Genomic DNA, 55,073 nt, shown 5'->3' on the forward strand with positions numbered 1-55,073 from the left:
GAATTGCTGACCCAGCTGTTCCTGCTCTGCCATTCCCCCGAAGAAAAGCCGGCGCTGCTCAAGCCGCGTCACTGAGCGATGGACGAGGCCACCCCCAGACCCCGCCAGCGCAAGGGCTGGGTCCGCTACCTGCTGCTGGGCCTCGGCTGGCTCAGCGTGGCCCTGGGCATCATCGGCGCCTTTCTGCCCTTGCTGCCCACCACGCCCTTCCTGCTCCTGGCCGCGGCCTGCTTCATGCGCAGTTCGGAGCGCTTCTATCTGTGGCTGATCAACCACAAATGGCTGGGGCCCTGGGTCAAGCCCTATCTGGAAGGCGAAGGCATCCCGCTCAAGGGCAAGGTCTACGCCATCGTCGCCATGTGGATCAGCGTGGGCTTTTCCTGCTGGCTGGTGCCCTACGTCTGGGCACGGGTAGCGGCCTTCACCAGCTGCGCGGCGGTGACGGTCTACCTGCTGCGGCAGAAGACCCGGCGCTAGCCGCGCGACCGGCATGAAAAAAGGGCGATCAGTGATGATCGCCCTTTTTTCATGGGAAACGCAGCGGCGCTCAGGCGGCTCTGGCCATGGGGGTCGGCGGTGCCTGATCGGGGACGGTGGGCTCGCCCGGCTCGCTGGGCTGGATGGGCGCCGGATCGGGCTGATCGGGTTCACCGCCAGCACGGGGCATGGCAAGGCTGGCGAATTCGTCGTGCTGGCGGATCGGGAAGCGGGACATGGGGTGACTCCTCTGCTGACTCTCTCTAGGTAGAGTGGTCCGGCACCCGGGTAATTCCCTCAGTCGCGCGGCTCTGCGCCGCCATGATTGCGTGCAAAGGTTTCCGGCCCCATGGCGGCGATCTGGCCGTCGATCAGCGCCTCGAAGGGTGCCAGCAAGGCATCGAAGCGGCGCGGCGCCTCCAGCGCATTCAACGCCGCGACCACGGCCTCCACCGTCGACAGCGCATCCGGCGCCGGGGCCTTGCGCACCCGATAGCGCGAGGGTGCGCCAGGCGGCAGGGTAAGCCTGGGCAGGGCCGCCAGCAGCGGATTGGCGTGCAGCAGCAAGCGCGCCTTGCGCCAGGTGCCGTCGGGAATCACCAGCAGCCGTGGCGCTTTGGTCACGGCAGCAGGCGGCAACAGATCGACCGTGACCGCCTCGGGTCCGGGAAACAGCAGCCAGGCGTCATGGTCAGCGAGCCAGAGCGGCAGGTCGGGAAAGGACTCGCCAATCTCCAGCTGCGCATTGTCGAGCCCCAGGGCGGCCAGGCGCGCCGTGTTGAGCGGATGGCGCCGCTCGCTGGGATGCTGCAGCAGCAGCACCCGAGTGCGACTGGCCAGGGCAGGAATCAGCGCGCACAGGCAGAGCGACAGGGGACGCTGGCAGCGGGCGCAGGCGGGACGGGACATCAGGGCTTCCGGAGCGAATCGGGGCGGCGATCATACCGGATCGCCGCCGCCCTGCTCCGCCCTAGCGATTGAAGCGCGCGGTGAGATCGTGCAGGTAGTCGGCCATGCCTTCCAGTTCGCGACTCAGTTCCGAGCCACGACGGGCCTGGGCCGAGCTGTGGTCGGAGAGATCGGCGATGCGGCTGATCTGGCGGTTGATGTCCTCGGACACGTGACTCTGCTCTTCCACCGCGGTGGCCATCTGCTGGCTCATGGCGGTGATGAGGCTGACCGAGGCACTGATGCCTTCCAGGGATTCGCGTACCGCTGCCGAGTGACGTTCGCTCTGGCGCGAGGTCTCTTCGCCACGACTGGCGGTGGCCACGGCGCGGTCGGCATTGGCCTGCAGATTGGCGATGATCTGGTGGATCTGTTCGGTGGATTCGCGGGTGCGCGAGGCCAGCGAGCGGACCTCGTCGGCCACCACGGCGAAACCACGGCCAGCCTCGCCGGCGCGGGCGGCCTCGATGGCGGCGTTGAGCGCCAGCAGGTTGGTCTGTTCGGCGATGGCGGTGATGACGTCGGCAACGCTGCCGATGCTCTGGGTCGAGTTCGCCAGCTCGCCAACGGCCTGACCGATGTCGCTGACCGCCGCGCCGAGTTCGCGCATGGACGTCAGGCTCTCTTCGGCCTTGTCCCGCCCGGAATGCACCAGGCTCTCGGCATTGGCGGCGGCCTGGGCGGTCTCCTGGACGTTCTGCGAGACCTCGTGGATGGTGGAAGTCATCTGGGTGATGGCAGCGGCGGACTGGTCGGTCTCATGGCGCTGCTGATCCAGCAATTCGGCCTCGGACTGGGCCAGTTGGGAGGATTCGCGGGCCTTCAGGCGCACGCTGTCGCCGACATCGGCCAGGCGGGTCAGGGCCGTCTGCAGTCGCGCGGCTTCGCTGTGCAGCGCCAGGTCCAGGCGGGCCGGGGCGCCGCACTGGTCGCTGTAGGTCGGGGCGACCACGGCACTGGAAAACATCTTTGGATGATCGGCGAGGATGCGCTCGATGCTGGCGCGTTGGCGATACAGCTGATGGCCACTGATACCCAGCAGCGCCGCGACGATGAGGACCGCCTGAGACGTGTCATCAAGCAGGAAGTGGCCGCCGAGGATGACGCCAGTGGCTGCCACCGTCGACCAGCAGGCGGCGATGGCGCTGCCCAGGCGGCGAGTCATGGGCACGGGGGCCTTGCCGGCATTGATGCGGGCATAGAGTTCGCCGGCGCGACGGACTTCGCTGGCGCTGGGCAGCGAACGCACGGATTCGTAACCGATCACCCGGCCCTGCTCGAGGATCGGGGTGACATAGGCGCTCACCCAGTAGAAATCACCGTTCTTGCAGCGATTCTTGACGATGCCCATCCACGGCTTGCCCTCCTTGAGGGTCGCCCACATGTGGCCGAACACCGGCGGCGGCATGTCGGGATGACGCACCAGATTGTGCGGACTGCCGATCAGCTCCTCCCGGGTATAGCCACTGATGGCGATGAAGGCCTCGTTGCAGTAGGTGATGTTCCCCTGCAGGTCAGTGGTGGAGATGAGTCGTTCCTCTTCCTTGAAGGTACGGCCTTGCTGGGTGACCGGCAAATTCGTGCGCATGCGGGTGCCTTATCTAGCGGGTTATCTACTCCGTGCGACATCAACCAGTTCAATGGTGGCCAACTGCCGTCACAGGCGCCGACGGTAACCATTTGGTTATCGTCATACTAGCTATCGGCATGTTGCATCTGGGCTTTAAGGATGCGCTGAAAACTCTGGATAAGCGGCTCCTTTCCGCGCCCTCGACGGCTGATGAGGGAGAACGGCGCCTGATAGCCGAAGGTGGCCGGTTGCAGGGCCTTGAGCCGTCCCTGGTCGACCCAGGCGTGGACATAGTGCTCCGGGAGATAGCCGATATAGGCACCCGAGAGAATGAGGATCAACTGCGCTTCCATGCTTTCCACGGTGGCGGCGCTTTCCTTGAAGCCATGGCGAGCCAACTCCGCCTGACTCCAATAGCCGCGTCGCACCATCCGCTGGCGGGTGATCATCTCGGCCGGGATGCGCCGCTCCTGGAACAGTGGATGCCGATCGCTGCAATACAGCCAGTGCTGCTCGCGATACAGCGGCTGGTAGACCACCCCGTTCATACGGGCGGAAAAGGCGCCCACGGCGAGATCCAGCCGTCCTTCCAGGACGCCGAGCTGCAATTCATAGGGGCTGGTCACGGCCAGGTGCAGATGCACGCCGGGATAGTCATGGGTATAGCGGCCGATCGCCTGAGCCAGCGGCAATGCCGGTTCGCTGGACAGCGAATCCAGCACGCCGAGGTTGAGGGTGCCGCTCAGTTCGCCCCTGAGGGTGGTGGCATAGCGTTCGAAGCCCTCGATCTCGCCCAGGATGCGCAAGGTTTCCTGATGGAAGAGTTCACCCTTGCTGGTCAGGGCGAAACCGCCCCGGCCGCGATGACAGAGGGTGACGCCGAGCTGACCCTCCAGCTGGCTCATGTAGGTGCTGATGGCCGAGGTGGACAGGTTCAATTCCTGCTGCGCCGCGGCGAATCCCTGGTGGCGAACCACGCAGGCGAATAGCTTGAGCAGGCGGATGTCGTGGAGGGCATTGGCCATGGCGGACTCCGGTGGACGCAGCCCGGCAGTCTAGCCATTAGTTCAGAAATCTCTGAAGTGATTTTTTGTCCGGGCCGATTCTTCAGCCGCCATCGGCTTTGCACAATCGGGACATCACTACGACGAGGATGACCCGTGGAAAAGATCCTGCACCAGCCGCTGGGCGGCAACGAGATGCCCCGTTTCGGCGGCATCGCCAGCATGCTGCGACTGCCCCACCTTGCCTCCCCTCAAGGCCTCGATGCCGCCTTCATCGGCATCCCGCTGGACATCGGCACCTCGCTGCGCTCCGGCACCCGCTTCGGTCCGCGCCAGCTGCGCAGCGAATCGGTGATGATCCGGCCCTACAACATGGCCACCGGCGCGGCGCCCTTCGATTCCCTGAGTGTCGCCGACCTGGGCGATGTGGCCATCAATACCTTCAATCTGCTCGATACGGTGCGCCTGATCGAGGCGCATTACGACCGGGTGCTGGAGCACGATGTCATCCCCCTCACCCTGGGCGGCGATCACACCCTGACCCTGCCGATCCTGCGCGCCATGAAGAAGAAGTACGGCAAGATCGGTCTGGTGCACGTGGATGCCCACGCCGACGTCAACGAGCACATGTTCGGCGAGAAGATCGCCCATGGCACCACCTTCCGCCGCGCGGTGGAGGAAGGCCTGCTCGACTGCGACCGGGTCGTGCAGATCGGCCTGCGCGCCCAGGGCTACGCCGCCGACGATTTCGACTGGTGCCGCGAGCAGGGCTTTCGGGTGGTGCAGGCCGAGGAATGCTGGCACAGATCGCTGACGCCGCTGATGGCCGAGGTGCGCGAGCGAGTCGGGGGCGGACCGGTGTATCTGTCCTATGACATCGACAGCATCGACCCGGCCTGGGCGCCAGGGACCGGCACGCCGGAGATCGGCGGCCTGACCACCATCCAGGCGCTGGAGATCATCCGCGGCTGCCGTGGCCTCGAGCTGGTGGGCTGCGACCTGGTCGAGGTCTCGCCGCCCTATGACACCACCGGCAATACCGCGCTGCTCGGCGCCAACCTGCTCTACGAGATGCTCTGCGTGCTGCCGGGGGTGGCCTACCGCTGACGCTCCAAGGTGCGGCGACCCGCCATGACGGTCGCCCACCCGCTGTCTTTTCGCTGCCGAACACCGGCGGACCGCCTGGTCCGCCGACAACAAGAACGCGGGTCCGGCCTGCGTATAACCGTGTCGAGGCGTCATCCATGGACCATCATGACGGCATCACCCGTATCGAAACCTTTGGCGTCGAGCAGATTCCCGACCACGAACGCCATGCCACCCCCTTCGACCTGTTCCGCCTGATCTTTGGCGGGGCCAACACCTTCGCCACCGCCGTGCTCGGCAGCTTTCCGATCCTGTTCGGCCTGTCCTTCCAGGCCGGGGTGCTGGCCATTGCGAGCGGGGTCCTGTGTGGCGCCCTGATCCTGGCGCCCATGGGGCTGTTCGGCGCGCTCAACGGCACCAACAACGCCGTCTCCTCCGGTGCCCATTTCGGCGTCCACGGCCGTATCGTCGGCTCCTTTCTCTCGCTGCTGACCGCCATCGCCTTCTTTTCGCTGTCGGTCTGGAGTTCCGGCGATGCCCTGGTGGGCGGTGCCCAGCGCCTGGTCGGACTGCCGGAGAACGCGCTCAGCCTGGGGCTGGCCTACGGGCTGTTCGCCGTGCTGGTGCTGACGGTGTGCCTCTATGGCTTTCGCTTCATGCTGTGGGTCAACAAGATCGCCGTGGTCAGTGCCAGCCTGCTGTTCCTGCTCGGCATCCCGGCCTTCGCCGGCAGCTTCGACGCCGGTTACGCCGGCACCCTGCAAGCCGGTCAGCCGGGCTTCTGGGCAGCCTTCATCGGCGCGGCCCTGGTGGCCATGAGCAATCCGGTGTCCTTTGGCGCCTTTCTCGGCGACTGGTCGCGCTACATTCCGCGGCAGACGCCCCGCCTGCGCATCCTGCTGGCGGTGATCGCGGCCCAGGCCGCCACCCTGCTCCCCTTCCTGTTCGGCCTGGCCACCGCCTCGCTGGTGGCGACCAGGGCGCCCGACTACATCGCGCAAAACAACTATGTGGGCGGCCTGCTGGCCATCGCGCCCACCTGGTACTTCCTGCCGGTGTGCCTGCTGGCGATCATCGGTGGCCTGTCCACCGGCACCACCGCGCTCTATGGCACCGGCCTGGATCTCTCCAGCGTGCTACCCCGGCTGCTGACCCGGGTACGGGCGACCCTGCTGATCGGGCTGGCGGCCATCGCCTTCATCTTCATCGGGCGCTTCAGCTTCAACCTGGTGCAGAGCGTCTCCACCTTTGCCGTGCTGATCGTGACCTGCACCAGCCCCTGGATGGTGATCATGATCCTCGGACTGGTGGTCCGCCGCGGCTTCTATTGCCCGGACGATCTGCAGGTGTTCACCCGCGGCGAGCAGGGTGGCCGCTACTGGTTCCACCATGGCTGGAACTGGCGCGGCATGGGCGCCTGGATTCCCAGCGCCCTGCTCGGCCTCGCCTTCGTCAATCTGCCCGGTCAGTTCGTCGGGCCCCTGGGTGAACTGGCGGGCGGCATCGACCTGAGCCTGCCGCTGGCCCTGGGCAGCGCCGCCCTGCTCTATCTGCTGCTGCTCCTGCTGTTCCCGGAACCGGCGGCCGTCTATGGCCCGACCGGCCCGCGACGCTCCAGACGCAGTCGTGCCCGCACCGCGCTCCCGGGCATCCGCGCCGCCTGATACCTGAACCCTGTCACGGGGTCGGTGCGCCCGGCCCTGTCTAGTCCTGCAAGAGATTCCGTCATGCTCCTGGATATTTCCGTCGTTCTGGCCTACGCCCTGGCCATGCTCCTGCTCGGCTGGTACGGCATGCGCCGCGCCCGCAATCAGGAAGAATTCCTCGTCGCCGGTCGCAACCTCGGCCCGGCCTGCTACCTGGGCACCATGGCCGCCACGGTGCTGGGTGGCGCCGCCACCGTGGGCACGGTGCGCCTGGGCTACGTCCACGGGCTGTCCGGCTTCTGGCTGTGCGCCATGCTGGGTAGTGGCATCCTGGTGCTCAATCTGTTTCTCGCCAAACCCCTGCTGAAGTTGCGCATCTACACCGTGACCCAGGTGCTGGAACGGCGCTATACGCCCCTGGCCCGGCAGGCCAGCGCCGCCATCATGTTCGTCTATGCGCTGATGCTGAGCGTGGTCTCGGTGCTGGCCATGGGCACGGTGATCCAGGTGCTGTTCGAGCTGCCCTTCTGGAGCGCCATCCTGCTCGGTGGCAGCGTGGTGGTGATCTATTCCAGCATCGGCGGCATGTGGTCCTTGACGCTGACCGACATCGTCCAGTTCGTCATCAAGACCGCGGGCCTGATGTTCGTGCTGCTGCCGATCTGCCTGACCCGGGTCGGTGGCTGGGATGCCCTGGTGGCCAAGCTGCCGGCCAGCGCCTTCGCCCTGACCACCCTCGGCTACGACACCATCTTCACCTACTTCCTGATCTACTTCTTCGGCATCCTCATCGGCCAGGACATCTGGCAGCGGGTCTTCACCGCGCGCAGCGAAGGCGTGGCGCGCGTGGCGGGCAGCCTGGCCGGCGTCTATTGCGTGATCTACGGCCTGGTGGGCGCGCTGATCGGCATGTGCGCCCGGGTGCTGCTGCCGGATCTCGCCGACGCCAACAACGCCTTCGCCGCCATCGTCCGCAGCGCCCTGCCGGACGGCATCCGCGGCCTGGTGATCGCCGCTGCCCTGGCCGCCATGATGTCCACCGCCAGTGCCGGTCTGCTGGCCGCGTCCACCACCCTGACCGAAGACCTGCTGCCGCGACTGCGCGGCGGCCGGGCCTCGACCCTGGGCATGGCCCGGTTGTTCACCCTGCTCACCGGACTCGCCGTGCTCGCCATCGCGCTGCTGGTCAATGACGTCATCGGCGCCCTGACCCTGGCGTACAACCTGCTGGTAGGTGGCATCCTGGTGCCGCTGCTGGGGGCCATCCTCTGGCCGCGCGCCACCACGGCGGGTGCCCTGGCCAGCATGCTGCTGGGTTCCGGCGCGGCCATCGTCTTCATGCTCAAGGACGGCCTGGAGGCCAATACGCCGATCTATTTCAGCCTCGGCCTGAGCCTGGTCAGCTTCGTGGTGGTGAGTCTGCTCACGGCGCGCTCCCAGGTGGCGGCGCGGGCCGCCTAGCTGACCGAACTGCGCGTCCGCTGCACCGCCTGAACCTCGCTCAGGATCAGGCCGCTGGCCGGGCGCATCGGCATCCGGGCCAGGTCGATGCGCAGGTCCTGGGTCGGTACCTGGTAGGTCATGTCCTGCAGCAGCAGGCGCAGGGCGGAGGTCATGAGTTCCAGGGCGATGCCCTCACCCGGACAGCGGTGCTGGTGGGCCACCTCACCGCCGCCCTGGGGTACGAAGGCGGCCTCCGGAGGCTGTTCTGCGAGAAAACGCGTGGGATCGAACACCTCGGGACGTGACCAGCTGCGCGGATCGCGGTTGGTGCCATAGAGATCGAGCAAGACCCGCGTGCCGCGGGGAAAGGCGACGCCGTGCCACTCGAAGCTCTCCCGTACCCGCGCTACGGTGAAGGGAAAGAAGGCGTAGAAGCGTCGTACCTCCTGGGCAAAGGGTACCCGGGCGGCGGGATCGGCCCGCAGCCGTTCGCGCCAGGCCGGCTGCTTGTACAGCGCCAGGGCGGCGAAGGTGGAAAAGCGTGCCACGGCCACCGTCGGCCGCAAGACATTGAGCAGTTCCACCGCGGCCACCTGCGGCGACAACGGCTGGCCATCCGCTTCCCGGTGCTGAGCGATCAGCGCCAGGGCGCTGCCGGCAGGCGCCGGCCGCTGGCGGGCCTGCTCGACCTGGCGACCGAGCCAGAGCTCCAGCCGCTGTCGAGCGCGACGGGCGCCCAGGTTGCCCAGACCCACGCGGCCACCGCCCTCGATCAGGGCGACCAACTCGGCACAGCGCTGCCCTTCCTCCTCCCTGTCCAGAGCGACACCCGCCCAGTCGCAGACCGCGCGGGTATAGAGGCGATGCAATTCGTCCAGCAGGACGATCTCGCCGCGGCTCTGCCAGCTGGCCAGTCTGGCGTGCCACTCCTGTTCCGCCCGGGTCACCAAGACTTCCACCCGCGTCGATCGGGTGATGTCGACGAAGAGTGCCTTGCGCTGGCGATGGGCCGCTCCGTCCAGGCCCTGGACGCCGCCTTCGCCGAAGAGCGTCTTGCGCAGCTGACGAGGCGCAGCATCCACCCGGCTGAAGCGCTCTTCGCGATAGAACAGTTCGACCGCCGCCGGGCCGCGCAGGCAGAGGGTGGGCTGCAGCAGCAGGCGCGTGGCGAAGACATCGCTTTCCAGACGTTCACAGCGATTGCTGATGAAGGCATAGCCCTCGCGTAGCAGTGCCAGGCTCGAATCGAAGGCCGGGAGCTTGGGCAGGATGGACATCGGAGAGGCTCCAGGGTAGCGGAAAGACCTGCTCGTGGGACCGCCGGCAAGCGGCGCCGGTGCCGCCGTTGCGCTTGCGGTTTTTGCCAGCGAAGCCGCGCCGACACGGGATCGCTGCGCTGGAACGGCAGCGCTCGAATGCCGGTCCATGCTGCTGGGATCGCCGTCGCGATGCTCCGCTTTCCGCACAAGGCGCTCGTGTTTGAACACCACCCGCTGCTCTCGTCTGCAACTCGCCCTGCTGCTGATGCTGGCGCTACTGACCCTGACGCTCGGCTGGGCACCCAGCGACCGTCTCACCTGGATGATCGAGCAGCTGCTGGTGATCGCTACGCTGGCGGGCGTCGCCCTCGTGCAGCGGCGCTTCCAGCTGTCGGCCAGCGCCAGTCTGCAACTCTGCGGCTTTCTGGTGCTGCACCAGATTGGCGCTCATTACACCTATTCCCAGGTGCCCTACGAGGAGGCCTGGCAGGCGCTGACCGGCTTTCGCCTGGACGAGGCGCTGGGCCTGCAGCGCAATCACTACGACCGGCTGGTGCATTTCGCTTACGGCCTGCTGCTGGCGCGCCCCGTTCGCGAGGTGGTCCAGGGCCTGAGCGGCCTGCGTGGCTGGCGGAGCGCCTATGTGGCCCTGGAATTCGTGCTGGCCTCCTCGGCCGGCTACGAACTGATGGAGTGGCTGGGCGCCGACCTGCTCGCGGAAGACGCCGGGGAGGCCTTCGTCGGCGCCCAGGGCGATCCCTGGGATGCGCAAAAGGACATGGCCCTGGCCTTTCTCGGCGCCCTGCTCTCCCTGGGTTGCCGCCATGGCTGGCCCGGACGCCGCAGGACTAGTCAGGGCCCTGGCTCGGCCTAGCGGGCCATTACGGGTTCCAGCGCCTCCAGCCAGCAGACCACCGCGACGGCGCCGCCATCGGGAATGCCGCGGGCGCGCTCGCCCAGGTAGCTGGCACGGCCCTGGGCCGGCAGCATCTCGGCGGTGGCCTCGGCGCCCTCACGGGCAGCGGCGAGGGCAGCGGCAAAGGCCTGCGTCGGGCTGGCGCCCGCCTGGGCGCCGGCCAGCAGGGCATCCGCGGCCGGGCGCAAGGCATCGAGCATGGTGCGCTGGCCCGGCTGGGCGCCACCCAGTTCGGCCAGGGCCTGGACGCCCCCGTCGAACGCCTCGGCCCACTGCGCAAGGGTCGGACGCTCCACCCCATCCAGCACCTGGGCGGCGCGAACCAGGGCGCAGGCATAGAAGGGGCCGGAGCTGCCGCCAATGGCCCGGCGCAGCGCCTGACCGGTGGCGGCCAGGGCGCTGGCCGGGGTATACCAGGCACTGGCCGGCAAGGCGCGCATGGCTTCGGCGCCCCGGGCCAGGCTGGTGCCCAGGTCGCCATCGCCGGCGCGACTGTCCAGATCGGTGAGGCGGGCTTCGTGGGCCAGCAGGCTGGCGATGACGGCATCTGCCGCCGCCTGCAGCCGCGCGGCCAGGGGACCGGGGGTGCGAGGGATCGTTTCGGCTGCCGCCGCCGGTGCGGGCAACAGCGTGGGCGCCGCCGGGACCCGGCCGTCACCCGGCCAGGCTCGCGCCTGGGTCGGCGCATCGAGCAGCGCCAGGCACGCCTCATCCACTGGCAGCAGCGACAGCGAACAGCCGGGCATGTCCAGGGCGCTGAGGAAGGTGCCGGTCCAGGCGCGTTCCACTACCAGGCCCCGCTCGCGCAACTGGCCCAGTGCGGCCCGCGCCACCAGGGCGAGTTCCAGCGGCGGCGTCGCGCCCAGGCCATTGACCAGCAGCGCCAGGCGCGTGCCCTTTGGATAGCCGCCGTCTTCGACGAGGGTATCCAGCAGCCGCGCCACGGTGGCGTCGGCGCCCAGCCGGGGGCCGCGCTCGACGCCCTGCTCGCCATGGATGCCGAGGCCCCATTCCACCTCGTCGTCCGCCAGCTGGAAACCCGGATGCCCCACCGCCGGCACCGTACAGGCGCCCAGGGCCACGCCCATGCTGCGCAATTCGGCGCTCGCGGCGCGGGCCAGGGCAGCCACCTCGGCCAGGGGACGTCCGGCGGCGGCCGCCGCGCCCGCCAGCTTGTGGATCAGCACGGTGCCCGCGATGCCCCGGCGCCTTTCCGGCGCCACCGTGTGGCGCAGGGCCGCGTCGTCCGCCACCAATACCGTCTCGACCGGAATGCCTTCACTGCGCGCCAGTTCGGCGGCCAGGCCGAAGTTGAGACGGTCGCCGGTGTAGTTCTTGACCACCAGCAGGGCGCCGGCAGGACCGGCCGCGGCCCGGATCGCGGCCAGCACGGCATCCACGCTCGGTGAGGTGAAGACGTCTCCCGCCACCGCCGCGGTCAGCATGCCCTCGCCGACATAGCCGGCATGGGCCGGTTCGTGGCCGCTGCCGCCGCCGGAAATCACCGCCACCGGGCGCCCGCCCGCTGCGGCCAGGGGCTGGCGCAGGATGACCTGTTCCTCGGCCAGCAGGGCCAGGCCGGGATCCAGGCTGACGAGACCTTCGAGCAGTTCGCGAACCACCGTGGTGGGGCTATTGATCAGCTTCTTCATCGGGGACTCCTGAGGGCGAGAGGTCGCCGCAGTATGGCACGGGGTCCCGCGCCTGCCTGGCAGCGACCTGAACGGCCGACTGACAGGCGCGCAACGGCCTTCCGCCGGACCGGGACGGCAGGCTATCGTTGACCCGGGAAGCTTTTCACGACCGGGATGTCTCACGCTGTTAGCCAGCCGCGCTCCTGCGCGCTCCCCGTCGAGGTCCGTCATGCCGATCAAGATCGTTCCACGCTCTGCCTGTCGTGGGTCGGAGATCACCCCCGAAGCCGTCTACCTGTCCCGGCGCCAGCTGCTCGGTGCCAGCGGCGCCCTGCTCGCCGGCGCCGCCCTGCCCGGCTGGGCGCTGGCCGCCGCCTCCAGCTACGGCGACGTCGAAGCCGCCAAGGGTCCGGACTGGTTCGAGCGCAAGCTGCCGGATACCCGCTGGCAGGCGGCCACGGTCAAGGGCGAGGACATCACCCCCTTCAAGGACGCCACCCACTACAACAACTTCTATGAATTCGGCCCGGACAAGAGCGACCCCGCGGCTCATGCCGCGCAGTTGCCGACCCAGCCCTGGAGCGTGGTGGTCGATGGCGAGGTGGGCAAGCCCGGCACCTACGGCCTGGAAGACCTCTTCGCCCCGGATACCCTGGAGGAGCGCATCTACCGCATGAGGTGCGTCGAGGCCTGGTCCATGGTCATCCCCTGGCTGGGCTTTCCGCTGGCCAGCCTGCTCAAGCGCGTCGAGCCCACCGGCAAGGCGCGCTACGTGAGGTTCGAGACGCTCAAGGATCCGCAGCACATGCCCGGCATGAATTCCAGCTTCGCCCTGCTGGACTGGCCCTATGTGGAAGGCCTGCGCCTGGATGAGGCCATGCATCCGCTGACGCTCATGACGGTGGGCATGTACGGGCGGGTGCTGCCCAACCAGAATGGCGCGCCGCTGCGCCTGATCGTGCCCTGGAAGTATGGCTTCAAGGGCATCAAGTCCATCGTCCGCATCAGCCTGGTGGAAGAGCAGCCGCGCACCACCTGGCAGGGCATGGCGCCCAACGAGTACGGCTTCTATGCCAACGTCAATCCGGAAGTGGATCACCCGCGCTGGAGCCAGGCCCGCGAACGGCGCCTGCCCAGCGGCCTGTTCAGCCCCAACGTGCGACCGACGCTTATGTTCAACGGCTATGGCGAGGAAGTGGCTTCGCTCTACAGCGGCATGGATCTGCGGAGAAACTATTGATGGGTGTACTGCTCTGGCGGGTGGCGGTGTTCGTCGCCGCGCTCTGCCCGCCGCTGTGGTGGCTGTACCAGGCCTGGATCTTCGCCCTCGGCCCGGACCCGGGCAAGGCACTGGTGGACAAGCTGGGCACCGGCGCCCTGGTGCTGCTGTTGCTGACCCTAAGTCTGACCCCGCTGTCGCGCCTCACCCGCTGGAAGCTCTGGCCGGTGATCCGCCGCCAGCTCGGGTTGTGGACCTTCACCTATGCCCTGCTGCACTTCCTCGGCTACCTGGCCTTCGTGCTGGGCTTCGACCTGTCGCAGCTGGGCGTTGAATTGCAGCGCCGGCCCTACATTATCGTCGGGGCCGCGGCCCTGCTGATCCTGCTGGCCCTGGCCGTCACCTCCAATCGCCCGGCCATGCGCCGCCTGGGCAAGCGCTGGAAGGAGCTGCATCGGCTGGCCTACCTGGTGCTGGGTCTGGGGCTGCTGCACTACCTCTGGATCGTGCGTTCGGACCTGGAAGAGTGGGCGATCTACGCCACCATCGGCGCCGCGCTGCTGGCCTTCCGGCTGGTGGATGGCTGGCGTCGCAAGAGACGCAGCCGGGCAGCCACTGCCCCTGCTCGCTGATTACCACTGCCGAGGCAGAGGAGTTGGTCCTTCATGCCTCAAGCTTAGAGGGGGTGGTATTAAAGGCGCCTATTCGAGAATACGGATGGACTGCCACGGCTTGGCATGGGAGTGGTATTGAACAGGCCTGGCGCCAATGGGCCAGGCCGTTGCCCAGAGCCGGTCGATCAGCGCTGCGCAGCCTGGCGCAGGCCCTTCAGGGTGTTGAGCGGGGCATCCACCACGAAGCTGTTGGCCAGCCAGGACGGCACGCTGCCACCCGGCTCGCTCTGGGCCTCGTAGGTCACTTCCGAGCCGCCGTTCTTCGGCACCACGCGCCACTGACCCTGGAAGCTGGCGACCCGCACATAGCCGTCGGCGGCAGGCCGATAGTCCGGCTGGCCTTCGAGGGTGCGGGTAAAGCCGCCATCGGGGGTCTTCTGCTCGGTGATGTGCAGCACCACGTCACGGGCGGTCACCGGCCAGGGCATGTCGATGCGCATGTAGGTCCAGGCCTGGTTGTCCTGGCGCTTGAGCACCTGCAGCGACTGGCAGCGGAAGATCCACTTGCAGGAACCCACGGGGTCGTCCTGCAGCTTGGCGATGGTGGCCGGATCGGCCTTGATCTGGACCACGCCGCGGTAGGCCTTGTACTTGGAGCCGGCAACCGCGCGGGTGTAGACCTGGATGCCGTCTTCCTGCTTGGCGAGTTGCCAGTCCTCGGCCTGGGCCAGGCCAGTGGCTGCGAGCAGGGTCAGGGCAAGGATGGAGCGAAGCGGCTTGTGCATGGGACGTCCCTTGTTGTTGTGGTTGTCGGAGAGCGCAATTCAAAACCGGATCAGGCGGCGGTTTCACCTTCGAGGCGCAGCAGGATGGCCATGGCTTCGGCGCTGCTGGTGCCACAGAACGCCAGCTCGGCCTGGAAGCCGCCGCACACCGCCGGGCGCAGCGGCGAGCCGAACAGGTCGCAGCGGTTGGTGCTGTCCAGGTGGGCGCAGCGCACGCCGGAGGGCTTGCCCTGGGGCATGCGTGGCAGCGGTGAGGAGATCGACGGCGCGATGCAGCAGGCGCCACAACCTGGACGGCACTCCATGGGTGAAACTCGCAGATAAGGAGGCTTCAAGCTTAAGAGCAAGGCTGGGGCCTCACAAGCGAATCGTGACCAGATGTCGCTATCGAGTCATGAATGTAACATTCAATCGCACCTCGCCACGCAACCCCGCGGCCTTTCCACCGTCTTATCTGCGACGATCGAGGCGGCTCCCCGAGGGCGTGACGATGAAGCATTGGCTGGTGCTGGACCTGGAAGCGACCACCGACGAAGGCGGCTGGCCCCTGGAGTTGATGGAGATCATCGAGATCGGTGCGGTGATGGTGGACGCCGAAGGCCAGGAGCTCGGTCGCTATCAGAGCTTCGTCCAGCCCCGGCGGCTGCCGCTGCTGACGCCCTTCTGCCGCGACCTCACCCATATCAGCCAGGCCGACGTCGATGGCGCCGAGCCGCTTGAAGGCACCTGGCCGGCGTTCGAGGCCTGGCTGGGCGCCTACGAGACCACCCTCGCCGGCTGGTGTAGCTGGGGCGATTTCGACCGTCGCCTGCTTGAACGCGCCTGGCGCGAGCACGACCTGCATACCCACCTGGCCCGGGTGCCACATCGCAATCTCAAGCAGGCCTTCGCCAAGGCCCGCGGCCTGGCGCGTCCGTTGGGACTCACCGCCGCCCTGGAATCGGCGGGACTGGCCTTTACCGGGGTGCTGCACCGCGCCGAGACCGACGCCCGCAACACCGCCAAGCTGTTGCCCGCCAGCCTGCCGGCCTTCGCGCGCTAGCCTCGTCTGGAGCGGTGACAGTGGGCCTCGGCCTTGGGCATACTCGCCGACGGTCCCAACCGCTTTCGCACAAGGAAATCCGATGTTCAAGGTCAACGAATACTTCGACGGCACCGTCAAATCCATCGCCTTCAGCCTCAAGTCCAAGCCCGCCACCCTGGGCGTCATGGCCCCCGGTGAATACGAATTCGGCACCAGCCAGCTGGAAGTCATGCACGTGGTGGCCGGCGCCCTGACCGTCAAGCTGCCGGGCAGCGAGACCTGGGAAACCTTCGCCGCGGGCAGCCAGTTCACCGTGCCGGCCAATGCCAAGTTCCAGCTCAAGGTCGCGGAAGACACCGCCTACCTCTGCGAATACCACTAAGTCCGGGGGAGCCATGCGGCTCCCGCGCCTTGCGCTCCCGTCATTCGGCCGTCCGGGCCGGCTGGCGGGAGGCCGCTCTCCCGCCTGAACGCTTGCGCCTCGCCTCGGTCCTAAGCGACACCGCCGCTTTCGGAGCCGTCGCCATGTCGCCAGCTGCAGCCCAGGGCCCTCGCCAGCCGAGCCACGCCCGCCCCTTCGAGCACCAGCCCCGGAATCTCCCGACGCATGGGATAGCCCTTGCGCAGGGCGTCGAACGCCTGGGCGCGCGCCACGGCCGGCAAGCCGAGGGTCGCGCGTAGCGCCGCATCGTCGTCGCGCGGATCATAGACCGCGCGGCAGACCCGCCTGAAGGCCGTCGCCTCGGGCGTATCCCCGCTGAACACCAGGCGCTCCAGCTGCTGCGGCGGCAACAGATCGCCCAGATTCAGCCGCGGTGTCTCCCCGCTCCAGGCGCAGAAGGCTTCGTAGATCTGCGCCGTGCCGCGCCACTTGCCTTCCAGGCTGTGCCCGGCGATATGGGGCGTCACCAACTGGCACAGGCGGGCCAGTTCAGGATCGATGCCCGGCTCGCCTTCCCAGACATCCAGCGCCACCCTGAGCTCGGCGCCGCTGGCCAGATGCGTCCGCAGCGCGGCGTTATCGACCACCTCGCCCCGGCAGGCGTTGAGCAGCCAGGTCCCCGGGCGCAGGCTGGCCAGGCGAGTGGCATCGAACAGGTGCAAGGTGCGCTGCTCGCCGTCCCGGATCAGCGGGGTATGCAGACAGAGCACGTCGCAGCGCTCGAGCAATTCGTCGAGGCTGTGGAAGTCACCCCCCTCCGCGGCCTGGCGGGGAGGATCGCAGACCAGCACCGTCCAGCCCAGTCCGCGCAGCACCTCGGCCAGGCGGCCACCGACCTGCCCGGCGCCGACGATGCCATAGGTGCGCTGGGCCAGCTCGGCGCCGGCACCATCGGCCAGTGCCAGCAGGGCGCCCAGCACCCAGTCCACCACACCGCGGGCATTGCAGCCTGGCGCATTGCTCCAACGGATGCCGGCCTGGTCGAGATAGCCCATGTCCAGGTGATCGGTGCCTATGGTGCAGGTGCCGACGAAGCCGACCCTGGACCCGGCCAGCAGCGCGGCGTCGACACGGGTGATGGAGCGCACCAGCAGCGCATCGGCGCGACCTACGGCGGCGCGATCGAAGGCGCGACCGGGAAGGCGTTCGAGGGTGGCGTGGGACCCGAAGAAGGCGTCCAGCAGCGGAATGTTTTCGTCGGCGAGAATGTGCATGCCTGGGCACTCGCAAGGGCGGGGACCGGCACTTTAGCAGGCCGTCGGCGGCAGGCAACGGTCGCCGCGAGGGTTGCCACCCGGGCCATGAGGACTAGACTATCGGCCCCGAAGCTGACCGAACGATCAAGTGACCTCCTCCCTGCCCCGCATCAGACGTGAATTCGGCGCCCTGCTCTCCCTGGCCGCGCCCATCGTCATCGCCCAGCTCTCCCATTCGGCCATGGGTTTCGTCGACGCCGTCATGGCCGGCCGGGTCGGCCCGCTCGACCTCGCCGCCGTCGCCCTGGGCAACTCCGTATGGATTCCAGTGTTCCTGCTGATGACCGGCATCCTGCTGGCGACCACCCCCAAGGTGGCCGAGCGCCACGGCGGCGGCCGCAGCCAGGAAATCGGTCCGCTGGTGCGCCAGGCGCTGTGGCTGGCCCTGGGTTGCGGCCTCGTCGCCAGCCTGCTGCTGCTCAACGCCCGCCCGCTGCTGGTAGCGATGCATGTCGACGCCCAGTTGATCGGGCCGACCCTGCTCTATCTCAAGGGCATCGCCATGGGCCTGCCCGCCACGGCCTTCTACTATGTGCTGCGCTGCTTCAGCGACGGCCTCGGGCGTACCCGCCCGGCCATGCTGGTAGGGCTCGCCGGCCTGGCGCTGAACGTGCCGCTGAACTGGATCTTCATTTACGGCCACCTCGGCATGCCGGCGCTGGGCGGCGCCGGCTGCGGCTTCGCCTCCGGTACGGTGATGTGGGCGATGCTGCTGGCCATGCTGGCGATCATCCGCACCGAGCGCTATCGCGCCTGCGGCCTTTTCGCCCGCTTCGAGCGACCCCATGGGCCGACGCTGCGCGCCCTGCTGGCCATCGGCGTGCCCATCGGCATCGCGATTTTCGCCGAATCCAGCATCTTTTCCGTGGTGGCCCTGCTGATCGGCGAGCTGGGGCCGACCGTGGTCGCCGGGCACCAGGTGGCGCTCAACTTCTCCGGGCTGGTGTTCATGGTGCCCCTGGCGCTGGGCATGGCGGTGACGGTGCGGGTCGGCCAGGCGCTGGGGCGCGGCGAACCACGCGAGGCGCGCTTTTCCGCCGGGGTCGGCATGGCCGCCGGGCTGCTCTGTGCCTGCGTGTCCTGCACCCTGATGCTGACCGCGCGCACGGCGATCGCCGGGTTCTATTCCCAGGACCTGGCGGTGATCCAGCTGGCGGCCTCGCTGCTGGTGTTCGCCGGCATCTTCCAGTTCTCCGATGCCATCCAGGTGACTGCCGCGGGCGCTCTGCGCGGTTACCAGGACACCCGCGCGACCATGATCATCACCCTGCTGGCCTACTGGGGCGTGGGCCTGCCGGTGGGCTGGGCGCTGGGCCTGAGCGACTGGTTCGGTGCCCCACGGGGTCCGGCCGGCCTCTGGCAGGGGCTGGTGCTGGGCCTGACCTGCGCGGCCATCCTGCTGTCGGTGCGGCTGGCCTGCAGCGCCCGTCGACGCATCCACAGCGCCTAGCGCGCTGCCCTTGGTACACTGGCGCCCTCGCCCCGGCCGGCGGTCCTGCCGACCGGGACGGGCGTTTCCCTCTTTCGCGAGCGTGCGGCTTCGATGATCTTTCGCCTGCTACAACTCCTCTGCCTCTGCTTCCTGCTCATCGGCCCGGCTCAGGCCGCCCTGCCCGGACTGCCGGGCGCCCAGAAGGACCAGGTCGATCCGCAATTCGGCCAGTCCCTGGACCAGGTCATCAAGACCCTGGAGAGCGACCAGCAGCGCAATCGCCTGCTGGCGGATCTCAAGAAGCTGCAGGCGGCACAGAACAAGGCCGAGCCCAGCGCCTCCCAGGGCGTGATCGGGCTGATCACCGACACCCTGACGGTGGTCGAGCAGCAGCTGCAGCGCGACAACCTGCGCGAGCGCTGGCAATACCAGCTGGACCAGGCCGGCGCCGAGCTTGCCGCCCTGGCGCCGGCGCCCGAGCAGCGCCTCAACCTACTCTCCGGCTTCGTCATCACCCTGGCCTTCTGGGCCGGTTGCGCCCTGGGCCTGAAGACCATCAGCCATCGCCTGCGGGTGAGATTCGGACTGTCCGAGGAGTTGCCGCTCAGGCCGCGCACCCTGGACCTGGTCCGCTTCGCTCTGCGCAAGCTGGCGCCCTGGCTGCTGGCCTTCATCCTGACCCTGGTGGTGTCGCTGTGGCTGCCGGATTCGCTGGGCAAGACGGTGGCCGTCGCCCTGGCCTATGCCGCCGTCACCGGCCCGCTGTTCGCCGCTACCGTGGTGGTGATCTGCTCGCTGCCCAGCGGCGCCCATCGCAGTCGCGCCCTGCTGATCCTGCGCCGCCGCGCCTTTCGTCCGCTATGGATCATCGGCAGCCTGGCGGCCCTGGGCGGCGCCGCCAGCGATCCGCACCTGGCCGAGACCCTGGGGCCACACCTGGCCGCGGTCATCGCCATCGGCGCCAACATCTGCGCGGCGCTGCTCACCGCCCAGTTCGCCCTGAGATTCCGCCGGCCCATCGCCCACCTGATCCGCAACCAGCCGCTGGCCAAGCGCCAGGCGCTGCACGGCCTGCAGGGCGTGCGTCACCTGATCGCCAGGCTCTGGCACCTGCCGCTGCTGATCCTGGTGGCGGTCTCGGTGGTGGCCACCTTCGTCTCCGCCGGCGATACCAGCGACGCCCTGCGCCGAGCCCTGCTGTTCGCCGTGACCATGGGCGCCGCCCTCGGGCTCAACGCCCTGGTGCGGGCGCGATTGCTGCGCCGGCGGCCGCACGGCCGCATCCAGGAAGCCTATGCCGAACGGCTGCGCGCCTTCTTCGTGCTGGTGCTGGGCATCGCCATCTGGCTGGTGGGCATCGAGCTGGCCCTGCGCGCCTGGAATCTCTCGCTGCTGAGATTCAGCCAGGGTGACGGCCATGCGGTCGCCAGCAAGTTCTTCGGCCTGGGTGGCACCCTGCTGCTGGCCTGGCTGGTGTGGATCCTGGCCGACACCGCCATCCACCGCGGCCTCAACCTGCACCGCGTCAGCCCGAACAACGCCCGCGCCCAGACCATGTTGCCGCTGATCCGCAACGTGCTGTTCCTGACCATCTTCGTCATCGCCCTGATCGTCGCCCTGGCCAACATGGGCGTGAACGTCACCCCGTTGCTGGCCGGTGCCGGCGTCATCGGCCTGGCGGTGGGCTTCGGCGCCCAGAGCCTGGTAGCCGACCTCATCACCGGGCTGTTCATCATCATCGAGGACTCCCTGGCCATCGGCGACTACGTCGACGTCGGCAACCACCTGGGCACCGTCGAGGGCCTGACCATCCGCACCGTACGACTGAGGGACATCGACGGCATCGTCCACACCATCCCGTTCAGCGAGATCAAGAGCATCCAGAACTACTCGCGGCAATTTGGCTACGCCATCTTCCGCCTGCCGATTCCCCAGGCGCTGTCGGTGGACAAGGCCATCGAGATGGTCCAGGAGGTCGGCCGCTCGCTGCGCCAGGATCCGCTGATGGGCCGGGACATCTGGTCGCCGCTGGAGCTGCAGGGGGTGGAGAGCTTCGATTCCGGCATGGCGATCCTCAGATTCCGCTTCAAGACCGCGCCGATCAAGCAGTGGGAGGTCTCCCGGGCCTTCAACCTCAGGCTCAAACGCTACCTGGACGATGCCGGCATCGAGCTGGCCTCGCCGCGCATGAACGTGCGTTACGAGGTGGGCGGCTCGCCGCTGGATCAGGCGACGCGGGGCGGCCAGGCGCCCAGCGAGGGCTGACCCGGCCGTGCTGGCACGACCGCCGGCCCTCGCGATCGGCGGGATTAGCCTCTAGGGTGGGGATGACCTGTCCCGACGAGGCTTTCCCATGCCCTTGCGCACCCTGCTCTGCTATGGCGACTCCAACACCCACGGCACCCGCCCCCTGACCCAGCCCGGCGTACTCGAACGCTTTGGCTGGGACGAACGCTGGCCCGGCGTCCTGGCCCGCGGGCTGGGCGCCGACTGGCGGGTGATCGAGGAAGGCCTGCCCGCTCGTACCACGGTGCACGACGATCCCATCGACGGCCATCACAAGAATGGCCTCCGCTATCTCAGGCCCTGCCTGGAAAGTCAGCTACCGGTGGATGTCCTGCTGCTGATGCTGGGCACCAACGACCTCAAGGCGCGGCTGTCGGTGACACCGGCGGACATCGCCAGCGCCCTGCAGGTGCTGCTGGAAGAGATCAGGCGCTGTAACGCCGGACCGGACGGTGCCACGCCCAGGCTCATCGTCATGGCGCCGGTGCCCATCGAGGAAGTGGGCTTTCTCGGCGAGATCTTCGCCGGCGGCGCGGCCAAGTCTCGCGAGTTGGCCGCACGGTATCGCCAGGTGGCCGAGGCCCAGGGCGCGGCCTTCGTCGACGCGGGCGAGATCATCCAGGTGAGTCCGGTGGACGGCGTGCATTTCGAGGCGGACCAGCATCGGCGGCTGGGGGAGCATCTGGTGGGGGTGGTCAGGGGCCTAGGTGTCGTCTGAACGTAGGCGCCCACAGTGGAAAACGCTGCGCGGTTTTCCACGCTACGACTCGCTTGGCACCGGCCTGTTGGGCTTCGACGAGGAAGCCGTCTCAACCCAACCTACGGCTCACTTCCTGTGTAGGAGCGGCCCATGGCCGCGATAAGAGGTTAGGCCCTGGCTCGAAGTGACGAGATGAGCCCGCTTTCTTGCGGCCATGGCGGTCCGCCGATGCGGCCGCTCCTGCAGGTGCTCGACAGGCCGCGGAGCGGCGCCTGACCTCACCCTACCTTCTTGCGAATCCAGTACAGATAACGCCCTTTTCCACCAGCTTATGGCCAAGGAAGCGACGTAGGTTGGGTTGAGCGCAGCGAAGCCCAACGCCACGGGTTCAACATTGAAGTCAGCGATCCAGACCATAGCGCTGCCGCAGCGCACGGTACTGATTGCTGTAGTCCTGATAACCCAGGTTTTTTGCCTGAAGCGCAGCCAATTCGTCTTCAAAGGTCAGCCCGGCAGGTGCGGAAGACGAGACAGTAGGCGTTGTCCGCCTGGTGACAGGAGCGGGACGCATCTGACCCAGGAGCTCATCTATCACCGGATTGATCTTTGTCGCGGTCCCCTGCCACTTCATAAGGGAGAAACCGCCCTTACCCCGCAGGTGATAGTCAGCCTGACCCACCAGGCGCCCACTGGCGTCGCGTAGGGTCAGTTCGGCAGCTGACAAGTAAGGCACGCCGTCCCAAGTTTGCCGCGCGGTGTACTCAAGAACGTATGGGCACTCGCGTGGCACCTGCGTATAGCTTTCGGTAGGCACACCGTGCCGAGCAAAACCGGCCCGGACCACGGGGAGAAAGTCCTTAACCCAAACAGCAGGATTCTCCTGGATACATACCACATCCGGGCGTACGGCGACGGGCTGGACCTGTACCGACGTGCACCCCGCGAGAATGAGCGAGACAACACCCAGCATCCTGGCTTTCATATGAGGCTTCCCTGCTTGCTAGATCACTGATTGTGAACCAACTCACAATAGCAAAGCGAGCCTTCGCGCGCGCCTCACTCCACCTTCTTGCGAATCCAGTACAGATAACGCCCTTCCCCTTCGCTCTTTTCCACCAGTTCATGGCCGAGGAAGACGCAGAACTTGGGGATGTCGCGCTGGGTGGAGGGGTCGGTGGCGATGACCTTGAGCAGGGCGCCGGGGGCGATGTCGCGCACCTTGTTGTGCAGCATCATCACCGGCTCCGGGCAGTTCAGCCCGCTGGCGTCGAGGGTGGCATCGGCTTCGAGGGTCATGGGGTCTCCAGGAATAGAACGGTTACAGCGATCTGCATTCAGAGCCTGACGGCGGCCTAGGGTTTCCGATCCAGCCGGCGCAGATGACAGGTCACTTCCTCGCGGTCGTGGTAGAGCTGCTTGCAGCCGATGGTGACGCGCTGGCCGCGAGCGGCGAAATGCGCGTGCAGCCGCTCGAGGATACCGGCCACTTCGCGATAGCGCTGTTTCATCGGCAGCTTGAGATTGACCACCGCCTCGCGGCAATGACCCTCGCCGATCCAGCGTTCGATCAGGGCCGCGGTGCGCGCGGGCTTCTCGACGATGTCGCAGACCATCCAGTCGACCGGGTGCTTGGGCACGAAGGCGTAGCCGTCGACCTGCAGGTGCTCGACGAGGCCGCTGTCCATCAGCGCCTCGTTCATGGGGCCGTTGTCCACCGCCGTCACCAGCATCTCGCGGGCCACCAGCTGCCAGGTCCAGCCGCCCGGGGCGGCGCCCAGATCCACGGCGCGCATCTCGGACGACAGCCGCGTCTCCCAGTCAGCACGAGGGATGAAGTGGTGCCAGGCCTCTTCCAGCTTGAGGGTCGAGCGACTGGGGGCCTCGCGCGGGAATCTCAGCCGCGGGATGCCCATGGGCCAGAGCGCGGCGTTGTCCGGTTCGACCAGGCCGACGAAGACCTCGCGCCCGCTGAGAAAGGTCAGCTGCAGGCGTGGCGCCCGGGCATCGTCCACCAGGCGGCCGGCCTTGCGCAGGGCCAGGGTCAGGGGGCGTTCGAACTTCTTGCAGAAGGTGGAGAGCGCCTTGCCGTCGTTGGTGTCGGGCATCTCCAGGGCCAGGCTGCCGCAGACGGGATAGTCCGCCAGCAGCTCGAGCAGCGGACCGATGCGATCCTGTTCGGGCAGGCTGAGAAAGGCGCCGCGCGACCACTGGCGGGGAAAGATCAGCTCGGCGAAGCTGAGCTGCTGCATCAACCGCGCCGCGTCCGCCGCGTCGCCGCAGACGAATTCGGCATAGGCCGCACCCGGCTTGCCCTTGGCGTAGCCGGCCACGCTGAGCAGCGCCGCCCGTTCGCCGAGCTCGGCGCAGACCTCGCCTTCGAATCCGGTACGGCACAGCAGCAACAGGGTATTCACGACAGGGCTTCCTCAAGGGGTCACGCAGGGCGCGCACTATACCCCAGCGCGCCCACTGGGGAACGCCGGCGGCGCCTATCGGTCCAGTACTACACCTAGAAAAATCAGTCCGCCCAGCGCTGGTTCGGCTCTCTTTCACCTTTCGAGGCCCGAACGGCCAGCGGGCAACCGTCGAAACGTCGATTAGGAGACCCCTGATGCCAGCCCTGGACAGCCTCAACAGCCTCAAGACCTTGCAGGTCGGCGAGCGCACCTATCACTACTACAGCCTGCCCGATGCGGCCAAGACCCTGGGCAATCTCGACCAGTTGCCCAAGTCGCTCAAGGTGCTGCTGGAGAACCTGCTGCGCTGGGAAGACAACCAGACCGTCACCGGCGAAGACCTCCAGGCCCTGGCCGACTGGACCAAGACCCGCTCCGCCGACCGCGAGATCCAGTACCGCCCCGCCCGTGTACTGATGCAAGACTTCACCGGGGTACCGGCGGTGGTCGACCTGGCTGCCATGCGCGAAGCCGTGGCCAAGGCCGGCGGCGATCCGCAGCGGATCAATCCGCTCTCCCCCGTCGACCTGGTGATCGACCACTCGGTGATGGTGGACCGCTACGCCAGCGAGAACGCCTATCACGAGAACGTCGAGATCGAGATGGAGCGCAATGGCGAGCGCTACGCCTTCCTGCGCTGGGGCCAGAACGCCTTCGACAACTTCCGCGTGGTGCCACCGGGCACCGGCATCTGCCATCAGGTCAACCTGGAATACCTGGGCCGCAGCGTCTGGACCAAGGACGAAGACGGCCGCACCTATGCCTTCCCCGACACCCTGGTGGGTACCGACTCCCACACCACCATGATCAATGGCCTGGGCGTGCTGGGTTGGGGCGTGGGCGGCATCGAGGCCGAGGCGGCCATGCTCGGCCAGCCGGTGTCCATGCTGATCCCCGAGGTGGTGGGCTTCAAGCTGACCGGCAAGCTGCGCGAGGGCATCACCGCCACCGACCTGGTGCTGACGGTGACCCAGATGCTGCGCAAGAAGGGCGTAGTGGGCAAGTTCGTCGAATTCTTCGGCGACGGCCTGGCCACCCTGCCCCTGGCCGACCGCGCCACCATCGGCAACATGGCCCCGGAATACGGCGCCACCTGCGGCTTCTTCCCAGTCGACCAGATCACCCTGGACTACCTGCGCCTGTCCGGTCGCCCCGAGGAAACCGTGCAGCTGGTGGAGGCCTACACCCAGGCCCAGGGCCTGTGGCGCAATCCCGGCGACGAGCCGGTGTTCACCGATGTGCTGGAACTGGACATGGGCGAGGTCCAGTCCAGCCTGGCCGGTCCCAAGCGGCCCCAGGACCGCGTGCTGCTCGGCGAGGTGGCCAAGACCTTTGGCGACTTCACCGCGCTGGCGCCGAAAAAGGCCGAGGCTGCCAAGGTCGGCAGCAGCGTCGAGGTCCAGGTGAACGGCGAGACCTTCCAGCTGGAAGACGGCGCCGTGGTCATCGCCGCCATCACCTCCTGCACCAACACTTCCAACCCCAGTGTCATGATGGCTGCCGGTCTGCTGGCGAAGAAGGCCGCGGAGAAGGGCCTGATGCGCAAGCCCTGGGTCAAGTCGTCCCTTGCCCCCGGCTCCAAGGTGGTGACCGACTACTACAACGCCGCCGGCCTCACGCCCTATCTCAACGACCTCGGCTTCGACCTGGTCGGCTACGGCTGCACCACCTGCATCGGCAACTCCGGTCCGCTGCTCGATCCGATCGAGAAAGCCATCCAGGACGCCGACCTCACCGTGGCCTCGGTGCTGTCCGGCAACCGCAACTTCGAAGGGCGGGTGCATCCGCTGGTCCGGACCAACTGGCTGGCGTCGCCGCCGCTGGTGGTGGCCTATGCCCTGGCCGGCAGCGTGAAGGTGGATCTGACCCAGGATCCGCTGGGCACCGGCAACGATGGCCAGCCGGTCTATCTGAAGGACGTCTGGCCCAGCCAGCAGGAAGTGGCCGACGCCGTGCAGAAGCTCGACACCGCCATGTTCCACAAGCAATACGGCGCCGTGTTCGACGGCGATGAAAAGTGGCAGGCCATCCAGGTGCCGGACGCCGAGACCTACGTCTGGGACGCCGATTCAACCTACATCCAGAATCCGCCGTTCTTCGAGGGCATCGCCGGCGATCCGCCGCGCATCGCCGACATCCACGACGCCCGCATCCTGGCGCTGCTGGGCGATTCGGTCACCACCGACCACATCTCCCCGGCCGGCAACATCAAGAAGGACAGCCCCGCCGGCCGCTACCTGGCCGAGCATGGCGTGGACTACGCCGACTTCAACTCCTATGGCTCCCGCCGCGGCAATCACGAAGTCATGATGAGAGGCACCTTCGCCAATATCCGCATCAAGAACGAGATGCTCGGCGGCGAGGAAGGCGGCAATACCTTCCATGTTCCCTCCGGTGAAAAGCTGTCGATCTACGACGCGGCCATGAAGTACGAGCTGGAAAACACCCCGCTGGTGATCATCGCCGGCAAGGAATACGGCACCGGTTCCTCCCGTGACTGGGCGGCCAAGGGCACCAACCTGCTGGGCGTGAAAGCCGTGGTCGCCGAAAGCTTCGAGCGTATCCACAGATCCAACCTGGTGGGCATGGGCGTGCTGCCGCTGCAGTTCAAGGACGGCGTGGACCGCAAATCCCTGGGGCTGACCGGCAAGGAGAAGATCGCCGTATTGGGCATCGACGGCGTCGAGTTGCGTCCGCGCATGCCGCTGACCCTGGAGGTCACCCGCGAGGACGGCAGCCGCGAAAGCGTGGAAGTGCTCTGCCGCATCGACACGCTCAACGAGGTGAGCTACTTCAAGGCCGGCGGCATCCTGCACTACGTGCTGCGGGAGTTCCTGGCCAAGCCGGCGGCTTGAGGTCACGCGCCCCGGTCACGCCGACCGGGGCAACCTCTCACTTCTAGCATAAGCGTTCGCGCCATCTGGGCTCGAACGGCGGGACTCCACCAGGACGCTCTGGCTGATAACGCACAGGCTTTCAGCTAAACTTGTGAGTGACCTGTGAGAGGTATGCTCATGCCCCAGCCCAATCTGGATAGGAAACGCCGCTACTTCGTACGCATGCGGCAGGCCAACTATGCAGCCAGCTTGAAACTGGAAGGCTTCGACCTGAAATCTGACGTCCCGGAAACCGTGGGGAAAGATAAGCACGCCCTACTTGCGCACTACCGACGTCTGAGCCAGGCGCAATGATCGATAAGTACGGAGCCAGCCAGGATCCGTACTGCTATCCCGGTACCACGACCTTACGCAACCTGCTCGACATCCGAGATGATGAACTCCTGGCTGCAGCCGAGCGCGACCTTTCTCGCCTCGCGGCCAGCAAGTTGACGTTCGAGTTACCGCCCTACAACCTTGACTATCTGTGCCAGTTGCATCGACTGCTGTTCCAGGACATTTACCCCTGGGCTGGCGAACTGCGCACCCTCGACATTGCCAAGGACAGCACCCGCTTCTGTACAGTGCGCCGGCTGGTACCCGAGGCCAACAAGCTGTTTTCCAAACTGCAGGCCGAAAACTGGTTCGAAGGGCAATCTCGTGACGTCCTGATCGGGCTGAGCGCCGAGCTCTACGGCGATCTGAACATCGTGCACCCTTTCCGCGATGGCAACGGCCGTACCCAGCGCCTGCTGTTCGAGCATCTCATCATCAATGTGGGCTACGAGATCGATTGGTCACTAGTGACGCGCGATGAATGGATAGCTGCCAATATCGACGCCGTCCACTGCGACTACCGTGCACTGGAACAAATATTCGCTCGCTGCATAGGCTCAGCTATCGAGTGAGTGGCCTCAGCCCTTTAGCAAGCCTTGCGCACCTCGCCCAAACCCCTCGACCACTTCCTGCAACGCCCCGAGAAAGCGCGGATGGATCAGCCACAGCTGGATCTCCGGCTTGAAGTCCTTCAGCGGGATCGCGGCCAGGCGGTCGCGGTGGGCGCTGCGGGCCAGCAGCGGCGCTGGGACCAGGCCGAGGCCCTGGCCGTCGGCGACCAGACCGAGCTGGAGTTCGGTGCCATAGGTTTCCAGGTTGATGCGCAGTGCCTGGCCCTGCTCGGCCAGGGTGCGTTGCAGACTGGCTCGGAAACCGCAGCCGTCGGGATTGAGCACCCAGCCCTGCCCCTGGATATCGGCAAGCCGCTGCGCCCTGGCCGGCGCCTGGTCGCGCGCACCGACCACCTGCAAGGGCATGGCGCCCAGGGGCCGGGCCTCGACGCCATCGGGAAATACCTTGTTGGCCGGAAACAGCACCAGGGCGCCGTCCAGCTCACCCTGCTCGATACGGTTGACCAGCACGCTGCCCCAACCCGTCGCCACCTGGGTGCGCAGCTCCGGGTAGCGGGTGCGGATGTCTTTCACGGCCTCCAGCAACAGCGCATCGCCCAGGGTCTGGGGTACGCCCAGGCGCAGCAGCCCGGAGGGCGGCGCATCGCCCGCCACCCGCTCGCGCAGGGCGTCCATCTCGCGCAGGATGGCACGGCAATGCCCATAGACCTCCTGCCCCAGGCGGGTCGGCTTGAGCGGCTTGGTGTGGCGGTCGAGCAAGTCGACGCCGAGGTCCTGTTCGAGACTCTGCAGGCGGCGGGTGATGGCCGGCTGGGTGAGCCCCAGGGACAGGGCAGCGGCATTGAGGGAGCCGCTGCGAATCACCGCGACAAAGGCTTCGATATCGTCGGTCTTCATGAGGAGGCGTCTGACTTCCCGTTGCTGGACATGCGCCTCAAGCATAACGCAAGGCCGCCTCCGTGGGTGTCGTACTCAGCGTTGCGCGGTCTGCGCCGGGGGTTCCAGGGCTGCCTGGAAGCCGTCGTAAAACAGGCGACTGGCCTCATAGCCCTTGACCAGCCCTTCGCCGGCAAAGAAGTCGACGGTGCGCTGGGCCTGGGCGATGGCCGCAGGAGTCACCGGTCCGATAGCGGTGCGCGCCCGGGCGAACCAGGCCTGGGCGATGGCGGCGTCGGCACGGGTACGCTCGGCCCAGGCGCTGGCGTAGCGCGCCGTGTGTTCGGGATCGGCATTGGCCCAGGTCCGGGCCTGCTGCAGCCGCCGAAGAAAATCGGCGATGGCCTGGTGCCGGGCGACATCGTTCAGCGCCCCCTGACTGGCCACCACGAAACTCTGCGCGGGGATCAGGCCCTCGGCGGTGGTGAGCACCCGGGCGCCGTGGCGCTGGGCCTGGGTGACATAGGGTTCCCAGGTGGCGATGGCGTCCACCGAGCCGCCTTCCAGGGCATGGGAGGCGTCCAGGGCGTTGAGATAGCGGAAGTTCACCTGCTCGCGCGGCACCCCGGCGCGGTCCAGCGCGGCCAGCGCCAGCTGCTGGCTCCAGGAGCCCTTCCAGATGGCCACCGTCTTGCCCTGCAGATCCGCCAGGCTATGGATGCTGGAGTCGCCGCGCACCAGCACTGCCACCCCCTCCAGGCTCTGGCGGCTGATGCCCACTACCCTGATCGGTGCGCCCAGGGCACCGAGGAACAGCGGCGGCGCATCGCCCAGCAGCCCCAGGTCGAGGCTGCCGACATTGAGCGCCTCGGCCACCGGCGAGCCGGCGGTGAATTGCTTCCATTCCAGTTGATACGGCAGGTCGCCCAGGACGCCGGCGGCTTCCATCACGGTGCGGGTGTTATAGCTCTGGTCGCCCACCACCAGGGTGGTGGCCAGGGCCTGGGTAGCGGCCAGCAGGCCGAGGGTGAGGCCGACGAGGGTCTTGCGCAGCATGGAAATTCCTCAGGTGTAGGCGCGGATGTCGGGATATTGGCCGTTGACCGCATAGCGCCCGACCTCCAGCACCTTGTAGGCCAGGGGGTCGTGCAGGCTGTGGGTGCGCACGTCGCGCCAGAAGCGATCCAGGCCTAGGCGGTTTTGGGTGGCGCGGGCGCCAAGGGCATCGAATACCCGGGTGGTGACATCGAGGGCGGTACGGGCGGCCAGTACCTTGGCGCTGGCCACGGCGATTGCCGTCTCGCCGCGCAGCTCGGCGGTGAAGGCGTCATCGGCGGCCAGCAAGGCGTCCACCTGCCGCGCGGCCACATCGGCCAGGGCCACCGCGCCCTGCTGGGCGATCCAGAGTTCGCCCACCTGGCTCAACACCAGTTGATCCTCGCTGGCGCTGGCGGCGAGGGAATGCACCCAGGGTCGCGCCTCGGCGTGCAGATAGCGCCGCGCCTCGCGCAGGGCGCCCTGGGCGGCGCCCAGGTAGTACTGGGTGAAGGCCGACTGATTGACCGGGGTGCGGATCACCGCGGCGAAGTCGCCCGCGTCTTCCAGGTCGCAGACCTGGGCTTCCTCGGGGCTGGCCCAGACTTCCGTGAGGGTGAAGCTGCCGCTGTCGCTGCGGGCCACGCCGAAGTGGTCCCAGTCGTCGGCATAGGCCAGTCCCGGCCGGTCCGCCGGCAGGGTGACCATCAGGCGCGCCCCGCTCTCTCGATCGCGGGCGCTGATGGTGAGCCGATCGGCGAAGGCGGCGCCGCTGCAGAATCCCTTGCGCCCGGTCAGGCGATAGCCGCCGTCAGCACTCGGCGTGGCGAGGATGTCGTCATCCCGTGGATTGACCACCCCGGCCAGCCACAGTCGGCCTTCGGCGATTTCCGCCAGCAGCCGATCGCGCCGGGGCTGCGGCTCGCGGCGCAGGTTCACGGTATTGAGCAGATGGTAGCCAAAGAGCAGCCCCACCGAGCCGTCGCCGGCGGCGATCTCGCGCAGCACGCGCATGGCCAGCGACCAGGGCTGGCCGGCACCTCCGAGCCGCACAGGTATGACCAGGTTGGTCAGGCCGCTGTCCTTGAGTCGTTGCAGCTGGGCATCGGGACGAATGCGGTCGCGCTCGTCGGCCACCACCCGGGCGGCGAACTCCGCGCCGATCTCGCGGGCCAGCGTCAGCCAGCCCTCGGCATCCTTGGATGTGCTCATCTAGTCCTCCAGTGGGCCGAGGCCCAGGTGATCTCTCAGGGTCGAGCCCTGGTACTGGCGCCGGAACAGCCCGCGACGCTGCAGGTGCGGCACCACGCTCTCGCTGAACTCGACGAAGGAGCCCGGCAGGTAGCCGGGGGAAATCACGAAGCCGTCGCAGCCGCCGGCTTCGAACAACTCGGCCAGCTGGTCGGCGATCTGGGCAGCGGTACCCACCAGTTGCGGTACGCGGACGCTGGCGGCGTAGCTGCGACCCAATTCGGCCAGGGTGGTGCGCGACCCCAGCGCCAGCAGCTTCTCGGCAGCGGGCGGCGGCAGGTCGGCGACCTCGACCACCTCGCCCAGGGCGGTATCCAGGGTGAAGCGCGATAGGTCGATGTTGAGCTGGGAGCAGAGGGTGATCAGCCCCACTTCCGGTTGCGCCAGGGCGTTGTGTCTTTCCTGCTTGGCACGGGCCTCGGCTTCGCTGCCGCCGATGAAGGGCATCACCGAGGTAAGGATCTTGCAGCCATCCGGCGAGCGCCCCTGCTCCAGCACCTGGCGGCGGACGTCGTCGCGAAAGGCACGCATGGCGGCGAGATTGGGCTGGATGGTGAAGATGGCCTCGGCCCAGCGCGCGCCGAAGCGTCGGCCGCGGCCGCTGGAACCGGCCTGGATCAGCACCGGGCGCCCCTGGGGACTGCGCGGGATATTGAGCGGCCCTTCCACGCGGAACCAGTCGCCCTGGTGATCGAGGGCGCGCACCTGCGCGGGGTTGGCCAGCACGCCGGCGGCCCGATCCAGGCGCAGCGCGTCGGCTCCCCAACTGCGCCACAGCTTAATGGCCACCTCGACGAATTCGTCGGCGCGGTCGTAGCGCAGATCGTGCTCCAGGTGGCGCGCCTTGCCGAACAGCCGGCCCTCGCTGTCGTTCATCGAGGTGACGATGTTCCAGGCGGCGCGCCCGCGGGACAGGTGGTCCAGAGTGGCGAAGGCCCGCGCCACATGAGCCGGCTCGTAGTAGGTGGTGGAGCGGGTGCAGCCCAGGCCAAGACGGCGGGTATGGGCCACCAGGTAGGAGAGCAGCGGCAAGGGGTCGAGCCGGGTGGCGTCCTGGGCGCCCAGGCGCAGAGCGGTCTCCCGCGAGCCGCCGAGCTGGTCGCCGACCGCCAGGCGGTCGGCGAAAAAGAGGAAGTCGAACAGCCCCTCTTCCAGCGCCTTGGCCGCACGCACATAGTAGTCCGGGTCGAGGAAGTCGCCCTGGGTCTCGGGGTGGCGCCAGACGGCGTGACTATGGACGACGGGACCGGCCAGCAGGAAGCCGGCGAGGTGCAGTTGACGGCTCATCGGCTGGCCTCCCGGGGCGCTTGCAGATAACGGTTGAAGCTCTGGTCATAGAGCGGCTTGACGTCGTAGGGCTGTTGCAACACTCCGGCCTTGACCAGGAAATCGGCGGTCTGCTGGCCGTCGGCGAGGGTCTGGGCGCTGATTGGCTCGACCCAGGTGGCGTCGCGGCGGAACCAGCTCTCGGCGATGGCCGGATCGGAGTTGTTGCACCTGGCCCAGGCCTGGGCATAGACGTCGACGTGGTCCCGCGCCCAGCTGCGGGCGCGTTGCAGGCGGGCGACGAAATCGCCGATGGCGGCGCGGTTCTCGTCCAGGTGACCGGTGTTAGCCACCACATAGACTGGAGCCGGCATCAGGTCCTTGGCGGTGACCAGCACCCGTCCGCCCTGGCGTTCCACCATGCTGACATAGGGCTCCCAGGTCGCGGTGGCATCCAGGGTGCCCTGGCTTACGGCGGCGACCGCCTCGGTGGGCATCAGGTAGCTGTAGTGCGGCGCATCGCTGGGCAGGCCGGCCTGTTCCAGCGCCGAATAGACCAGTTGCTGGCTCCAGGAGCCCTTCCAGATGGCCACGCGCTTGCCCGCCAGGTCCGCCACCGTCTTGATCGGCGAATCCTTGCCGACCACGATGGCGGTGCCGTCCGGGCGGTTGCGGGTCACCGCCACTACCTTGACCGGGCCACCGCGGGCCGCCAGGGCAATCACCGGGGTGTCGCCGACGATGCCCAGGTCGATGGAGCCAACGTTGAGCGCCTCCACCACCGGCCCGCCGGCGTTGAATCTCTTCCACTCGATCTGGTACGGCAGATCCTTGAGTTCGCCGGCCTGCTCCAGCAGGGTGCTGCTGTAGTAAAACTGGTCACCGATGGTGAGGGTGACCGCCTGGGCCAGGCCGGCGGAGGTGCCGGCCAGCAGGCCGGCGGCGAATAGCAATCCCTTGATCACGAAGGCGTCTCCTCGAGGGTATCGGGAGCGCTCCGTGGGTACGGTCGCGCGGTGGGTTGGTCAGAAAGTGTCAGCCGGTGCGACGAGCGCCGGCCAGGCGCGCGGCGACCTTCTCCCGGGTCAGGGGAATCAGCTCGCGACCGTATTCGAAGGCGTCGTTGAGCGGATCGAAGCCGCGGATCAGGAAGCTGTCGACGCCCAGGTCGTAGTAGTCCAGCAGGGCATCGGCCACCTGCTCGGCGGTGCCCACCAGGGCGGTGGAGTTGTGCCCACCCCCGACCAGGGCGGCGATGCCGGTCCAGAGCCGGCGATCCACGCGGTCGCCCAGGGCCACGGTATCGCGCAGGCGCTGGGCCCCGACCGCTTCCGGCTTGGCCGGATGCACAGCGCCTTCTGCGGCCAGTCGTGCCTTGGCCTGCTGACGGATGGCCTCGGCCTTGGCCCAGGCGGCCTCCTCGGTGTCGCCGAGGATCACCCGGAAGGAGACATTGAACCTGGGGGTACGGCCGTGGCGCGCCGCCTCGGCGCGGACCGCGGCGATGGTCTCGCGGGTCTGGGACAGGGATTCGCCCCAGAGCGCGAAGACATCGGCGTGCTTGCCGGCCACCCGCAGGGCGGCGGGCGAGGAACCGCCGAAATAGACCGGCAGGCTCGGCTGCTGCAGCGGCTTGATGGCGGAGAAGCCCTTCGCCACCCGGTAGTGCTCGCCCTCGTGATCGAAGGGCTGGGTGCTGGTCCACTCCTGGCGCACCACGTCGAGGAATTCCTCGGTGCGGGCGTAGCGCTGGTCGTGGTCGAGCCAGTCACCGTCCTTGCGCTGCTCTAGGTCGCTGCCACCGCTGATGATATGCACCGCCAGGCGGCCGTCGAGCAGATGGTCGAGGGTCGCCAGCTTGCGCGCTGCCAGCGTCGGGGCGACGAAGCCGGGCCGGTGGGCCAGCAGGAACTTGAGCTTCTGCGTCGCCTGCCCCGCCAGGGCGGTGACCAGGAAACCATCGGGTTGATCGGACCAGTAGCCGACCAGGATACGGTCGAAACCAGCCTGCTCGTGGGCCTGGGCGAAGCGGGTGACGTAGCCTTTGTCGAAGATGGGACCGGAGGGGGCGATGATCTCCGAGGTGAGGCGATGGCCGATCATGCCGAGGAATTGAACGCTCATGGTGGTGAATCCCGTGCCGAGGTAAGGGGATGCCTTCTTGGAAGGCGTTGGCTGGGGTCCACCTTAGGCAGGCAAGGCATAAGAAGGAAATTCCTTATGCGCATATCCTAATTCGAGTTTTATTTACTACACGCATTTAAGGTGGATAGCGCAGAGCTTCCTTATGTGGCCGCGACCGCACCGTAGCGTGGAAAACGGCGCAGCCTTTTCCACTGGGGATCGGGTGCGAAGGGTGCCCTCACCCCAGCCCTCTCCCAGGGGGAGAGGGGGTGGTCCGAGCGAGGGTTGAGCTCCGTAGCGTGGAAAACGGCGCAGCCTTTTCCACTGGAGGACTTCGCTGCGAAGGGCGCCCTCACCCCAGCCCTCTCCCAGGGGGAGAGGGGGTGGTCCGAGTGAGGGTTGAGGTCCGTAGCGTGGAAAACGGCGCAGCCTTTTCCACTGGGGATCGGGTGCGAAGGGTGCCCTCACCCCAGCCCTCTCCCAGGGGGAGAGGGGGTAGTCCGAGTGAGGGTTGAATGCTGCTGCTCCCGGGGCAAAGTCGGTGGCCTGTTGGGCTTCGACGGTGGAGCCGTCTCAACCAACCTAGGTGCTATTCCGTAGGTTGGGTTGAGCGCAGCGAAGCCCAACAAAAGGTGCCAGACCCTACCGCTGCATGCCCCACTTCTTCACCGTCAGCCGTTCCAGGGTGGCGAAGACCAGGCCCTCCACCAGCAGGCCGATGATGATCACCGCGGCCAGGCCGGCGAAGACGCGGTCGGTGTAGAGCTCGTTGCGATTCTGGAAGATGTACCAGCCCAGGCCGCCCTTGCCGCTAGAGGCGCCGAACACCAGCTCGGCGGCGATCAGGGTGCGCCAGGCGAAGGCCCAGCCGATCTTCAGGCCCGAGACGATGGCCGGCAGCGCCGCCGGGATGAGGATCAGCCCGACGTACCTCAGGCCCTTGAGGCCATAGTTGCGCCCTGCCATGCGCAGGGTGTCGGAGACGCCGAGAAAACCCGAATAGGTGTTGAGCGCCATGGGCCAGAGCACCGAATGCACCAGCACGAACACCAGGCTGTTCTCGCCGAGGCCGAACCAGAGCAGTGCCAGGGGCAAGAGGGCGATGGCCGGCAGCGGATTGAACATCGAGGTCAGGGTGCCGAGCAGGTCGCGACCGAACTGGGTGGAGACGGCCAGGGCGCTCAGCGCCAGGGCCAGGACCACGCCCAGCAGATAGCCCTTGAGCAGGGTGCCGAGGGAAATGGCGACCTTGGCCGGCAACTCGCCGGTCGCCAGGCCATCCCAGAAGGCCGCGGCGGTCTGCAGGAAGCTGGGCAGCAGCAGGTCGTTGCCCTGCCAGCGGGCGGCCACTTCCCAGGCCAGCATCAGGATCGCCAGGATCACCAGCTTGCGCAGCCAGGCCTGGCTCCACAGGCGGGTGGCCAGGGGCAGCTCGACCGCCAGTGGCAAGTCGTCGAGGGGCGCGAGGTCCCGTTGGTATTCGGCCCGCACCGGGGGCTGTCGAGTCATGGGTCTACCTCGAAACTAGTAGGAAATGCGGCCCTGGACGATGGCCTGCTGCAGGCGCAGGCGCTCGTCGGCGACCTCCGGTGGCAGGGTTTGGACGTCGTCGGGGAACAGCAGGTTGTGGATGCGCAGTGCGGTGCTCTGGAATTCGGCGCCGCCGAAGTCCTCGAGGCCGAACTGGTGGCAGTTGAGTTCCGCGCGGACCCGGCCCGGATGGGGCGACAGGAGCAGGATGCGATTACCCACCACCAGCGCCTCTTCGATGGAATGGGTGACGAACAGCAGGGTGAAGCGCACCTCGTCCCAGAGCGCCAGCAATTCTTCCTGCATCTTGCGCCGGGTCAGGGCGTCCAGGGCGGCGAAGGGTTCGTCCATCAGCAGGATCTTGGGCTGCATGGCCAGGGCGCGCGCGATGGCCACCCGCTGCTTCATGCCGCCGGAAAGATGATGCGGATAGGCATCGACGAAGCGCGCCAGGCCGACCTTGTCCAGGTAGTGCAGCGCCCGCTCGCGCGCCTCGCCACGACTGGCCTGGCGACTGGCGAGCAGCGGGAACATGGTGTTCTCCAGCACCGTCTTCCACGGCGGCAGCTGGTCGAATTCCTGGAACACCACGATGCGGTCCGGTCCCGGGCCCTTGATCGGCTGGCCATCCAGGCGGATCTCGCCATGCAGCGGCGGCAGAAAGCCCGCCACCGACTTGAGCAGACTGGACTTGCCGCAGCCGGACGGGCCGAGCAGGACGAAACGGTCGGCGCCATGCACCTCGAAGGACACCTGGTGGGTGGCCCGCACCCGACGCTCGCGGGTGCGGTATTCGAGGTCGAGATCCTGCACCTGCAGCAAGGGCTGGGTCTGCGCCAGGGTCAGGTGTGGGCGGGAAGCGAGAGGAGCGTTCATGGTCGTCTCCTCCCTCAGAAAGGCGCATCGCCCTGGATGGTGGTGCGATACAGCTTGCGCCTCATATGGTTGGGGCAGCCGGCCGCCAGGTGCAGCAGCGAGCGATTGTCCCAGAACACCAGGTCGTGGGGCTGCCACTGGTGGCGATAGAGGTGCTCGGGCTTGACGCTGTGGGCGTACAGCTCGGCCAGCAGCTCGCGACTCTCGTCTTCCGGCAGGCCGACGATATGGGTGGTGAAGCCCTCGCTGACGAACAGCGCCTTGCGGCCGTTCTCCGGATGGGTGCGCACCACCGGATGCACCACCGCCTTGACCTCGGCCAATTGCGCGGCGGTCAGGGTCGGCCGCCAGTTGCCCTCGAACTTGGGCTTGGCATAGGTGGCGGTGTAGGAATGCTCGGCCTGCAGACCGTCGAGCTGGCGCTTGAGCGCCTCCGGCAGGGTGTCGTAGGCCAGGTGCATGTTGGCGAAGATCGTATCGCCGCCCTCCTCCGGCAACTCCTGGGCATGCAGCATGGAACCCAGGCTCGGCAGCTCCTTGTAGGAGAGATCCGAGTGCCAGAACTTGCCGGCGTCGCCCAGGCCGATCGGCTGACCGTCTTCGACGATGTTGGAGACGATGAGGATCTCCGGGTGGCCGGCCAGGTGGAACTGCTTGAGCACATGGATCTGCAACTCGCCGAAGCGGCGACTGAAGGCGATCTGCTCCTCGGGGGTGATGCGCTGGTCGCGAAACACCACCACATGGTGGTCCAGGTGAGCGCGATGGACGCGGGCGAAGTCGTCGCCATTGAGCGGCCGGGCCAGATCGATGCCGAGGATCTCGGCACCCAGGTTGCCGAAGGGACGGATCTCGAAAGTCTGGCCGGCGGCCGGACGGGGGGATGCGAGAGTCATTGGAGTTTTCTCCTTGGTGGTCCAGCTCAGCTGCCGGGACGCTCGTGGGCTTCGGGGAAGAAGTAGTCCTGCCAGGAGGCAGCCTGGTGTTTCAGCACGCCCAGCTCATGCAGCTTCTGGGCGTAGACGAAGGTGCGCTGTGGTTCGACGGTGAAGTCGATCTCCGGGTCTTCGACGATGCGCTGCACCAGGGCCAGCGGCAGCTTGGAGTTCTCCACGCGGATATAGGCCTCGGCCGCGGCCGCCTTGTTGGCGCGGATGAAGGCCGCGGCTTCCACCAGGGCGTCGTAGAAGGCGCGGTAGGTCTTGGGATTCTCGTCGTGGAATTTCTCGGTGGTGTAGAGCACGTTGAAGGTGCCCGGTCCGCCGAGGACGTCGTAGCTGCTGAGGATGCGGTGGACCCGGGGATTCTCCAGCGCCTGGTACTGGAATGGCGGGCTGGAGAAGTGGGTGGTGATCTCCGCGCCGCCCGCCATCAGGGCGGCACTGGCATCGGGGTGCGGCAGACTCACGCTGATGGCATCGAATTTCCTGAACTGGGCGTCGCCGAAGACCTTGGCCGTCTCGATCTGCAGGGTGCGCGACTGGAAGCCCACGCCCGCCGCCGGCACGGCGATGCGATCCTGGTCGGTCAGGTCCTTGATCGACCTGACCTCGGCGCGATTGCTCAGCAGGTAGTTGGGCATGGCGCCCAGGGCGGCGATGGCCTTGACGTTCTGCCGTCCGCGGGTGCGATCCCAGACGGTCAGCATCGGCGGCACCCCGGCGGAGACCACGTCCAGCGAGCCGGCCAGCAGCGCCTCGTTCATGGCGGTGGCGCCGGAGATGCTGTTCCAGTCCACCTGAATGTCCAGGCCGGCGGCCTTGCCGTGCTTTTCGATCAGCTGCTGATCGCGCACCACGTCGAGGATCAGATAGCCGATGCCGAATTGCTGGGCGATGCTGATCCTGCCCTCGGCGGCGGCACCGCCCGCGAAGCCCAGGACGCCCACCACCGCGGCGATCACCGCCAAGCCCTTCCATACCCTGCTCATCATCCCGCTCCGTGCCGACTGGCCATCCGAAAGCGTTATAGGCTAATGAGCTGTTATAACTTTTGGTAAAGACGGAATTTGACTAACGATATGCAGTGACGGCGCAGCTCAGGTGCGCCGTCACTTGGGAGCTGCCATGGAGCGGGTCCAGGGCAGCTGGCGAAGCTCAAGCCGAGACGGCGCGCCGCGCCAGCAACTGACCCACCGCCAGCACGAAGACCGCGCCGACCGCCCCGGCCACATAGGGTACCCAGTGCACATCGGCAAAGCCCAGCCAGCCCTGCAGCAGTTCGTCGCTGGCGATCAGCTTGCCGGCGATCCAGCCCAGCAGCGCCGCGCCGGCCACCACCAGCCAGCGAAACCTTTCCATGAGCTTCAGGATGAGCTGGCTGCCGAAGATGATGATGGGAATGCTGATGAGCACCCCGGCGATGGCCAGGCCCAGGTGCCCCTGGGCGGCGCCCGCCACGGCGATGACGTTGTCCAGGCTCATCACCACGTCGGCCACCATGATGATCCAGATGGCCTGGCCCAGGGTGGTACCGGCCTTGACGTTGGCCTCGTCCTCTTCGGGCATCAGCAACTTGATGCCGATCCACAGCAGCAGCACGCCTCCGACCACCTTGAGCAGCGGCCAGCCCAGCACATAGCTGGCGACGAACAGCAGCAGGATGCGCAGGATCACGGCGCCGGCGACACCGCCGAGAATGGCCTTGCGTCGTTGCGCATCCGGCAGACGCCGGCAGGCCAGGGCGATCACCACGGCGTTGTCGCCGCCGAGCAGGATATCGATAATGACGATCTGCAGGAGACCGGTGAGAAAGGCGGGATCGGACAGGGTGGCGAGCAAGATCGACCTCGAAGCTAAGGGTGCTGGGACAGGCATTGGGCAGCAGGAGCCGTCGATGATTTCATCGGGCCCCTGCCGCGGCGCCAAGAATAGCGCCCCAAGCTGTCATCCAGCCGACGAAACGGCGCCGCGGATCGATTCCGCCTGGCGCCGGGCGGCCCTTCAGCCGCCCGTCGAGGGCGCGCCGATCCGCACGTCGCCCTGACCGCTGGCCGCCAGCGCGCGGGCTACCAGGCCGCTGCGCAGTTGCTCATCGAGAAAGTCCTGCACGAAGGCCGCTGCGGCGGCGCGCCCCTTGGGTACGGCCATGGCCTGGCGGATCTCGGTGAAGCTGTCGGCCAGCACCCGATAGCCCGGATGAGCCGCGGCATAGGCTTCCAGGGGTTGGCGCACTCCGGCGGCGGCGTCCAGGCGCTGATCGACGAACCAGTCGATGGCCGCTGGCGAGGTGGGCGCTCGCACCAGCTCCGCCTGGGTCAGGGTGCGACTGAGATAGAGGTCATAGGCCGCGCCCTGCCCCACGGCGATGCGGCGCCCGGCCTGGTCCAGCTCGGCTACGCCCTGGGCCGGATCGTCCGCGCGCAGCAGGTAGGTGCCCTCGATGATGACATAGGGTTCGCTGAAGGCGATCTGCGCCGCGCGTACCGGTTCGATGGCGAGAAAAGCCAGGTCCCAGGCGTCTTCCTGCAGCGCGGCAAAGACCTTGCCGGCGGCGTCATGGGTCGTGAACTGCACCGGGACGCCCAGACGCTCGGCCAGCGCCCGGGCCAGGGCCACCGAGACACCGGCCGGCTCGCCATCGGCGCCGCGTTGCGCCAGCACCGGATTGCCGTAGTTGATCGCGGTGCGAAGAACGCCCTGGGGGGCCAGTTCGGCCAATACCGCTGCGGATGGGCTCATGGAAACTCCTTGGAAGGGGTCGACTGTCGGGGTGCGGCTGGGGCTCGCCGCGGCCATCCGATACTGCCCGCTCGCGGGCGATTGCGCACGCCTTCGTCGACCCTTCCGTGCTCGTTGCCTCACACCCTGAGCCGCTGCAATTCCCCATAGGCCTCGGCGGCCTGGGCCAGCAAGGCGGGGGCTCGCCTTTCACGCGGATGGGGCGCCGCCACGGCGAAGCGGCGCTGCACGCGGGAGGGTGCGCCGCCCAGGACCAGGACGCGGTCGCCCAGGTAGAAGGCTTCGTCCAGATCGTGGGTCACCAGCAGCACGCCGATGTGATACCGGGCCACCAGGCGCAGCACCAGGTCCTGCAATTGCCAGCGGGTGAAGGCGTCCACCGCGCTGAAGGGCTCGTCGAGCAACAGCAGCCGTGGGCGACCATAGAGTCCGCGGGCGATGGCGACCCGCTGGGCCATGCCGCCGGAGAGTTGCTTGGGCAGCAAGGCGCCCTGCCCCTCCAGCCCGACGTCACTGAGCAACTGCGCCGTCCAGGTACGATCGAAGCGCGTGCCGTCGGCGAAACCGACATTGGCGGCCACGTCCAGCCAGGGCATCAGCCGCGGCTCCTGGAACACCACGCCGCCGCCCTGGCTGGCCGCGGCCAGGGTCATGTGGCCGCTGAAGGCGTCGTCCAGCCCGGCGGCGATGCGCAGCAGGGTGCTCTTGCCGCAGCCACTGGCACCCAGCAGGCTGACCACCTCGCCGGCGGCCAGGGTCAGGTCGACGCCTTCCAGCACCCGGCGCCCGGCAAAGGCCTTGCCGATGCGTTCGAGAGACAGCAGGGGTTCGCTCATCACTGGCCACCCTGGTAGGTGTCACGCCAGGCCAGCGCCCGGCGTTCCAAGCGCAGCAGCAGTTCGTCACTGAGCTTGCCGAGCACCGCCAGCACCAGGATGGCGGCGATGACCACGTCCGGTCGCGAGGTCTCCCGACCGTCGCTGAGCAGGTAGCCCAGGCCGGCGGTGGCGGCGATCAATTCGGCGGCCACCAGGAACATCCAGCTCATGCTCAGGGCTCCGCGCAGGCCGGTGAACAGACTGGGCAAGGCGGCCGGCAGCAGGATGCGGCGGATCAGCGCCGGGCGTGACAGGCGATAGAGGCGCCCCAGTTCCACCAGGCGGCGATCGACGTCGCGGATGCCGCTGACCAGCGCCAGGTACAGTGGAAAGAAGGCACCCAGGGCGATCAGCACGATCTTGGGCGTTTCATCGATACCCAGCCAGAGCAGCAGCAGGGGCACCCAGGCCAGGCTGGGAATGGCGCGCAGCGCCTGGAACAGCGGATCGAGATAGGCCTCGGCGCGGCGCGACAGTCCGACCCAGGCGCCGATCAGCAGCGCCAGACCCGCGCCCAGGGCGAAGCCACTGGCGACCCGCGCCAGACTGGCCGCCAGGTGCCGCCACAACTCCCCTTCCCCCAGCAGCCACAGGGTCCGCAGCACCTCGCTCGGCGGTGGCATCTGGTAGGCCGGCAGCCAGCCCAGGCGCACCACCGCTTCCAGCGTCACCACCAGCCCCAGGGGCAGCACGGCGCCGCGCCAGCGGCCACCCGCGCCGCGGGCGGGTCGGGCGGCCTGGACCAGCGGCGCGGCCTGGGTCAGTTCATCACTCACGGCGCGGTCGCCTTGGCCACGGCGGGTTCGGCCTTGATCACCGCCTGGGCCAGCGCGGGCTGGACCAGGGCATCGACCGCCGCGACAGCGTCCACGCCGGGGCGTACCAGACCTTCCTCAGCCAGCAGCGGCGCGGCGCCCTTGAGCGCGGCGACGAATTGCGGACCGGGCAGCGGCTGGCTGAAATCGGTACGGGCGAGCTGGCGCTGGGCGACTTCCAGCGGCAGGCCGGACGCCTTGGCCAGCAACTCGGCGGTCTCCTGGGGATGGGCCAGGGTCCAGTGGCGCGCGTCCTCATAGGCGCCCAGCACCGCCTTGACCAGCTCCGGCTGGGCCTTGGCGAAGGCCTCGGTGGTGCTCAGCACGCCATAGCTGTTGAAGTCGAGATTGCGATAGAGCAGGCGCGAGCCCGCCTGCAATTCGCTGGCGGCCATGTGCGGATCGAGCCCGGCCCAGGCATCCACCTGGCCGCGCTCCAGGGCGGCGCGACCGTCCGGGTGCTGGAGATGGACGATGTCCACGTCGCCCTTCTTCAGGCCCGCCTCGCGCAGGCTGCGCAGCAGGAACAGATAGGGATCGGTGCCCTTGGTCGCGGCGATCTTCTTGCCCTTGAGATCGGCCAGGGACTTGAGCGGCGAATCCTTGGGCACCACCAGCGCGGTCCATTCCGGGCGACTGGCGAGATAGAGGGTTTCGATCGGGGCGCCATTGGCGCGGCTGAGCAGCGCTGCGAGCCCCGCGGTGGAGGCGAAATCGGTGCTGCCGCTGTTGAGGTATTCCAGCGAGCGATTGCTGCCCTGGCTGAACACCCAGCGCACGGCGATGCCCTGCTCGCCAAGGCGCTTTTCCAGCAGGCCCTGCCCCTTGAGCACCAGGCTGGTGGGGGCGTAGTAGGCGTAGTCCAGGCGGACTTCCTTGGGCGGTGCGGCCTGCGCCAGCAGCGCGCTGCCGAGCAGGGCCAGGCCGGCGGCCCAGCGTAGCGTGGTCTTGTGCATCTCGAGTTCCTTGTCGACTAGCGGGAGGTCAGGGGGGCGCTGGGGGTCCAGAGGTCCACGGCGCTGGCGTCCACGGCAGTGGGTAGCAGCTTGGCCGCATGGAAGGCATCGGCGATGCGCTGCTGCTCGCCGAGGGCGGCGCGGCTGACCGGCTGGACATCGTAGGTGCGGCGGCCGTTGGCCAGCTCGACGGTAGCCTCGTCCAGGCGACCCCACTGCGGACCGAGAATCCGTGCCGCCTCGGCGGGGTGTTGCTTCACCCACTGCCCCGTGCGCTGCAGCTCGGCGAACACCAGGCCCAGCACCTCGGGATGAGCCTGGGCATAGGGCGTGGCGGCCAGGTAGTAGCGCTGGTAGCTGGCCAGGCCCTCGCCCGAGGCGAGGATGCGAACGTGCTGCTGGCGCTGGGCGCTGGCGACGAAGGGCTCCCAGGTCACCCAGGCATCCACCTTGCCATTCTCCAGGGCGGCACGACCGTCCGCCGGGGTGAGATAGGCCGGCTGGATGTCGGCGAAGGTCAGCCCTGCCTTCTGCAGGGCGGCGATCAGCAGGTAGTGGCTACCGGCGGCCTTGGTCACGGCGATGCGCTTGCCCTTGAGATCGGCGAGGGTGTGCAGCGGCGAGCCCTCCGGAACCAGGATGGCCTGGGCCTGGGGCGATGGCGTTTCCCGGGCGAAATAGGTGAGCTTGGCGCCCGCCGCCTGGGCGAACACCGGCACGGTATCGGCGACGTCGGCGGAGAGATCCACATTGCCGACGTTGAGAGATTCCAGCAGCGGCAGGCCGCTGGAGAACTCATGCCAGCTGACGGTGATGCCCTTGGCTGCCAGATCCCGCTCCAGGGTGCCTTGCTCCTTGAGCAGCACCAGCAGGGTGGAGGATTTCTGGTAGCCGATACGCAGGCTGGTATCGGCCTGGGCGGCGCAGGCGAGGCCCAGCAGACCCAGGGCGAGCAGCCCGCGGCGGAGACCTGCGCGGAACGAATAGCGGATAGCGGCCATGAATGCCTCAGCGAGCGGCGAATGAATGGCCGCCACGATAAGGAATAAGCAAAGGTCAGATTAATACCGATTTGGAATTTGGTTAGAGGCGACTGCCGTACCAAGACAGCCCTAACGTTATTCCGAAAGGCTATTTAAAGCCTGGTCTATCTGAAAGCTAACGTATAACCACCGGACCACCGGATCTCTCCTTTCGCCTTGAACCCGAGGATCCCATGGCTGTGCTCCGGACTCTTATCCCCATGGGGGCGCCCGCCCCATGACCGCTCCCGCCAAGCAGGTGCTGCTCAACGCCTTCAACATGAACACCGTGGGCCATATCAACCATGGCCTCTGGACCCATCCGCGTGACACCTCCAGCCGCTATCACACCCTCGGCTACTGGACCGAGCTGGCCCAGCTGCTGGAACGCGGGCTGTTCGATGGGCTGTTCATCGCCGACATCCTGGGCGTCTACGACGTCTACGGCGGCAATGTCGACCTGACCCTGCGCGAATCCATCCAGCTGCCGGTCAACGACCCCTTCCTGCTGGTCTCGGCCATGGCTGCCAGCACCCGGCACCTGGGTTTTGGCCTCACCGCCAACCTCACCTACGAGCCGCCCTATCCCTTCGCCCGCCGCCTCTCCACCCTGGATCACCTGAGCGAAGGCCGAGTTGGCTGGAACATCGTCACCGGCTACCTGGACAGCGCCGCCCGCGCCATGGGTTTGGACCGGCAGATCGCCCACGACCGTCGCTACGACCAGGCCGACGAATACCTGGAAGTGCTCTACAAGCTGCTCGAAGGCAGCTGGGGCGACGACGCCGTGGTCCGCGATCGCGTCCAGCGGATCTATGCCCGCCCCGAGCGGGTGCGCAAGGTCGCGCACCATGGCGAATTCTTCGACGTCGAGGGCTATCACCTCTGCGAGCCCTCGCGGCAACGCACCCCGGTATTGTTCCAGGCCGGCTCCTCGGACCGCGGCCTGGCCTTTGCCGGGCGCCATGCCGAATGCGTGTTCATCTCCGGGCAGGACCAGGCCGCCACCCGCGCCCAGGTCGAGCGGGTGCGGGGCGCGGCAGTGGCCGCCGGCCGCCGCGCGGATGACGTCAAGCTGTTCATGGGGCTCACGGTGATCGTCGCCCCCACCGCTGCCGAAGCCCGCGACAAGCACGCCGAATACCTGAGCTATGCCAGTCCCGAGGCCGGCGTCGCCCACCATTCGGCCTCGGTGGGCATAGACCTCGCCGCCTATGGCCTCGACGAACCTATCCGCCCGCAACGGACCGAGGCCATCGAATCGGCGCTCAAGCGCCTGGTGGCCAAGGACGCCGGCTGGACCCGCCGCAAGCTGCTGGAGCAGCACGCCCTCGGTGGCCGCTACACCGCCCTGGTCGGCGATCCCGGGCAGGTGGCCGATGCCCTGCTCGGCTGGATCGACGAAACCGGGCTGGACGGCTTCAACCTGGCGCGCACCGTCACCCCCGAGTGCTACGGCGACTTCATCGATCTGGTGATCCCGGAGTTGCAGAGCCGGGGTCGCTACAAGACCGCCTATGCCGACGGCAGCTTCAGACACAAGCTGTTCGGCCGAGGCGACCACCTCGACACCCGCCATTTCGGCAGCCGTTTCCGCCAGGCCTGACCCTTCAAGGACGCCCCATGACCCGCCTCAAGCCCCTGCTCTTCGCCCTCGGCCTCTTCAGCACCGCAGCCCTGGCCGCGCCGCTCAAGATCGGCACCACCGCCGCCTTCGCCCCGCCGCTGGAGGTCGCGGTGCAGGAGGCCAAGGCCGCCGGGGTGGACGTGGAGATCGTCGAATTCAGCGACTGGATCGCCCCCAACACCAGCCTCGCCAACCACGACATCGACGCCAACTACTACCAGCACATCCCCTTCCTGGAGAACGCCAAGCGCACCGCCGGCTATGACCTGGTAGCGGTGGCGCCGGGGATCATCAACAACGTCGGGCTCTATTCGAAGAAGTACCGCACCCTGGCCGAGGTCCCCAAGGGCGCGCGGGTGGCCATCGCCAACGATGCCATCAATGGCGGCCGTGGCCTGTTGCTGCTGGAGAAGGCCGGCTTCATCACCCTCAAGCCCGGCGTCGGCTACCACGCCACCCTGGCGGACATCACCGGCAATCCGCGCGACATCCAGATCGTCGAACTGGAAGCCGTGCAGCTGGCCCGCTCGCTGGACGACGCCGACGTGGCCCAGGGCTATCCGCACTACCTGCGCCTGGCCAAGACCATCGACCCCAACCAGGCCCTGCTCTTCGATGGCCTCGACCACCCCGAGTACGTCATCCAGTTCGTCGCCCGCCCGGACAACAAGGACGATCCGCGCCTGGCCAAGCTGATTGATCTCTATCAGCACTCGCCCAAGGTCCGCGCCGCCCTGGACCAGGCCCACGGCACCCTCTACCAGCCGGGCTGGAAGGACTGACTGGCGCCCATTCTGTTGGCGAGAACGGCACCTGGAGCGTCAGAGCTTCTCCACGACGAAGGCGCAGCGTCCACGGTTGCGCCCGCCGTCGGGCAGGTCCATGAATTCGTCGATGAGGATGCGCACGCCCTGCCCCAGCAGTAGGGCGCGCAGTTCCTCGGGCGGATGGGAGTCATAGAAGAACGGCTGGTCGAACATGGTATCGACGAAGGCATCCGCCGCCGAGCCGCCCGCCGTCAACATCAGCCGCCCCCCTTGCGGAAGCCCGGCGATCACCCGCGCCAGGAGCGTCGCGTGCCAGCGGCGCTCCAGATGGAACAGCGCATCCCACAGCAGCGCGCCCTGGTAGGGTTCGGCGCAGGCATAGGTTTCCAGCCGCGCCTCGATCCAGCGCTGCTTGGGAAATTCCCGCCGCGCATGGGCCAGCATGGCGGCCGCCTGATCGACCCCGAGCACGCGATGCCCCTGGGCGAGGATGGCGGCGGCGACCGGCGTGCCGGTGCCGCAGCCCAGATCGAGCAGGGTGGCGCCGGGTTCGAGCTTTTCCAGGAGCACCTCCAGGTAGCGACGCTCGTCGTCCCTGAGGCTGACGCGGGCCTGGCGAAAGCTGTCGGCGATGGCGTTGTAGGAGGTCTTGTTCATGGCGTGGGCTCCCTGGTCGTTCCGGGAGCTTAGCCCACCCCCAGGTAGGCCGCCTGCACCGTCTCGTGCGTCAGACCCATGCCGGGCACGCCGGACTGCACCACCCGCCCGCTTTCCAGCACGAAAGCCTGGTGGGCGTAGTCGAGGGCGTTGGCGCTGTTCTGCTCGGCCATCAGCACGCTCAGGCCCTCCTCGCGGTTGAGCCGGGCGACGCTTGCGAAGATCTCCTCCACCAGCAGCGGCGCCAGGCCCATGGAGGGTTCGTCCAGCAGCAGCAGGCGGGGCCGCGCCATGAGTGCACGACCCAGGGCGATCATCTGCTGCTCGCCGCCCGAGGTCAGACCCGCCAGCTGCCGGCGCTTGCCGGCCAGGCGGGGAAACCAGGCATAGATGCGCTCCAGTTCCTCACGCTGCGCGGCGCGCCCGAGGCGGCGGACGAAACCGCCGCTGAGCAGATTTTCCTCCACGCTGAGTCGCCCGAAACAGTGGCGCCCTTCCAGCACCTGGACCAGTCCGGCACGGACCCGGGCATCGGCCGACTGGCCCGCGAGGTCCCGCCCCTCGTAGCGGATGGCGCCGCGGACCAGGGCGCCGCGAGCGGCGCCGAGCAGCCCCGAGAGGGCCTTGAGGGTGGTGCTCTTGCCGGCGCCATTGGCGCCCAGCAAGGCCACGATCTGGCCCTGGCCGACCTCCAGACTGACGCCATCGACGGCGAGGATGGCGCCGTCGTAACGGACTTCGATGGCTTCGACCGCCAGCAAGGGGGTGGTCGTCATGGGTCAGCTCTCCTTGCTGCAATCACGGGGGGTTATGCCCTTTTCCTTGGCGTACTGCCGGGCCGAGGCCTCGATGATGGGCCGCAGGAAGGCGCGATCGGCCTGCACCCAGTCGCTCACCAGTTGCCACTGCTCGCCATCCCACTGCTGGATGCGGATGGCGCCGCCGCCTTCGTGGTCGGCGCAGGAAAGCGTGAGCGGCTGCACCAGTCCCTTGGCGCCCAGGGCCTGCAGGCGGGCGTCGTCCAGCTTCAGGTGTTCGAAGCCCCAGCGCACCTGCTCGCCGCTGAGGGGCTTGTCGCCATACTTGGCCTGGGCCAGGCGCAAGGCCTCGACATTGAGGATGCCGTTGACCACGCCGAGGTTGTAGTAGACGGTGCCGAAACGCTTGGGATCGGCCAGGTCGCTCTGCCCCTTGGCCACCACGTCGCGTTCGATGCCCTGCAGCACCGGGAAGGCGGTGCCCGAAGGGTGGGTGGTGATGGCCAGGAAGCCCTTGGCCGCCGCGCCAGCCGGACGCACGTCTTCCTCGGAGTTGCTCCAGATGTTGCCGATGATGTGGTCAACCGGGAAGCCGACTTTCTGCGCGGTCTTGATAGCCACCGGGTTCATCACCCCCCAGCCACGCAGGATCACCCAGTCGGGCTTGAGGCGGCGGATGTTGAGCCACTGGGACTGCTGCTCGTTACCCGGGTGCGGCACCTCCAGCAGGGTCAGCTCGAAGCCATAGCGATCCGCCAGTTTCTGCAGGACCTCGTTGGTCTCCTTGCCGTAGGGCGAGCCGTGGTAGAGGGTGACGATCTTCTTGCCCTTGAGGCTGTCGACCCCACCGCCCTGCTGGCCTATCCAGTTGAGGATGGCCGAGACCTCCGAATAGGGGTTGAGCTGCAGCGGGAAAACATAGGGGAAGACGCTGCCATCGGTGGAATCGGTACGGCCGTGGTTGATGGTGATCAGCGGCAGGTGATCGGCGGTGGAGCGCTCCAGGGTGGCATAGGCGATGCCCACCGACAGCGGATTGGTGGCAGCGGCGGGCGCGCCGTCATGGCCGTTCTTCAGGCGCTCGTAGCACTCCACGCCCTTCTCGACGATGTACTCGGTCTCGCACTCGCTCCACACCAGCTTGACGCCATTCACCCCGCCATTGGCGTTGACGTATTTCATGTAGTCGATGAAGCCACCGAAGAAGCCGGTGCCGCCGGCGGCATAGGGGCCGACGCGATAGCTCTGCAGCGGGAAGTATTGCTCGCCGGCGGCCTGGACCGGGCCGAGGGAGGTGAGGCCCAGGGCCAGGACGAGGCTGCCGAGCAGATGACGTTTGAGCATGGGGACTTTCCTTGTGGGGGTGTTGGGCCGGCGAGCCTGGCCGCCGGCGAAGGGGATCAGGCGCGGTGCAGGCGTTGCCAGCCGCGGGTGGCGAGGCGGGTCAGGCCCTCGGGTTCCTTGATCAGCACCAGGATGATCAGGGCGCCGAAGGCCATCTTCTGCAGGTTCTACAGCTGGCCGGCGGCGATGAGGTCGGCGGGTAGCCAGCCGGCCAGGTTGGAGAGCAGCAGCGGAAACAGCACCATGAAGGCCGCGCCATAGAGGCTGCCGGCCAGGCTGCCGAGTCCGCCGAGGATGACGATGAAGAGGATCTGGAAGGAGCGACTCAAGTCGAAGCCGTGGGGCTCCACGGTGCCCAGGTAGGTAAAGGCCCAGAGCGCCCCGGCGATGCCGAGGTAGAAGCCGCTCAGGGCGAAGGCCAGCAGCTTGGCCCGCACCACCGACAGGCCCATCACCGCAGCGGCGGTTTCCCGGTCGCGCACCGCCATCCAGGTACGGCCGAGTTCGCCGTGCACCAGTCGCGCGGCGAAGGCGAATAGCACCAGGACCACTAGCAGGGTGGCCAGGTAGCGACCCAGCGGCCCGCCGAAATCCTGGCCCAGCAGCACCAGCGGCGGCGCACTGATCACCCCCGAGGCGCTGCCATGGGAAAACCAGTCGAAGCGGGTCAGGGCCCAGAGGACGAAGAACTGCGCCGCCAGGCTGGAGACGATCAGGTAGAAGCCACGGATCCTCAGGCTGGGCAGGCCGAACAGCAGGGACACCAGGGCCGCCAGCAGGCCGCCGGCGAACAGGCACAGCGGCAGGGGCCAGCCCAGGCGTACCTGCAGGTTGTAGGTGGCGAAGGCGCCGACCGCCATGAAGGCGGCCGAACCCAGCGACAGCTGCCCGGCATAGCCGGTGAGCAGGTTCAGTCCTAGCCCGGCCAGGGCCAGTACCAGGAAGGGAATCAGCAGGGCATTGAACAGATAGTCGCTGCCGACCCAGGGCAGCACGCCAAAAGCCAGCATCAGGAAGGCGGCCAACGCCAGGCGCGCGGGTCGCACAGCGGGTGCACGGGAGGCCAGCGGACGCGCCGTCAGGGCGTCGAGGGAAGTGCTCATGGAAGGTCCTCTAGACGCGCTCGACCACGGGTTCGCCGAACAGGCCGACCGGTCGAATCAGCAGGAATACCAGGGCGAAGGCATAGGGAAACCAGTTCTCCAGACCACCGCCGATTAGAGGGCCGAGATAGACCTCGGCGAGTTTTTCGCTGGCGCCGATCAGCAGGCCGCCGACGATGGCCCCGGTGACCGAGGAGAAGCCGCCGATGATCAACACCGGCAGCGCCTTGAGCACGATCAGCGACAGCGAGAACTGCACCCCCAGCCGTGCGCCCCAGAGCATGCCCGCCACCAGGCCGACGCAACCGGCCACCGCCCAGACCAGCGCCCAGATGCGCGGCAGACGGATACCCACCGCCTGGGCCGCCAGGGGATCATCGGCCACGGCGCGCAGCGAGATGCCCAGGCGGGTGCGCTCGAACAGCAGCGACAGTCCGATCACCAGCACCGCCGCCACCGCCGCGGCAAACAGGTCGAAGCTCGACAGCAGCAGCTCGCCCAGCTCCAGCGGACGGTCCTCGATACCCAGGTCCAGGCCGTGCACCTGGGCGCCCCACAGCGCCTGGGCGGCGCCCTCGATGAAATAGGCCAGGCCCAGGGTGGCCATGAACAGCACCAGCGGCGAGCGATTCACCAGCGGCCGCAGCACCGTGCGCTCCACCACCACCGCCAGCAGGATCATGACGCCCACCGTGACCAGCAGTGCCAGCCAACCGGGCAGGCCGCGCTCCACCAGGCTGACGTAGGTCAGGGCGGCGAACAGCAGCATGGCGCCCTGGGCGAAATTGAAGACGCCCGAAGCGCGGTAGATGAGCACGAAGCCCAGCGCCACCAGGGCATACATCACCCCGGCGAGCAGGCCGCCAAGCAAGACTTCCAAGAAAAACGCCATGGTTTTCTCCCTGAGGCGTTCAGTGTCCTTAGAAGCTGTTTACGATCTCGCGAGCTAGAGCCAAACAAGGCGGAAAGGCCTGAGGAAGCGGAGTTTACGACTGGTAAATGAGCATTCCGAAGGTCTTTCCAACGCCGGTTGGCCGACGCGCAGCAGATCGTCAACAACTTCTAGTGACGGGTCCCGAGATAGGCGGCGATCACCGCCGGGTCGTTGCGCACCGCGGCGGGTGCGCCATCGGCGATGAGCCGGCCGTAGTCCAGTACCACTACGTGATCCGCCAGCTGCATCACCACCTGGATGTCGTGCTCGATCAGCACCACGGTGACGCCGCGCTCGCGGTTGATGGCCCGGATGTAGCCGCTCAGCTCGCGCTTCTCAGCGGCGTTCATCCCGGCCATGGGTTCGTCCAGCAGCAGCAGCCGCGGCTCAGCCGCCAGTGCCCGGGCCAGCTCCACGCGCTTCTGCAGCCCATAGGGCAGGCTGCCCACCGGGACGTCGCGCCAGGGGCCCAGGTGCAGGAAGTCCAGCGCCCACTCGGCCACCGCCCGCTGCACCCGCTCTTCGGCCGGCGCGCGGCCCAGGCCCAGCGTCTGTTCCAGCCAGGAGGCGCGCCGATGGCGGCCGCGCCCGGTGAGCACGTTGTCCAGCACGCTCATGCCCTTGAACAAGGCCAGATTCTGGAAGGTACGCGCGACCCCGGCCCGCGCCGCTGTCTGCGGGCGGCGCAGCGCCGCGCTGCTGCCGGCCAATTGCACCCTGCCCCGCTGCGGTCGGTAGAGGCCGTTGATCACGTTGAGCAAGGAACTCTTGCCGGCGCCATTGGGCCCGATCAGGGCGCAGATCTCGCCTTCGCGAACCTGGAAGCCGACCTCGGCGAAGGCCGTGACCCCGCCAAAGGCCAGCGCCAGGTCGCTGACCTCCAGCAGCACCGGCGATGGCTTGGCCACAGCCGCATCCATGGCCTAGGCCGCCGCCTGGGCCGCGGCCCGGGCTTCGAGGTCGCGCACCAGCGGCAGCACCCGCTTGCCGAAGTACTCCACCTCTTCCTGGAAGTGCAGGAAGCCCGCCAGCACCAGGTCCACGCCCACCGCCTTGAGGGCGACGATGCGCTCGGCGATCTGCTCGGGGGTGCCGATCAGGTTGGTCTTGAAGCCGTCGTTGTACTGCACCAGATCCTCGAAGCTGGACTTGGCCCAGTTGCCCTCGCCCTCCGGACTAGCCGCGCCGGCATTGCGCGCCTCGTGGCCGAAGGCCTGGACCGCCTCCGGGTTGGCCTTGGCGATGATCTCGTCGAGCACCGCGCGGGCCTCGGCTTCGGTGTCCCGGGCGATGACGAAGGCGTTGACGCCGACCTTGATCGTGTGGCCGTTCGCCGCGGCCTTGGCGCGCAGGTCCTCGACCTGGGCGCGGATGCCCTCGGGGGTGTTGCCGTTGGTGAAGTACCAGTCGGAGACCCGCGCCGCCATGTCCCGCGCGGCCCGGGAGCTGCCGCCCTGGAAGATCTCCGGGTGCGGCTGCTGCAGCGGCTTGGGTTTCAGGGTGTAGTTGCGGAAGCGATAGAAGTCACCGGCGAAGCTGAAGTTGTCCTGGGTCCAGATGCCCTTGAGGGCGCGGATGAACTCCTCGGAACGCCGATAGCGCTCGTCGTGGTCGAGCCAGGGCTCGCCGATGCCGTGGAATTCGCCCTTGAACCAGCCGGACACCAGGTTGATGGCGACCCGGCCATTGGTGAGCTGGTCGATGGTCGCCAGCTGCTTGGCCGCCAGCGCCGGATTCCAGGGGCCGGGCAGGATGGCGGCGATCACCTTGAGACGCTCGGTGGCGGCCAGCAGCGCATGGCTGAAGGCCACCGATTCATGCTGGTATTCAGCGCCGTAACCGGCGGTGAAACGGATCTGCGTCAGGGCGTAGTCGAAGCCGGCCTGCTCGGCGAGCTGGGCCAGCTTGCGGTTGTAGTCGATGCCCCAGTGGGTGCGCTGCTCGATGGTGCTGACCACCAGGCCGCCGCTGACGTTGGGGACCCAATAGGCGAATTTGACGGGGTTCTGCGACATGCAAAGGCTCTCCGGGTTGGGCTCGCCGCGAGGGCGAGCGAAACAGTGACCCTGAGCCTTCAATCAAGAACCGAACCAAGTCTAAAAAGCGTTGTCAATCAATGAGTTGCGATAAGACGTAAGACGATTTCCGTTGTAGCGCCAAGGGCAGCTGTCCAGTCGCTGTTCCCTGGGCAACAGCGCAGCGAGGCGTCTGGCACGCCCTTCTCGCCTGGAAACCGTCGCCTCAGGCCGCCGTGGTGCGCAGGAATTCGCTCCAGCGCCGCACCAGGTAGTTGTGCTCGTCCATCACCGAATTCCACACGCCGATATGGCCCATGCGCTGGGCATAGGAACCCCCTTCGCGCCGCTGACCCACCTCGATCAGCGGCAGGCCGTCGCTGCCGGCGAGTTCTTCCCGGGCCGGCAGGCCGCCGTACCAGAAGTCCCATTCGGCGGCGCTGAGGTGATCCCGCGCCCGCACCGGATTGGCGATATAGAAGCCCTGGCGCGCCATCACCGCGCCGGGCCAGCCGGCCAGCCACCAGTTGAGGTAGGCATAGGCGGCGTCGCGTACCCGGCCCTCCGCGCAGCGCGACAGCGACAGACCGCCGAACCAGGCGCGATAGCCCTCGCGCGGGACCGCCACCCGGTAATCCACCCCCGCCCGGTGCAGCGCCATGAGCATGGGCGACCAGAGACTCTGGATGTCCACCCCGGCGGCCAGGGTCAGCTCGCCGGCGCTGCGGTCGTCGGACCAGAACGCCGCGAAGTGCCGATGGCGCTGGCGCTCCACCAGCAACTCGGCCAGGCGGTCGATCTCCTCCAGGCGCAGGTTGCCGATGTCGTCGAACCGGGCGAGGCCGGCGGCCTGGATCGCCAGGGCGGCGTCCAGCGCGCCGATGGCGGCGTCGCTCTGCAGGGCGCTATGGCCGCACCAGCCTTCGTCGATCAGCCAGGCCCAGCTCTCCTGTTGACCCGCCAGGGCGGCAGGCAGGCTTTCCGGGCGATAGGCGAAGCTGTCGGCGTTGTGGGTCAGCGGCAGCATGCTGATGCGCTCGCTGGGCTGGCCGCCGAGGCTGCCGTCGTGCTGCACATAGAGGCGGTCGCACGGCCGGCAGCCGGGCGCCAGGCGATCCGTGGCATGCAGCCGGCCGCGCTTGGGCAGGTCGTTGATCTCTTCCCAGAGCGCGATGCGGCGGATGTCGATGGGCTGGATCGCCCGCGCCGGCCAGACGAAGTCGACGTTGTGGAACCACTGGTCATAGAGGTCGTAGCTGCCCGGCTCCAGCACCGCGATGCGCTGGGCGGTCTGGACGTCGTGGATCTGGTAGACCAGGCGGATGCCCAGTTCCGCCTCCGCCCGCTGGCGGATGGGCTCGAGCAGGGTCACCGAGGTGCCCAGCACCCGCAAGGTCAGCGGCGTGCTCATGCGGCCCGTCCCAGGCCGCCCATGAAGGCGGCGAAGGAGCGCCTGAGCAACGCGGTGTCCAGGTCGCGGACGATGAACACCAGCCGCGAGCGGCGTTCGCCCGCCGGCCAGGCCGGCAGGTGCACCGGCGGATGCAGGCTGTGCTGCACGCCGTGGATGACGATGGG

54 protein-coding genes and 2 pseudogenes (2 of these 56 cut by a window edge) are annotated in these 55,073 nt (G+C 67.7%); 18 read left to right on the forward strand and 38 right to left on the reverse strand.

Translation table 11 applies throughout. The annotated features are described in order from the left end of the window. Both ACZ5R1_RS13050 and ACZ5R1_RS13055 read left to right on the forward strand, forming a co-directional pair. On the forward strand, positions 1 to 75 hold the end of the coding sequence (locus tag ACZ5R1_RS13050; protein WP_007162291.1) for a UPF0149 family protein. Its footprint begins 510 nt before the window's first position; 75 of the gene's 585 nt are visible here — the last part of the coding sequence; its start codon lies off the left edge, out of view; it ends in the stop codon at positions 73 to 75. A gap of 3 nt (positions 76 to 78) precedes the next feature. Further along, positions 79 to 477, forward strand: a complete 399-nt coding sequence (locus ACZ5R1_RS13055; RefSeq protein ID WP_007162290.1) for a YbaN family protein — start codon at positions 79 to 81, stop codon at positions 475 to 477. A gap of 70 nt (positions 478 to 547) precedes the next feature. Here ACZ5R1_RS13055 and ACZ5R1_RS13060 read toward each other — a convergent pair whose 3' ends face one another. The 5 genes and pseudogenes from ACZ5R1_RS13060 to ACZ5R1_RS13080 all read right to left on the reverse strand — a co-directional run bounded on the left by ACZ5R1_RS13060 (position 548) and on the right by ACZ5R1_RS13080 (position 4,020). Further along, on the reverse strand, positions 548 to 715 hold the full coding sequence (locus ACZ5R1_RS13060; RefSeq protein WP_007162289.1) for a hypothetical protein: 168 nt from the start codon (positions 713 to 715) through the stop codon (positions 548 to 550). A gap of 59 nt (positions 716 to 774) precedes the next feature. Beyond that, a complete protein-coding gene (locus ACZ5R1_RS13065) occupies positions 775 to 1,386 on the reverse strand; it encodes a tRNA-uridine aminocarboxypropyltransferase (RefSeq protein WP_042136396.1) in 612 nt (203 codons plus the stop codon). 61 nt (positions 1,387 to 1,447) lie between these two features. Next, a complete protein-coding gene (locus ACZ5R1_RS13070; protein ID WP_371100364.1) occupies positions 1,448 to 2,590 on the reverse strand; it encodes a methyl-accepting chemotaxis protein in 1,143 nt (380 codons plus the stop codon). A gap of 141 nt (positions 2,591 to 2,731) precedes the next feature. Beyond that, positions 2,732 to 3,013, reverse strand: a pseudogene (locus ACZ5R1_RS13075) (PAS domain-containing protein); the annotation flags it as partial. 107 nt (positions 3,014 to 3,120) lie between these two features. Then, positions 3,121 to 4,020, reverse strand: coding sequence for a LysR family transcriptional regulator (locus ACZ5R1_RS13080; protein WP_042136393.1), 900 nt, complete (start codon positions 4,018 to 4,020; stop codon positions 3,121 to 3,123). Between the two features lie 135 nt (positions 4,021 to 4,155). On the opposite strand from ACZ5R1_RS13080, the gene speB reads away from it, so the two are divergent. The 3 genes from speB to ACZ5R1_RS13095 all read left to right on the forward strand — a co-directional run bounded on the left by speB (position 4,156) and on the right by ACZ5R1_RS13095 (position 8,192). After that, entirely contained in the window at positions 4,156 to 5,106 is a 951-nt protein-coding gene (gene speB, locus ACZ5R1_RS13085) for an agmatinase (protein ID WP_027597787.1), read from the forward strand. A gap of 137 nt (positions 5,107 to 5,243) precedes the next feature. Further along, positions 5,244 to 6,749 (forward strand): purine-cytosine permease family protein, encoded by a 1,506-nt coding sequence (locus ACZ5R1_RS13090; protein ID WP_464712363.1) that lies wholly within the window; start codon positions 5,244 to 5,246, stop codon positions 6,747 to 6,749. 63 nt (positions 6,750 to 6,812) lie between these two features. Then, a complete protein-coding gene (locus tag ACZ5R1_RS13095) occupies positions 6,813 to 8,192 on the forward strand; it encodes a sodium:solute symporter family protein (protein WP_144957490.1) in 1,380 nt (459 codons plus the stop codon). Here the strand turns inward: ACZ5R1_RS13095 and ACZ5R1_RS13100 are convergent. Then, positions 8,189 to 9,451: a cytochrome P450 gene (locus ACZ5R1_RS13100; RefSeq protein ID WP_042136387.1), complete on the reverse strand. Its 1,263-nt coding sequence runs from the start codon at positions 9,449 to 9,451 to the stop codon at positions 8,189 to 8,191. The two genes, ACZ5R1_RS13095 and ACZ5R1_RS13100, sit on opposite strands and share 4 nt — an antisense overlap. A 202-nt stretch (positions 9,452 to 9,653) precedes the next feature. On the opposite strand from ACZ5R1_RS13100, the gene ACZ5R1_RS13105 reads away from it, so the two are divergent. After that, positions 9,654 to 10,307, forward strand: coding sequence for a DUF2238 domain-containing protein (locus ACZ5R1_RS13105; protein WP_052504127.1), 654 nt, complete (start codon positions 9,654 to 9,656; stop codon positions 10,305 to 10,307). Here ACZ5R1_RS13105 and ACZ5R1_RS13110 read toward each other — a convergent pair. After that, a complete protein-coding gene (locus ACZ5R1_RS13110; RefSeq protein WP_464712364.1) occupies positions 10,304 to 12,001 on the reverse strand; it encodes a dihydroxyacetone kinase family protein in 1,698 nt (565 codons plus the stop codon). The genes ACZ5R1_RS13105 and ACZ5R1_RS13110 overlap by 4 nt on opposite strands. 211 nt (positions 12,002 to 12,212) lie before the next feature. On the opposite strand from ACZ5R1_RS13110, the gene msrP reads away from it, so the two are divergent. Beyond that, positions 12,213 to 13,223, forward strand: a complete 1,011-nt coding sequence (gene msrP, locus ACZ5R1_RS13115) for a protein-methionine-sulfoxide reductase catalytic subunit MsrP (RefSeq protein ID WP_027601163.1) — start codon at positions 12,213 to 12,215, stop codon at positions 13,221 to 13,223. Beyond that, positions 13,223 to 13,834: a protein-methionine-sulfoxide reductase heme-binding subunit MsrQ gene (gene msrQ, locus ACZ5R1_RS13120; protein ID WP_044342323.1), complete on the forward strand. Its 612-nt coding sequence runs from the start codon at positions 13,223 to 13,225 to the stop codon at positions 13,832 to 13,834. The genes msrP and msrQ overlap by 1 nt, the downstream gene beginning before the upstream one ends. Positions 13,835 to 14,001: 167 nt before the next feature. Here the strand turns inward: msrQ and ACZ5R1_RS13125 are convergent, their stop codons facing one another. Continuing rightward, the gene (locus ACZ5R1_RS13125) at positions 14,002 to 14,601 is read right to left on the reverse strand and encodes an START domain-containing protein (protein WP_007162268.1); all 600 of its coding nucleotides are present in this window, start codon (positions 14,599 to 14,601) and stop codon (positions 14,002 to 14,004) included. A gap of 50 nt (positions 14,602 to 14,651) precedes the next feature. Continuing rightward, the gene (locus ACZ5R1_RS13130) at positions 14,652 to 14,906 is read right to left on the reverse strand and encodes a YkgJ family cysteine cluster protein (protein WP_027597778.1); all 255 of its coding nucleotides are present in this window, start codon (positions 14,904 to 14,906) and stop codon (positions 14,652 to 14,654) included. Between the two features lie 185 nt (positions 14,907 to 15,091). On the opposite strand from ACZ5R1_RS13130, the gene ACZ5R1_RS13135 reads away from it, so the two are divergent. Both ACZ5R1_RS13135 and ppnP read left to right on the forward strand, forming a co-directional pair. Then, positions 15,092 to 15,643, forward strand: a complete 552-nt coding sequence (locus ACZ5R1_RS13135) for a 3'-5' exonuclease (RefSeq protein WP_027601166.1) — start codon at positions 15,092 to 15,094, stop codon at positions 15,641 to 15,643. A gap of 82 nt (positions 15,644 to 15,725) precedes the next feature. Beyond that, a complete protein-coding gene (ppnP, locus tag ACZ5R1_RS13140; RefSeq protein WP_027597776.1) occupies positions 15,726 to 16,007 on the forward strand; it encodes a pyrimidine/purine nucleoside phosphorylase in 282 nt (93 codons plus the stop codon). A 110-nt stretch (positions 16,008 to 16,117) separates the two neighbouring features. Here the strand turns inward: ppnP and pdxB are convergent, their stop codons facing one another. After that, positions 16,118 to 17,281: a 4-phosphoerythronate dehydrogenase PdxB gene (pdxB, locus tag ACZ5R1_RS13145; RefSeq protein ID WP_464712365.1), complete on the reverse strand. Its 1,164-nt coding sequence runs from the start codon at positions 17,279 to 17,281 to the stop codon at positions 16,118 to 16,120. A gap of 130 nt (positions 17,282 to 17,411) precedes the next feature. Between pdxB and ACZ5R1_RS13150 the strand changes: the two genes are divergently transcribed. The 3 genes from ACZ5R1_RS13150 to ACZ5R1_RS13160 all read left to right on the forward strand — a co-directional run bounded on the left by ACZ5R1_RS13150 (position 17,412) and on the right by ACZ5R1_RS13160 (position 21,759). Beyond that, complete coding sequence (locus tag ACZ5R1_RS13150; protein WP_464712366.1) at positions 17,412 to 18,773, forward strand: MATE family efflux transporter; 1,362 nt, start codon at positions 17,412 to 17,414, stop codon at positions 18,771 to 18,773. Between the two features lie 93 nt (positions 18,774 to 18,866). Continuing rightward, a complete protein-coding gene (locus tag ACZ5R1_RS13155; protein WP_464712367.1) occupies positions 18,867 to 21,020 on the forward strand; it encodes a mechanosensitive ion channel family protein in 2,154 nt (717 codons plus the stop codon). Between the two features lie 88 nt (positions 21,021 to 21,108). Next, positions 21,109 to 21,759, forward strand: a complete 651-nt coding sequence (locus ACZ5R1_RS13160) for an SGNH/GDSL hydrolase family protein (RefSeq protein WP_052504126.1) — start codon at positions 21,109 to 21,111, stop codon at positions 21,757 to 21,759. Between the two features lie 382 nt (positions 21,760 to 22,141). Here ACZ5R1_RS13160 and ACZ5R1_RS13165 read toward each other — a convergent pair whose 3' ends face one another. The 3 genes from ACZ5R1_RS13165 to rlmM all read right to left on the reverse strand — a co-directional run bounded on the left by ACZ5R1_RS13165 (position 22,142) and on the right by rlmM (position 24,155). Then, positions 22,142 to 22,723, reverse strand: a complete 582-nt coding sequence (locus ACZ5R1_RS13165; protein ID WP_442441475.1) for an Sbal_3080 family lipoprotein — start codon at positions 22,721 to 22,723, stop codon at positions 22,142 to 22,144. Between the two features lie 74 nt (positions 22,724 to 22,797). After that, a complete protein-coding gene (gene tusA / locus ACZ5R1_RS13170; RefSeq protein WP_027597771.1) occupies positions 22,798 to 23,037 on the reverse strand; it encodes a sulfurtransferase TusA in 240 nt (79 codons plus the stop codon). A 56-nt stretch (positions 23,038 to 23,093) separates the two neighbouring features. Then, positions 23,094 to 24,155, reverse strand: coding sequence for a 23S rRNA (cytidine(2498)-2'-O)-methyltransferase RlmM (gene rlmM, locus ACZ5R1_RS13175; protein ID WP_340247915.1), 1,062 nt, complete (start codon positions 24,153 to 24,155; stop codon positions 23,094 to 23,096). Positions 24,156 to 24,352: 197 nt separating this feature from the next. On the opposite strand from rlmM, the gene acnA reads away from it, so the two are divergent. The 3 genes from acnA to ACZ5R1_RS13190 all read left to right on the forward strand — a co-directional run bounded on the left by acnA (position 24,353) and on the right by ACZ5R1_RS13190 (position 27,981). Then, the gene (gene acnA, locus ACZ5R1_RS13180) at positions 24,353 to 27,052 is read left to right on the forward strand and encodes an aconitate hydratase AcnA (RefSeq protein ID WP_197852042.1); all 2,700 of its coding nucleotides are present in this window, start codon (positions 24,353 to 24,355) and stop codon (positions 27,050 to 27,052) included. Between the two features lie 159 nt (positions 27,053 to 27,211). Further along, complete coding sequence (locus tag ACZ5R1_RS13185; RefSeq protein ID WP_143008566.1) at positions 27,212 to 27,388, forward strand: YhfG family protein; 177 nt, start codon at positions 27,212 to 27,214, stop codon at positions 27,386 to 27,388. Continuing rightward, the gene (locus ACZ5R1_RS13190) at positions 27,385 to 27,981 is read left to right on the forward strand and encodes a Fic/DOC family protein (RefSeq protein ID WP_464712368.1); all 597 of its coding nucleotides are present in this window, start codon (positions 27,385 to 27,387) and stop codon (positions 27,979 to 27,981) included. Before ACZ5R1_RS13185 ends, ACZ5R1_RS13190 begins: the two co-directional genes overlap by 4 nt. Before the next feature lie 6 nt (positions 27,982 to 27,987). On the opposite strand, the gene ACZ5R1_RS13195 is transcribed toward ACZ5R1_RS13190, so the two are convergent. The 16 genes from ACZ5R1_RS13195 to ACZ5R1_RS13270 form a co-directional block, all read right to left on the reverse strand. Further along, positions 27,988 to 28,878: a LysR family transcriptional regulator gene (locus tag ACZ5R1_RS13195; protein WP_313337711.1), complete on the reverse strand. Its 891-nt coding sequence runs from the start codon at positions 28,876 to 28,878 to the stop codon at positions 27,988 to 27,990. A gap of 75 nt (positions 28,879 to 28,953) precedes the next feature. Continuing rightward, complete coding sequence (locus ACZ5R1_RS13200) at positions 28,954 to 29,919, reverse strand: ABC transporter substrate-binding protein (protein ID WP_376781529.1); 966 nt, start codon at positions 29,917 to 29,919, stop codon at positions 28,954 to 28,956. A gap of 3 nt (positions 29,920 to 29,922) precedes the next feature. Next, complete coding sequence (locus tag ACZ5R1_RS13205) at positions 29,923 to 31,104, reverse strand: acyl-CoA dehydrogenase family protein (RefSeq protein ID WP_313337709.1); 1,182 nt, start codon at positions 31,102 to 31,104, stop codon at positions 29,923 to 29,925. Continuing rightward, positions 31,105 to 32,430, reverse strand: a complete 1,326-nt coding sequence (locus ACZ5R1_RS13210) for an LLM class flavin-dependent oxidoreductase (protein WP_464712369.1) — start codon at positions 32,428 to 32,430, stop codon at positions 31,105 to 31,107. Then, the gene (locus tag ACZ5R1_RS13215) at positions 32,427 to 33,374 is read right to left on the reverse strand and encodes an ABC transporter substrate-binding protein (RefSeq protein ID WP_464712370.1); all 948 of its coding nucleotides are present in this window, start codon (positions 33,372 to 33,374) and stop codon (positions 32,427 to 32,429) included. Before ACZ5R1_RS13215 ends, ACZ5R1_RS13210 begins: the two co-directional genes overlap by 4 nt. Before the next feature lie 70 nt (positions 33,375 to 33,444). Beyond that, a complete protein-coding gene (locus ACZ5R1_RS13220; protein ID WP_464712371.1) occupies positions 33,445 to 34,533 on the reverse strand; it encodes an LLM class flavin-dependent oxidoreductase in 1,089 nt (362 codons plus the stop codon). Positions 34,534 to 35,175: 642 nt separating this feature from the next. Next, entirely contained in the window at positions 35,176 to 36,042 is an 867-nt protein-coding gene (locus ACZ5R1_RS13225) for an ABC transporter permease (protein WP_027597761.1), read from the reverse strand. A gap of 15 nt (positions 36,043 to 36,057) precedes the next feature. After that, entirely contained in the window at positions 36,058 to 36,939 is an 882-nt protein-coding gene (locus ACZ5R1_RS13230) for an ABC transporter ATP-binding protein (RefSeq protein WP_042137625.1), read from the reverse strand. Between the two features lie 14 nt (positions 36,940 to 36,953). Continuing rightward, a complete protein-coding gene (locus ACZ5R1_RS13235) occupies positions 36,954 to 37,835 on the reverse strand; it encodes a TauD/TfdA dioxygenase family protein (protein WP_027597759.1) in 882 nt (293 codons plus the stop codon). A 26-nt stretch (positions 37,836 to 37,861) separates the two neighbouring features. After that, the gene (locus ACZ5R1_RS13240) at positions 37,862 to 38,869 is read right to left on the reverse strand and encodes an ABC transporter substrate-binding protein (RefSeq protein ID WP_464712372.1); all 1,008 of its coding nucleotides are present in this window, start codon (positions 38,867 to 38,869) and stop codon (positions 37,862 to 37,864) included. 166 nt (positions 38,870 to 39,035) lie between these two features. After that, on the reverse strand, positions 39,036 to 39,719 hold the full coding sequence (locus ACZ5R1_RS13245) for a TerC family protein (RefSeq protein WP_464712373.1): 684 nt from the start codon (positions 39,717 to 39,719) through the stop codon (positions 39,036 to 39,038). Positions 39,720 to 39,881: 162 nt separating this feature from the next. Beyond that, the gene (locus ACZ5R1_RS13250) at positions 39,882 to 40,619 is read right to left on the reverse strand and encodes an ABC transporter substrate-binding protein (protein WP_074584487.1); all 738 of its coding nucleotides are present in this window, start codon (positions 40,617 to 40,619) and stop codon (positions 39,882 to 39,884) included. Between the two features lie 119 nt (positions 40,620 to 40,738). Beyond that, entirely contained in the window at positions 40,739 to 41,455 is a 717-nt protein-coding gene (locus tag ACZ5R1_RS13255; protein ID WP_464712374.1) for an ABC transporter ATP-binding protein, read from the reverse strand. Beyond that, positions 41,455 to 42,261 carry an ABC transporter permease gene (locus ACZ5R1_RS13260; protein ID WP_464713284.1) on the reverse strand — a complete coding sequence of 269 codons (807 nt, stop codon included), beginning with the start codon at positions 42,259 to 42,261 and terminating at the stop codon, positions 41,455 to 41,457. The genes ACZ5R1_RS13255 and ACZ5R1_RS13260 overlap by 1 nt, the downstream gene beginning before the upstream one ends. A gap of 8 nt (positions 42,262 to 42,269) precedes the next feature. Continuing rightward, on the reverse strand, positions 42,270 to 43,268 hold the full coding sequence (locus ACZ5R1_RS13265; protein WP_464712375.1) for an aliphatic sulfonate ABC transporter substrate-binding protein: 999 nt from the start codon (positions 43,266 to 43,268) through the stop codon (positions 42,270 to 42,272). Between the two features lie 17 nt (positions 43,269 to 43,285). Then, complete coding sequence (locus ACZ5R1_RS13270; protein WP_074584490.1) at positions 43,286 to 44,269, reverse strand: aliphatic sulfonate ABC transporter substrate-binding protein; 984 nt, start codon at positions 44,267 to 44,269, stop codon at positions 43,286 to 43,288. Positions 44,270 to 44,528: 259 nt separating this feature from the next. Between ACZ5R1_RS13270 and ACZ5R1_RS13275 the strand changes: the two genes are divergently transcribed. Together ACZ5R1_RS13275 and ACZ5R1_RS13280 are read left to right on the forward strand one after the other, a co-directional pair. Further along, positions 44,529 to 45,896 (forward strand): LLM class flavin-dependent oxidoreductase, encoded by a 1,368-nt coding sequence (locus ACZ5R1_RS13275; RefSeq protein WP_464712376.1) that lies wholly within the window; start codon positions 44,529 to 44,531, stop codon positions 45,894 to 45,896. A gap of 17 nt (positions 45,897 to 45,913) precedes the next feature. Continuing rightward, complete coding sequence (locus tag ACZ5R1_RS13280; protein ID WP_464712377.1) at positions 45,914 to 46,699, forward strand: MetQ/NlpA family ABC transporter substrate-binding protein; 786 nt, start codon at positions 45,914 to 45,916, stop codon at positions 46,697 to 46,699. A 39-nt stretch (positions 46,700 to 46,738) separates the two neighbouring features. Here the strand turns inward: ACZ5R1_RS13280 and ACZ5R1_RS13285 are convergent, their stop codons facing one another. The 9 genes and pseudogenes from ACZ5R1_RS13285 to ACZ5R1_RS13325 all read right to left on the reverse strand — a co-directional run. Further along, a complete protein-coding gene (locus tag ACZ5R1_RS13285) occupies positions 46,739 to 47,341 on the reverse strand; it encodes a class I SAM-dependent methyltransferase (RefSeq protein ID WP_027597749.1) in 603 nt (200 codons plus the stop codon). 29 nt (positions 47,342 to 47,370) lie between these two features. Beyond that, on the reverse strand, positions 47,371 to 48,117 hold the full coding sequence (locus ACZ5R1_RS13290) for an ABC transporter ATP-binding protein (protein WP_284671577.1): 747 nt from the start codon (positions 48,115 to 48,117) through the stop codon (positions 47,371 to 47,373). Positions 48,118 to 48,120: 3 nt separating this feature from the next. Beyond that, the gene (locus ACZ5R1_RS13295) at positions 48,121 to 49,443 is read right to left on the reverse strand and encodes an ABC transporter substrate-binding protein (RefSeq protein WP_027597748.1); all 1,323 of its coding nucleotides are present in this window, start codon (positions 49,441 to 49,443) and stop codon (positions 48,121 to 48,123) included. 56 nt (positions 49,444 to 49,499) lie between these two features. Next, a pseudogene (locus ACZ5R1_RS13300) lies at positions 49,500 to 50,546 on the reverse strand (branched-chain amino acid ABC transporter permease). A 10-nt stretch (positions 50,547 to 50,556) separates the two neighbouring features. Continuing rightward, positions 50,557 to 51,438: a branched-chain amino acid ABC transporter permease gene (locus ACZ5R1_RS13305; RefSeq protein ID WP_464712378.1), complete on the reverse strand. Its 882-nt coding sequence runs from the start codon at positions 51,436 to 51,438 to the stop codon at positions 50,557 to 50,559. A 170-nt stretch (positions 51,439 to 51,608) separates the two neighbouring features. Further along, entirely contained in the window at positions 51,609 to 52,388 is a 780-nt protein-coding gene (locus ACZ5R1_RS13310) for an ABC transporter ATP-binding protein (protein WP_464712379.1), read from the reverse strand. A gap of 15 nt (positions 52,389 to 52,403) precedes the next feature. Beyond that, positions 52,404 to 53,495 carry a dimethylsulfone monooxygenase SfnG gene (gene sfnG, locus ACZ5R1_RS13315; RefSeq protein WP_144957413.1) on the reverse strand — a complete coding sequence of 364 codons (1,092 nt, stop codon included), beginning with the start codon at positions 53,493 to 53,495 and terminating at the stop codon, positions 52,404 to 52,406. A 226-nt stretch (positions 53,496 to 53,721) separates the two neighbouring features. Further along, positions 53,722 to 54,906, reverse strand: coding sequence for an ABC transporter substrate-binding protein (locus ACZ5R1_RS13320; RefSeq protein ID WP_027601195.1), 1,185 nt, complete (start codon positions 54,904 to 54,906; stop codon positions 53,722 to 53,724). Next, positions 54,903 to 55,073: the 3' portion of a CobW family GTP-binding protein gene (locus ACZ5R1_RS13325; RefSeq protein ID WP_464712380.1), read on the reverse strand. It continues 819 nt past the right edge of the window; the window shows 171 of its 990 coding nt (coding positions 820–990); its start codon lies off the right edge, out of view; its stop codon occupies positions 54,903 to 54,905. Before ACZ5R1_RS13325 ends, ACZ5R1_RS13320 begins: the two co-directional genes overlap by 4 nt.

This window comes from Pseudomonas sp. Pso3 (assembly GCF_055393275.1).

Excerpts from the sequence above, each read along its gene's own strand:
- ACZ5R1_RS13055 (WP_007162290.1), top strand. The coding sequence starts at position 79 with ATGGACGAGGCCACCCCCAGACCCCGCCAGCGCAAGGGCTGGGTCCGC.
- ACZ5R1_RS13060 (WP_007162289.1), bottom strand. The coding sequence starts at position 715 with ATGTCCCGCTTCCCGATCCGCCAGCACGACGAATTCGCCAGCCTTGCC.
- ACZ5R1_RS13065 (WP_042136396.1), bottom strand. The coding sequence starts at position 1,386 with ATGTCCCGTCCCGCCTGCGCCCGCTGCCAGCGTCCCCTGTCGCTCTGC.
- ACZ5R1_RS13070 (WP_371100364.1), bottom strand. The coding sequence starts at position 2,590 with ATGACTCGCCGCCTGGGCAGCGCCATCGCCGCCTGCTGGTCGACGGTG.
- ACZ5R1_RS13080 (WP_042136393.1), bottom strand. The coding sequence starts at position 4,020 with ATGGCCAATGCCCTCCACGACATCCGCCTGCTCAAGCTATTCGCCTGC.
- ACZ5R1_RS13090 (WP_464712363.1), top strand. The coding sequence starts at position 5,244 with ATGGACCATCATGACGGCATCACCCGTATCGAAACCTTTGGCGTCGAG.
- ACZ5R1_RS13095 (WP_144957490.1), top strand. The coding sequence starts at position 6,813 with ATGCTCCTGGATATTTCCGTCGTTCTGGCCTACGCCCTGGCCATGCTC.
- ACZ5R1_RS13100 (WP_042136387.1), bottom strand. The coding sequence starts at position 9,451 with ATGTCCATCCTGCCCAAGCTCCCGGCCTTCGATTCGAGCCTGGCACTG.
- ACZ5R1_RS13110 (WP_464712364.1), bottom strand. The coding sequence starts at position 12,001 with ATGAAGAAGCTGATCAATAGCCCCACCACGGTGGTTCGCGAACTGCTC.
- msrP (WP_027601163.1), top strand. The coding sequence starts at position 12,213 with ATGCCGATCAAGATCGTTCCACGCTCTGCCTGTCGTGGGTCGGAGATC.
- msrQ (WP_044342323.1), top strand. The coding sequence starts at position 13,223 with ATGGGTGTACTGCTCTGGCGGGTGGCGGTGTTCGTCGCCGCGCTCTGC.
- ACZ5R1_RS13125 (WP_007162268.1), bottom strand. The coding sequence starts at position 14,601 with ATGCACAAGCCGCTTCGCTCCATCCTTGCCCTGACCCTGCTCGCAGCC.
- ACZ5R1_RS13130 (WP_027597778.1), bottom strand. The coding sequence starts at position 14,906 with ATGGAGTGCCGTCCAGGTTGTGGCGCCTGCTGCATCGCGCCGTCGATC.
- ACZ5R1_RS13135 (WP_027601166.1), top strand. The coding sequence starts at position 15,092 with ATGAAGCATTGGCTGGTGCTGGACCTGGAAGCGACCACCGACGAAGGC.
- ppnP (WP_027597776.1), top strand. The coding sequence starts at position 15,726 with ATGTTCAAGGTCAACGAATACTTCGACGGCACCGTCAAATCCATCGCC.
- pdxB (WP_464712365.1), bottom strand. The coding sequence starts at position 17,281 with ATGCACATTCTCGCCGACGAAAACATTCCGCTGCTGGACGCCTTCTTC.
- ACZ5R1_RS13155 (WP_464712367.1), top strand. The coding sequence starts at position 18,867 with ATGATCTTTCGCCTGCTACAACTCCTCTGCCTCTGCTTCCTGCTCATC.
- ACZ5R1_RS13160 (WP_052504126.1), top strand. The coding sequence starts at position 21,109 with ATGCCCTTGCGCACCCTGCTCTGCTATGGCGACTCCAACACCCACGGC.
- ACZ5R1_RS13165 (WP_442441475.1), bottom strand. The coding sequence starts at position 22,723 with ATGAAAGCCAGGATGCTGGGTGTTGTCTCGCTCATTCTCGCGGGGTGC.
- tusA (WP_027597771.1), bottom strand. The coding sequence starts at position 23,037 with ATGACCCTCGAAGCCGATGCCACCCTCGACGCCAGCGGGCTGAACTGC.
- acnA (WP_197852042.1), top strand. The coding sequence starts at position 24,353 with ATGCCAGCCCTGGACAGCCTCAACAGCCTCAAGACCTTGCAGGTCGGC.
- ACZ5R1_RS13185 (WP_143008566.1), top strand. The coding sequence starts at position 27,212 with ATGCCCCAGCCCAATCTGGATAGGAAACGCCGCTACTTCGTACGCATG.
- ACZ5R1_RS13190 (WP_464712368.1), top strand. The coding sequence starts at position 27,385 with ATGATCGATAAGTACGGAGCCAGCCAGGATCCGTACTGCTATCCCGGT.
- ACZ5R1_RS13195 (WP_313337711.1), bottom strand. The coding sequence starts at position 28,878 with ATGAAGACCGACGATATCGAAGCCTTTGTCGCGGTGATTCGCAGCGGC.
- ACZ5R1_RS13205 (WP_313337709.1), bottom strand. The coding sequence starts at position 31,104 with ATGAGCACATCCAAGGATGCCGAGGGCTGGCTGACGCTGGCCCGCGAG.
- ACZ5R1_RS13210 (WP_464712369.1), bottom strand. The coding sequence starts at position 32,430 with ATGAGCCGTCAACTGCACCTCGCCGGCTTCCTGCTGGCCGGTCCCGTC.
- ACZ5R1_RS13220 (WP_464712371.1), bottom strand. The coding sequence starts at position 34,533 with ATGAGCGTTCAATTCCTCGGCATGATCGGCCATCGCCTCACCTCGGAG.
- ACZ5R1_RS13225 (WP_027597761.1), bottom strand. The coding sequence starts at position 36,042 with ATGACTCGACAGCCCCCGGTGCGGGCCGAATACCAACGGGACCTCGCG.
- ACZ5R1_RS13230 (WP_042137625.1), bottom strand. The coding sequence starts at position 36,939 with ATGAACGCTCCTCTCGCTTCCCGCCCACACCTGACCCTGGCGCAGACC.
- ACZ5R1_RS13235 (WP_027597759.1), bottom strand. The coding sequence starts at position 37,835 with ATGACTCTCGCATCCCCCCGTCCGGCCGCCGGCCAGACTTTCGAGATC.
- ACZ5R1_RS13240 (WP_464712372.1), bottom strand. The coding sequence starts at position 38,869 with ATGAGCAGGGTATGGAAGGGCTTGGCGGTGATCGCCGCGGTGGTGGGC.
- ACZ5R1_RS13250 (WP_074584487.1), bottom strand. The coding sequence starts at position 40,619 with ATGAGCCCATCCGCAGCGGTATTGGCCGAACTGGCCCCCCAGGGCGTT.
- ACZ5R1_RS13255 (WP_464712374.1), bottom strand. The coding sequence starts at position 41,455 with ATGAGCGAACCCCTGCTGTCTCTCGAACGCATCGGCAAGGCCTTTGCC.
- ACZ5R1_RS13265 (WP_464712375.1), bottom strand. The coding sequence starts at position 43,268 with ATGCACAAGACCACGCTACGCTGGGCCGCCGGCCTGGCCCTGCTCGGC.
- ACZ5R1_RS13270 (WP_074584490.1), bottom strand. The coding sequence starts at position 44,269 with ATGGCCGCTATCCGCTATTCGTTCCGCGCAGGTCTCCGCCGCGGGCTG.
- ACZ5R1_RS13275 (WP_464712376.1), top strand. The coding sequence starts at position 44,529 with ATGACCGCTCCCGCCAAGCAGGTGCTGCTCAACGCCTTCAACATGAAC.
- ACZ5R1_RS13280 (WP_464712377.1), top strand. The coding sequence starts at position 45,914 with ATGACCCGCCTCAAGCCCCTGCTCTTCGCCCTCGGCCTCTTCAGCACC.
- ACZ5R1_RS13285 (WP_027597749.1), bottom strand. The coding sequence starts at position 47,341 with ATGAACAAGACCTCCTACAACGCCATCGCCGACAGCTTTCGCCAGGCC.
- ACZ5R1_RS13290 (WP_284671577.1), bottom strand. The coding sequence starts at position 48,117 with ATGACGACCACCCCCTTGCTGGCGGTCGAAGCCATCGAAGTCCGTTAC.
- ACZ5R1_RS13295 (WP_027597748.1), bottom strand. The coding sequence starts at position 49,443 with ATGCTCAAACGTCATCTGCTCGGCAGCCTCGTCCTGGCCCTGGGCCTC.
- ACZ5R1_RS13305 (WP_464712378.1), bottom strand. The coding sequence starts at position 51,438 with ATGGCGTTTTTCTTGGAAGTCTTGCTTGGCGGCCTGCTCGCCGGGGTG.
- sfnG (WP_144957413.1), bottom strand. The coding sequence starts at position 53,495 with ATGTCGCAGAACCCCGTCAAATTCGCCTATTGGGTCCCCAACGTCAGC.
- ACZ5R1_RS13320 (WP_027601195.1), bottom strand. The coding sequence starts at position 54,906 with ATGAGCACGCCGCTGACCTTGCGGGTGCTGGGCACCTCGGTGACCCTG.